Genomic DNA, 56624 nt, shown 5'->3' with positions numbered 1-56624 from the left:
GCCTGGAGGTGCGCCGCGCGGCGGATCGATCTCCTTCACGCCGGCCGCGGCGAGCGCCGTTCGGGTCTGCGCGAAATCGTCGCCCGTGGCGCCGTAGCAGAGGTGATGCAGGCGCTTGCGCGGCCCCGCGTAGAGCAGGACCGCCTCGCGTGCCTGGCGCGCGGGCTTGAGCCGCACCGCTAGGCCGTTGCCGGTCGCGTCTACCAGGCCGAAATCCTGGTAGTACTTCTGGCCGACCGTCTGGTCGGGCACCTCAAGCGCGTAGTGGAGAAACGATCTCACCGCCATGCCGGGCCTCCTGCGGCGACGCCGCTACGCGTCCTTGACGGGGTTCTCGAGGGTGCCGAGCCCCGTGATCTCGAGCTTGCAGACGTCGCCGGGCTGGAGCGTGACCGGCGGCTTGCGCGAGAACCCGACGCCGGCCGGCGTGCCCGTGGAGATGAGGTCGCCCGGCGAGAGCGTCATGATGTTGGTCAGGTACTGGATGATGTAGCCGAGGTCGAAGATGAAGTTCTTGGTATTGCCGTTCTGCATGAGCGTCCCGTTGACCCAGGTCTTCAGATCGAGCACGTGCGGGTCGGGGATCTCCGAGCGGTCGGCGATGTAGGGACCGACCGGCGCCAGCGTGTCGCCCATCTTGCCGGGGCCCCACTGGCTCGTGTGGAACTGAAAGTCGCGCGCGCTCGCGTCGTTGATGATGGTGTAGCCGTAGATGTAGTCGAGCGCCCGATCCCTCGGCACGAAGCGCGCCGTCTTGCCGATGACCACGCCGAGCTCCACCTCCCAGTCGAGGGTTTTCTCCCCGCGGGGCCGGAGAATGGGCTCGCCGGGATCGAGGATGGCATTGTTCCACTTGGGGAAGACCGGCGGCTCCTTGGGCACGGGGCTGCCCGTCTCCGCGGCATGGTCCTTGTAGTTGAGCCCGATACAGATGAACTTGCCCGGGTCGTTGATGGGAGCGTGCAGGCGCACGGCATTGGACGCGTGGCTGACCGGCTGGAACTTACCCGCCTTGGTCGCGTCCATCATGGCCCCGAGCATGTCCTGGGTGGCTGAGCCGCCCTCGAGGAAGCCGCGCGTGCTCTGGGGGAAGAGGGCGGTCGAGATGGCGGCCGAGCGGACGACCCCCTTGGCTGAGAGCCAGGCGGCACAGCTCGCCTCAAGGTCCACCACGCGGTCCTGGCCTATGAAGCAGCCCAGGCGCGGGGAGTGGCCGTTCTGAGAGAACCGGACGATCTTCATGTGGGGCCTCCTTAGAGTTCCCATGGGGGGTTCCGATGGGCGGCAGGGTGCCGCGGGCGGCATTCTAGCACCGTTTTGGGGGGCCGGGAGGCGGCTTGAAGTGGCTGGTTTTTCTTTGATATAGTCGCCACAGTGACTGTAAGGTAGAGCTCAGGATGTAGTGGCAGCAGCCCCCGACAGGGTCGGGGCAAAGAGCCGGTTACATGGAGGTACGACAATGAAGATCACCCCTTGGATCTCCGCGGCACTCGTGGCCGCCCTGTTCGTGACGGGTCCGCTGGCTCCCATGGCGGCCTTCGCCCAGGCCCCGCAGACGGCGCCCCCGGTCGAGCCTTCGCTGACCAGCCAGAAGCTGGGTCAGGAGCGCGTGCCCGTCGATCCTGTGGAAACGATGCTTATGCCCTCGGTCGAGCCTATTACCAGCAAGGATCCGACGGACGGTGACGCCACCGCGGCCGGTTTCATGAACGTGGTCTATGTCCCCGGCAAGGCCATCATCTGCACGGCGGGCGTCCTGACCTCAACCCTGGTCATGCTGCTGACGTTCGGCACCGCTTACCGCGCGGCCCGCGGCGTGTTCCTCGAGGGCTGCAGCGCTCCCTGGGCGCTGACGGCTGATTACGTGTCGGGCAAGATCCCGGGTCCCGGCGACCCCGGGTACGATCCCTCCGGCCGCTACTAGTTGGGCCGTATTCCACCGGAGTACCTCCCGCCCCGCGAGGCGTGGCCGGAGCGCGTCTACACGCTGCCGGAGCTCCGGGCCTACCCTCCGCGGCTGAATTCCACGGAAGAGCTCCTCGACCGCCACGTCGCCGAGGGGCGCGGCGACCGCGCCGCGATCCTCTTCGAAGACCAGCGGATCACCTACGCCGCGCTTGCCGCCCAGGTGAACCGCCTTGCCGGGGCGCTCCGGGGCCTCGGCATCGGGGAGGAGGACCGCGTGCTGCTGCGCGCCCCGTCCATCCCGCCCGCCCTCGTCGCCAACTTCGCGGTCATCAAGCTCGGCGCCGTCATCGTCCCGATCTCGCCGATCTTCTCGCGCGCGGAGATCGCCCACGTAGCGACCAACACCGAGGCAGTTGCCCTCATCGTGGCCCAACCGCTCCTGGAAGAGGTGGAGCGGGCGGGGGCTCTACTCGCGACGGTCCGCCACGTCATCGTCATCGGCGGAGATGCCGCCGAGATCCGCGCCAAGGGCTTCATCCCGTACGCGGACCTGATGGCCCAGGCGCACCCGCCGGTGGAGCCCGTGAGGCGCGACAGGCTGGCGGTCTCCGTCCTCCTCTTCACCTCGGGCACCACGGGCCTGCCCAAGGGCACCGCGCACGTCATGGAAGAGGCGCTGGTGGTGCCCGACACCTTCGGCCGTCACGGCTGGCGCGTCACCCCGGACGATGTCATCGGCGGGCCCGCGCCCTTGTCGGTGGCCGCGGGCTACTCCACCCAGGCCGTCATCCCGTTCCGTTTCGGCGCCGCAGCATCGCTCCTTCCACGATTCACCCCCGAGGCCATGTTCGAGCAGATCGGGAAGCACGGCATCACCGTCCTCTCCATCCTGCCCACGGCCTATCGCAAGATGCTCCAGGTCCCTGACGCGCGCGCGCGGTACGACCTCTCCTCGGTGCGCCTCTGCACGGGAGGGGGCGAGTCCCTCGGCGGCGAGACCTACCAGGCATGGAAGGACGCCTTCGGGCTCGAGATCTTCGAGGGGCTCGGCACGACCGAGATGATGTACGTCTTCGTTTCGTCCGCGGTCACGCGCCGGGTCAAGCCCGGGGCCATAGGCCCGGCGGTGCCGGGTTACGAGCTGCGCGTCATCAGCGAGGGGGGCAAGGACTGCCGGCCCGGCGAGGTCGGGCTCCTCGTCGTCAAGGGCCCGACCGGGACGCTCTACTGGCGTGACCCGGACAAGCAGGGGCGCGCGGTCCGCAAGGGCTGGTGCTTCGCAGGCGACTTCGTCACCATGGACGAGGAGGGCTACGTCACCTTCCTCTCGAGAGAGGACGACCTCATCAAGTCGTCGGGCTATCGCATCGGGCCCGAGGAGATCGAGGGCGTCATCGCCCGGCACCCCGCCGTGGCCGACTGCTGCGTCATCGGCGTGCCGGACGCGGTGCGTGGGCAGAACACGCGCGCCTACGTGGTGCTTACACGGGAAGCCGCGCCAAGAAAAGGGCTCGAGCGGGAGATCGTGGACTCCTGCCGCGACGCGCTGGCCGTATACAAGCTGCCGCGCGAGGTGGTGTTCGTCGACTCGGTGCCGCGCGCGCCGGGTCCGGCCGGGCCCGGCACGGGCAAGCTCCTCCGCCGCGTGCTGCGCGACGCCGCCGTCTAGGCCGTCGACGCGGCGCATGGCCCGCTCCCGCCGATGGGCCGTGCCGCTGGTTTTTGTTTTGCTGCTGGCGGGCTTCGCGGCCGGCATCTGGGGCAGCTATCGTGAGGTCTACCCCGGGCGGGGTCTCTTCCGGGTCACCGGGGTCTTCGAGGGGCGCGGGGGCGACACGCTGATCCTCGTCAGCCACGACGCCGCGCCCGGCGTCATGGACGAGATGAGCAGGATGGCCTTCTACGCCGAGACGAAGGAGATGCTGGACGGCGCCGGCCTGCGTCGCGGAGACCGCGTCCGGCTGACGGTGAGGCAGCTGCCCGACCGCTATCTCGTGGTGGAGATCCGCAAGATCCAGTGAGAGGGGAGGCGCTCCATGGCCGATGAGGACTTCTCGCCCGAGACGCACCGCTTCGCCCCACCGCGCTACTTCGACGACTTCCGCGTGGGCGAACGCTTCTACATCCCCTCGCGCACCATGACGGACGCGCTCTTCGCGGCCTTCCAGCTGGCTTCGGGCGACAACCACCCGATCCACTACGACCGCCCCTACTGCCGCGCGCACGGCCACCGCGACCTGCTGGCCCACGGGCTCATGGTCGCCGCCCAGGGCGCGGCCGGCGCCGGAATCTTCCCGCACGTGGTCGGCGACGCTCTCGTGGCCTTCCTCGACCAGTCCTCGCGCTTTCTCAAGCCCGTCTACGCGGGCGACACGCTGTATCCGATGCTCGCCATCACCCGGCTCGAGCCGGGCCGCACGACAGGCGTCGTGGCGATGCGCGTCACCATCCACAACCAGGACAAGGAGCTGGTCATGGACGGCGAGCACCGGTATCTCCTGCGAAGGAAACCCTGAGGAGGACCCCCAAGGAGGACCCAATGCCCTACCGCATCAACCACATCCATCTCAAGGCGTCGGACCCGCGACGCACCGCCGAGTGGTACGTCGGGGCGTTCGACTTCAAGATCGTCAACGACGAGACGCGCGTCTTCGGCGACCGCTTCGTGCGCTGCCAGAGCGCCGACGGCGGCATGGCGGTGAACATCTCGGGCCCGCGAACGGGAGAGACCCTCCGGGCGGGAGACGCCTCTGCCCACTTCGGTCTCGAGCACTTCGGCTTCGACTCGACCGACATCGAGTCCGATATCCGGCGGCTCGAGGGGCTGGGCGCAAAGCTTCTCGAAGGCCCCATCCAGGTGCCGAACGGCGGGCGCATCGCCTTCATGCGCGCACCCGACGACACGCGGGTCGAGCTCGTCCAGCGCTCGACGATCGCGGGCGGCTGCTGCTGACCCGCCACCGATCCGTGACACGCCGACTGGGGGCGGGGGGCCTTCCCCGTGGACCACGCTGACTCGCGGGCGCGTCGCGCCGTCTCGATGGAGCCATGAGACTCTTGTCTCCGGCTTCGGCAACGCGCAGAAGATACGGGTCCACGGGGAAGGCCCCCCGCCCCCAGTCGGCTCCCCGCGCGGGAAATCCTAGGCCGCGAAACCGAACGAGAGGGTGCCGGCAGGTCGTTGACGTAGCGGTGAGGGCGGGGCTGGGGGGTGCCCTCCTCGGACCCGTATCTTCTGCGCGCCGCCGAAGCGTAAGACCGGAGTCTCGTGGCCCCGTACGAGAGGACGCAGCCCGCCCGCGAGTCAGCGTGGTCCGAGGAGGGCACCCCCCCCAGCCCCGCCCGGTGAATCACGAGGCCTTGGGCACGCTAGAAGGGCGAGGGGGTGCCCTCGGGGAGCGGGACGTCGAAGGCGAAGAGCACTGCCGCGATGGTCTGGTAGTAGCCTGCCAGGACCACCAGCTCGATGAGGCCGGTCACCCCCACCTCCTGCTGGATCTCGTCCTGGAGGGGGGACGGCACCGACTCTCGCTGAAGGACGTGCTGCACCACCCGCGCGGCCCGCACGTAGCGCGCGGGCAGGCCGGCCAAGTCGCCGCGCGCTCGGATCCGCTCGATGACGTCGTCGGGCAGACCCTCCTTCTTCGCCACGGGCGCGTGCATGACCCACTCGAACGGCTGGGCGACGTGGCGCGCGGTGATGAGGATGGCGAGCTCTCGCAGATCTCCCGGCAGGGTGGCGCCGAAGCGCAGGTACTCTCCGAGGTCCGCGACGCGCTCGGCGAGGGCCGGGTGATGCATGAGCGGGACGTAGGGGCCGCGGATCTTTCCGCGCTTCGTGGCGATCCGCTCGTACACCTTCTGCGCGGCGGGGTCGAGCGAGCCGAGAATGTCGGGGAGCCTGGCCATCGCTCAGCGCCCCTTGAAGACGGGCTCGCGCTTCTCGACGAAGGCGCGCGCCGCTTCCTTGTGGTCCTCGGTCATGCCGGTGCGGGTATGGTGCCAGGCCTCGAGGTCGAGCTGGTCCTTGAGCGAGCCCGACTCGGCGGCATTCATATTGCGTTTCATGTAGCGCAGCGCGACGCGTGGGCCGCTCGCGATCTTCCCCGCCAGCGCCATGGTCTCCTGCTCCAGTTTGGCATCGGGCACGACGCGGTTGACGATGCCGAGCGCGAGGGCCTGGCTGGCGTCCACCAGCTCGGCGGTGTAGTAGAGCTCGCGCGCCTTGGCGGTGCCGACCAGCTGGGTCAGGAAATAGCTCCCGCCGAAATCGCCCGAGTAGCCGACGCGAGCGAAGGCGGTGCCGAACCGGGCATTGTCGCTGGCGACGCGCAGGTCGCAGGCCAGCGCCAGCGAGAGCCCCGCGCCCGCCGCCGCGCCGCGCACCATGGCGATGGTGGGCTTGGGCATCTCGTGGAGGAGCCGCGAGGTTTCCATCCGTGAGCGGAGCGCCTGCGCCTTCTCCTCCATCGTGGTGCCGCCGAGCTCGTTGCCCTCGGCCATGGCCTTGACGTCGCCGCCCGCGCAGAAGCCGCGGCCCGCGCCCGTGAGCACGACCGCGCCCACCGCCGGGTCATCCGCCAGCCGATGGAGGGCCTCCAGCATCGCGTCCAGCATCGGGCGCGACATCGCGTTCAGCCGGTCGGGCCGGTTCATGGTCAGCACCGCGACGCCGTCCTTGATCGTCTCGAGCAGGTCCGTGGTCATCGGGGAATCCTCCGGGCTGGATACGGTGACATGCGCTATTTGGGAGCCGAGAGCATCCGCACATGCGCGACCAGCGCGCGGATCTCGGGGTCGGTCAGATGATAGCCGAAGGCGGGCATGCCGGGCTTGCCGATCGTCGCCCCGCCGTCCTTGATCAGGCCGAAGAGGTAATCGTCGGAAAGCCGGGACATGGCTTCGCGGTCCGTCAGGTCACCAGGCCGGATGAAGAAGATAGTCGCGCGCCACGAGCCCCGGCCGTTGGCGCCGTGGCAGGTGGCGCAGCGGGTGAGATACGCGCGCTGCACGGCCGTGGCGGTCTTCGGGACCGGATGCGGCAGGAAGAGGAGGGCGAGGACGCTTCCGGCCAGCAGCAGCAGGGTGGGAGCCAGGATGACGAGCAGCCATTTCGCTTTCACCCGCCGGAGCATACCACGCGCGCGCTCAGGCCCACGCGGGTGCTCAGCTGATGTCGCGCCCCACGTCGAGCAGCGCCCGCGCGAGGCGCGGATCGTCGCGGAGCGCGGGCCCGCTGCCTTCGAGCGCCACGCGCCCCTCGTCGAGCAGGTAGCCGCGGTGGGCGAGGCGGAGCAGCCGGCGCACGTGCTGGCCGGCCAGGAGCACCGCGACTCCGCGCGCCGCGACGGCGCGGATGGCGTCGCCGACCTTGTCCGCGACTTCGCGCCCAAGGCCGAGGAAGGGGTCGTCGAGACAGAGCACCCGCGGGCACGCCATGAGTCCGCGCCCGAGCGCCAGCATCTGGCGCTCTCCGCCCGAGAGGTTCTCGGCGAGTCCACGCTGCCGTGTCTCCAAAATAGGAAAGAGCGCGAAGACCTCCCGGATCGTCTTGTCCGCCCGCGCGTGCGCGCGGGGGAGGAAGGCGCCCAGCTCCAGGTTCTCGCGCACCGAGAGCGGCTCGAACGCGCGCGCGCCCTCGGGGACCATGACGAGCCCGCGCGCGGCGATCTCCCACGGAGGCGAGTGCCCGATGGGTAGGCCGTCGAGGAGGAGGCTGCCGCGCGTCGCGCGTAGAAGCCCGGCGACCACCCGCAGGAGCGTCGACTTGCCGGCGCCGTTGGGCCCGAGAAGCACGACGATCTCGCCCCCGGCGGCGTCGACCGAGGCGCCGCGGAGCACCTGCGCTAGGCCGTAGCCGGCGTGGAGCTCGCGCGCTTCGAGCTGCGGCACGGGCTCACTCATCGGCGCCGCCGAGGTACGCCTGGGCCACGCGCGGCGAGGCGAGCATGTCAGAGGCCGGACCCTCGGCCGCGATCACGCCGCCATTTAACAAAATCAGGCGGTCGGAAACGCTCGCGAGCGTGCCGACGGAGTGCTCGACCGCGACGATGGTGATCCCGCGCTCCCTCAGCCGCGCGTAGAACCGCAGCACCTCACCGCGGCCCTGCGGCGACAGCCCCGACGCGAGCTCGTCAAGCAGGAGGAGGCGCGGGCGGGTGGACAGCGCCACGGCCAGCTCGAGGCGCTTCATCTGCCCGAGCGAGAGCTCGCTCGCGCGCGCGCCCGCCTTGTCGTCGAGCCCGACGATGGCCAGGAGCCGCTCGCCCTCGCGGCGGCGATCTGCGGCGCGAATCAACGTCCACCTTCTGCTGAGAGTTACACCCACGAGAACGCTGTCCAGAACGGTCAGCCCCGCGAAGGGGCGTGGGATCTGGAAGGTGCGCCCGATGCCGAGCCTGCCGAAGGCCCATGGAGGTTTTCCGGTGACGAGGGCGCCGTCGAAGCGGACCGCGCCCGCCGTCGGGCGGAGGAGCCCGCCCAGGACATTGAGGAGCGTGGTCTTGCCCGAGCCGTTCGGGCCGAGCAGGCCGATGACCTGCCCCTCTTGGACTTCTATGTCGATCCCGTCGAGAGCGCGGACGCGGCCGTAGTCCACGCAGAGGCCCCGGCCTTCAAGGAGCGGCACGGCGGCGCCTCCCGACGAGCCCGCCCAGTCCCCCCGGCAGGAAGAGGACGGCGGCGATCAGCGCAAGCGCGTACCCGACCTGGTGGAGCGCGGGGAGCAACGGCTGGAGCACGAGCTCGCTCGCGAGGTAGAGGCCGACCGCCGCCGCGGGAGGGCCCAGCGCGGTGCGCGGCCCGCCGAGCGTCGCCATGATGAGCGGGGCCAGGGAGTACCAGGAGCTGAACACGAGATCGGGCTCCACGACGCGGACCATGTGGGCGTAAAGCCCACCGGCCGCCCCGGTGAGCCCGCCTGAGAGCGCGAAGGCGGCAAGCTTCCAGGCCGCCGGGTTGACGCCGAGCAGGCTCGCCCGCTCCGAATCTTCGCGCACCGCGGCGAGCGCCAGCCCCAGCCGCGAACCGGTCATCCATGTGAAGACGGAGAGCGTGATGGTCAACAGGAGGAGCGCCAGGTAGTAGGCGGCGGCGCGCGGCGACGACGCGGAGCCCGGCAGGGCGGGGATGCCGACGATCCCCGCGCCGCCCCCGGTCAGCCGCTCCCAGTTGAGCGCGATGCCCCGGCCGATCTCAGCGCAGGCGAGCGTGGCCAGCGCCAGCGGCGCGCCGTGGAGCCGGAGGGCCGCCACGCTCACGAGCGCGCCCGCTGCCGCGCCGGCAGCGGCGCCGAGCGCGAGCGCGGCCCACGATGCGACGCCGTGGATCGCGGCGAGGGCCGCGGCATAGGCGCCCACCCCGAAGAAGGCCGTCTGGCCGAAGGAGATCTGCCCTCCCCAGGCAAGAACGCTCCAGGCCGAGGCGAGGGTGGCAAGGATGAAGGCGGTCGCCAGCAGATGCAGGTAGTAGGGAGGAAGGCCGGCGGCCGGCAAGAGCGCGAGCAGCGCCGTCACCGCCACGAGCCTCGAGCGCTTCCCGCTCATCGTGGGCGGCCGCCGGCCGTCATCCCGCAGGCGAGGCTGCCGCCGCGGGCCATCAGCGAGAGGAGCAGCACAGCCGCCACCAGGGTCTCGCGCCAGCCGGGACCCGCCCACGCGACGCCGAGCGTCTCGACGAGCCCGAGCGCGATTCCCGCCGCCAGCAGGTTCGGAATTCGCCCGATGCCGGCCCAGAGCGCCAGCACGATGCTGACCATGACGAGGGGTCCGCCGGCCGCCGGGTGGACGTAGTGGAGCGTGGCGAAGAGCACGCCCGAGGCGCCCGCGAGGGCGGACGACAGCAGCAGGGTCGTGAGCGCGGCGAAGTCGGTGTTGATACCGAGCAGCGCGGCCGATTCCGCGTCGAGGGCGGTCGCCCGCGCGGCGCGGCCCCAGCGCGTGCGCGTGAGGGCCACCCAGAGCAGGGCAATGACCGCCAGCGCCGCCGAGGCGGCCGCGAGACGGCCCCGGTTCAGAGTGACGGGGCCGAGATGGAGGCTCGCGGTCAACGGAGAGTCGGCGATCAGCCGGTAGTCGCTTCCCCAGAGCGCGCGCATCCCGTCCTGGAGCAGGAGCGCCACGCCGAAGCCCGCCGTCAGGCTCGTGAGCTCCCGGGGCTCGGGCAGCCTGCGGAGCAGCGCGTGGATGCCCCAGCCCAGCGGCAGGAGCGCCGCCGCGGCCACGGGCATGAGCCAGAGGGGACCGAGCGCGGAGCCCGCCCAGAGCCAGTTGCCGAGATAGCCGCCCACGACGATCATCTCGCCGTGGGCCAGGTTCAGCGCGCGCGTGACTCCCAGCGTGAGCGCGAAGCCCGACGCCACGAGCGCGTAGAAGCAGCCGAGGAGCGCGCCGGAGACCACGGCCTGGAGGAAGGACGACAACGACAGGACGGGCGCTCTACCCCTTCACGGCGCCGGCCGTGAGCCCGGAGACGTAGTAGTCGAGGAAGAGCACGTAGACGATCACGATGGGGATGCTCGCGAGCAGCGCCCCCGCCATGAGCGAGCCCCAAAAGTAGATGTCGCCGCGGATCAGGTCCGACGTGACGCCGACCACGGCCGTCTTGTTCGCCGACTGTGAGATGAAGGTCAGCGCGTAGGTGAATTCGTTCCAACAAAGCGTGAAGCTGAAGAGCACGGCGCAGATGATCCCCGGCAGGGCCATCGGCAGCACGATCCTCCAGAGCGTCTGCATGCGCGTGGCACCGTCCACGAGCGCGCACTCTTCGACCTCCCGCGGGATGGTGCGGAAGTAGCCCATGAGGAGCCACGTGCAGAAGGGCACGAGGAAGGTCGGGTAGGTGACCATGAGCGCCGTGATCGAGTCGGCGAGGCCGAGCCAGACCACGACCTGTGAGAGCGGCAGGAAGAGGAGCGTGGGCGGGACGAGGTACGAGATGAAGATGGCGGTGCCGAAGGAGGCCGCGCCGCGAAACTGCAAACGGGCCAGGCTGTAGCCTGCCAGGATCGAGATGACCACGGAGACCGTCGTCGCCACGACTGCGACCAGCAGGCTGTTCTTCATCCAGGTCACGAATTCGGTCTTCGCGAAGAGGAAGGTGTAGTGCTCCGTGATCACCCCGGTCTGGATCCAGAAGGGGATGGACTTGAGGTTGTACAGCTCGGCGTTCGACTTGAACGACGTCACCGCCATGAAATAGAACGGAAACAGCACGAAGAAGATGTAGGGCGTCAGGTTCGCGTACGCGAACGCGTTCGAGCGGATGCGGGCGCCACGGCTCCTCGCGAAGGCCATGGCTATTCCTTCCGAACGTACTGGAGCTGGAAGAAGACCACCAGCGCCAGGAGCGGGAAGATGAAGAGGGAGATGGCCGCGCCCTGTCCGAGATTCCCGCCCTGGAGGCCCACCTGGTACGCGAGGGTGGCGAAGAGGTGGGTCGTGTTGATCGGGCCGCCGCGCGTCAGCACCTGGACGATGTTGAAGTCGCCGAAGGTGAAGATCGTCGAGAAGAGGATGACCACGGCGAGCACCGGCTTGATGAGCGGCAACGTCACGTGCCAGAAGCGGTCCCAGGAGGTCGCGCCGTCCACCTCGGCGGCTTCCATGTACTCGCGGGGCACGGCCATCAGGCCCGCCAGCACCGTGATGGCGAAGAAGGGCAGCCCCCGCCAGACGTTGACGGTGATCACGGCCGCCATGGCGTACGTGGACTGCCCGAGCCAGTTGGGCCCCGGCGCGTTGATGAGATGCAGCCGGATCGCGGTCCAGTTGACGACGCTGTAGAGCGAGTCGAACATCCACAGCCACGCCAGCGTCGAGAGCGCTGTCGGGATGACGAAAGGCAGGAGAACGATCCCGCGAATCACGCGCTTGAACTTGAGGTTGCGGGCCAGGAGCATCGCGAGCCAGATGCCGAGGACCATCTTGAGGCTGACCGCGATGCCGGTGAAGACGAAGGAGTTCTGGACGGTCTGACGGAAGGTCTCGTTGCCGAGGATGTCCCGGTAGTTCGTGAGGCCCACGAAGCCGCCGGGCGACCCGACCCAGTAGTCCGAGAGGCTGAACCAGATCGCCATCCCGAACGGGAAGGCGACGAGGGTGACGAGCAGGACGATCGCCGGCACGATGAGGCCGTAGCCGAAGACGTGCTCCTGCTCCCACCACTCGCGGAGACGGGAGAGGCGGCCGGGACGCGGGAACCCGGCCGCCTCGAGGACGCGGGGACCGACAGCCATCCTACCCCTTCAGCTGTCCCTTGACGGCGAGCGCGACCTGCTCCTGGGCCCAATCCATGGCGCGCTTGGTCGGCATGCCGTTGATGGCCTTGGCGACCATGTCGGTCATGATGTAGTTGTCGTCGATGCGCTGCACGGTGTCGCTCGGCTTGGCCGGCCAGCCGCGCGGGTGCGCGTACTCGGCCTCCTTGGGCAGCATGGCGAACTTCGGGTTCCGCGCCCAGATCGGGTGGTCGGCGAGGTTCTTGAGCGGCGGGTGGTTGAAGGCGTTCGACGCCACGATCCAGGCGTCGTAGTTCTGCTTCTGGAAGAGGTACGCGACGAACTCCTTGGCGAGCTCCTGGTTCTTCGAGAACTTCCAGATGCCGAGGCTCAGGATGGGCGGCGCCGAGTGCCTTCCCGCCGACCCGGCCAGGCTGTTGTGGTGGTTGATGTCGTCGGCGATGGGCTGCTTGTTGGCGAGCGCGGCGTTGTACGGGCTGACCGGGTTGTGGATCCAGGAGCCCTTGCCGGAGAGCATGAAGCGGTTGTTGCCGGCGTCGTCCCAGGACAGCACCTCGGGCTCCATCGCGTCCTTGTAGAGCTCCTTGTACCACTCGATGACCTGCGCGGTCTTGTCGGAGCTGATGCCGGGCGTCTTGCCGTCCGCCTCCAGCACCTTGGCGCCGAAGGACCACGCCACCGACCAGTACGTCGAGTGCGCGTCCGAGCAGTGGCTGATGGGGAGGCCGACCGGGTTGCCCTGCTTCTTGAGCACCTTGCCCATCTTCAGCAGCTCATCCCACGTCTTCGGCGGGCCCTCGAAGCCGGCCTTCTTGAAGTGGGCCTGGTTGTACGTGCCGGGGAAGGAGATCCAGAACCAGGGGATGCTCTTCCAGCCGGACTTGGTCTGGCTGCTCTCGGCCGAGAAGCTGTACCAGCCCCCGCCCTGCTTGCCGACCTTCTCGACCACGTCGTCCACGCTGAGGAGGAGATTCTCGTAGAGGAACGGGTCGGCGCCCGCCGTCCTGTACATGTCGTGGCCGGACTGGGACTGGGCCTCGGCCGCCACCTTGGCCGGCATCTGCAGATGCGCCATGGTGTCCACGCGCACCGTGCAGTTGGCGACCTTGCCGAAGGCCTCCGCCTGCTTGCGGAGCTCGTCGTCCGAGGCCGGGACGAAGTGGTTCCAGGAGAGGAAGGTCAGCTCGCGCTTCTGGGCGAAGGCGGGAGCCTTGCCGAGGGCGAGCCAGGAGGCCATCCCGGCGGTCGCGCCGGCGGTCGTAGCGAGGAACTGGCGTCGGGTCGGGACACGTCGATCGGGCTTCTTCATCCAAGGCCTCCCTGTGGCAGTGGGAGATCGGGTCGACAACGCGAGAACCAAGCCGGTAGCGTCTCTCACCCCCTCGAGATAGGTCAAATGGTGAGTTTTTGTACCGTCACCCGGGGACATTGTCAAGGGTCACGTGCCTCACCGCCGCCGCCGCCGTCACCGGCCTCGGCCGAAGAAGCCCCCCGTCGGGCGCGCGTGGGCGTGCCAGTGGTCGGGGATGTTCCGCATGTGGCCGTCCAGGTAGAACGCTCCCAGCTCCGTTGCGGCGACCTCCCGCAGGCGTTGGTGCATGTGCACTACGTGCCCGTCGGGCGGCTCCGTGCCGTGGTGGCGCCAGACCACCATGGGCACCGCGCAGAGCTCGCACTCGGCGATCCAGCAGATCTCGTCCTCGTGGTACCAGGGGGTCAGGCGGGCCGCCCGGCAGAGATCGCACCCGTCCACTCGCACGAAACCGGTCCGCGACTCCCCGCCCATGCTCACCGTGCCGCGGCTTGCGCGCGCTCCTGCGGCCAGACCACGACGTGCCGGCCGTCCTGGATCTGGAGGATGACGCGCTCGTAGGAGACGGGGTCGCCGCGCTCGTCGAAGCGCACGCGTCCCATGGGCGTCATGACGTCGGCCGCGGCCAGGGCGTCGCGAAGCCCGGGGCCCGTGAGCGGGCGCCCGCTCCGGGCGGCGGCCTCCAACGCAGCGAGCAGGGCCCGCGCCGCCGCGTAACCATGCATGGCGAGCGGCACCGCCTGGACTCCAAAGCGCTTCGTGAACGCCTCCACGAAGGCTTGGGAGTCAGCTTCTTGTCCGGGCGCGGCGATGCCGGGCTGCCAGGCGGTGGTGCCGTAGAGCCCTTCGGCTGCGGGCCCCAGGCTCCGGATCACGTCGGGGAACTCCATCCCGAAGGCGCCGAGAAAAGCGCGGAGCTTGACTCCCCCCTGAGCCATCTGGCGCACGAGGACCAGGTGGTCGGCGAAGAAGGTGTTCGAGATGAGCACGTCGGCGCCCTGGTCTCTGACGCGGGCCAGGAGCGGCGTGAAGTCCGAGAGCCCCGCGGCCAGCGGCTCGTAGACCAGGACGCGGACGCCCGCCCGCTCGAAGATTTCGCGCTGGCGCCGCGCGAGCTGGGTTGCACCCGGGGTCGGCGAGTACAACACGGCGACGCGGCGGGCCCCGAGCCCGGATTCCACGAAGCCCGTCATGGGGCGGACATAGCCGGCCAGGCTCGAGATGCGGAAGAAGTAGCGGTTGCCGCGCCCGGTCAGTCGCTCGTCGAGCGAGGCCGTGGCGAGATAGGGCACGCGCGCCCGGTCGGCCACTTCGGCGATGGGCCCGACGAGGCTGTCGACGTAGCCGCCGATCAGGGCCACCGCCTGGCTGCGCCCGGCCAGCTCCTCGGCGGCGCCGATCGCGCGCTCGGGGCGGCCCTCGTCGTCACGGGAAAGGAGGAGCAGGTTTCGCCCCGCGATGCCGCCGCGCGCGTTCTGCTCCTCGATCGCCAGCACGATGCCCTGGTGCACGGTGGTGCCCTGGAGCGCGAGAGCGCCCGTGAGCGGGTTGATCTCTCCGATCACGATGGGCTCCGCCGCGCGCGCGGGAGCAGCCCCGGCGGCGGCGAGGCAAAACAGGAGCGCGCCCTGGAGGGCGCGCTCGGTGAGGCTCGTCACGGGCGGGCGGCTACTTGATGACCGCTTCCGTCTTCGTGTCGAAGAAGTGGATGCGGTCGGGAATGAAGGTCAGCCGGATCTTCTCGTGCGGGCGCGTCCTGACCGAGGGCTCGACGCGGGCCACGATCTGCTGCCCCGCCGCCTTGGTGTCGAGCAGGATCTCGGCGCCCAGCGGCTCCACGACCTCGACCACGGCCTCGAAGGAGAGGTCCGCGGAGTCCGAGCTCGCGCCGACGCGCAGGTCCTCCGGGCGGACGCCGAGCGTCACGGGCTGGCCCTTGTAGGCCATCAGGCTCTGCGCCTTCTGGGGCGGCACCTTGATCTTGATGCCGGCGGCCTCGGCGAAGAGCGCGCCGCTGCCGTCGGTCAGCGTGACGGGGATGAAGTTCATGGACGGCGATCCGATGAAGCCCGCGACGAACTTGTTCAGGGGCTTGGCATAGATCTCCATGGGCTCGCCCACCTGCTGGACCCAGCCGTCCTTCATGACGACCACCCGCGATCCGAGCGTCATCGCCTCGACCTGATCGTGGGTCACGTAGATCGCGGTAGTTTCCAGGCGCTCGTGGAGCCGCTTGAGCTCGACGCGCATCTGCACGCGCAGCTTGGCGTCGAGGTTCGACAGCGGCTCGTCGAACAGGAACACCTGCGGGTGCCTCACGATGGCGCGCCCCACGGCGACGCGCTGGCGCTGGCCGCCCGAGAGCTGGCGCGGCTTGCGCTTGAGCAGCTCCTGGATGCCGAGGATCTCAGCGGCGTCCTGGACGCGCTTCTGGATCTCGGGCTTCGGGAACTTCCGCATCTTGAGGCCGAAGGCCATGTTGTCGTACACGCTCATGTGCGGGTAGAGTGCGTAGTTCTGGAACACCATGGCGATGTCGCGGTCCTTGGGCGGCAGGTCGTTGACGATCCGGTCGCCGATGGCGATCTCGCCGGAGGTGATCTCCTCCAGCCCGGCGACCATGCGGAGCGTCGTGGTCTTGCCGCAGCCCGACGGCCCGACCAGGACCATGAACTCCTTGTCCCGGATCGTCAGGTTGACGTCCTTGACGGCGTGCACCTCGTCGTACTTCTTGTTCAGCTCCTTCAGCACGACCTGCGCCATGGGCGACCTCTTTCATTCTTGGGAGTCGGACACCCGCGCCGGAGGCCAAGGCCCCCGCGCGAGGGATACTAGCACAACCGGACGGCGCTTGGTATCCGCCCCGGCCTACCCCTTGACGGAGCCGGTCAGGCCCGTCACGTAGTACTCGACGAAGAAGGAGTAGACGACCGCGACTGGGATCGAGCCCAGCAGCGCCCCCGCCATGAGCTGGCCCCAGAAGTAGATGTCACCGCGGATCAGCTCCGAGACCACGCCGACCGGAACCGTCTTTTTCTCGGGCGAGGAGAGGAAGACGAGGGCGTAGATGAACTCGTTCCACGACAGCGTGAAGGCGAAGATGCCCGCCGAGAGGATGCCGGGGATGGCGATCGGGAAGATGATCCAGATCATGGCCCCGAAGCGCGTCGCGCCGTCGATGCGCGCGCACTCCTCCAGCTCCTTCGGGATGGTCTTGAAGTAGCCCATCAGGAGCCAGGTGCTGAACGGGATCAGGAAGGTCGGGTAGGTCAGGATGAGCGCCCACGGCGTGTCGCCGAGCTGGAAGGCGCGGATGATGTTCGCCAGCGGGATGAAGAGGAGCGTCGGCGGCACGAGGTAGGTGACGAAGATGGAGGTGCCGATCGTGCCGGCCAGCGGGAACTTGAGGCGCGCGAGCGCGTAGCCGGCCAGGAGCCCGCAGAAGAGCGAGATAGCGGTGGACGCGCAGGCGATGAAGAAGGTGTTCCAGAGCCAGTGCGGGAAGTTGGTCTTGGCGAAGAGGTCCTGGAAGTGTTCGAGCGTCGGGTGCAGCGTCCAGAAGGGCGCGTTGTTGACTGCGCGCCAGGATCGGTAGAGCTCCGAGTCCGGGCGGATGGCGGTGATCAGCATCCAGTAGAAGGGGAAGAGCGTCCCGATCACGAATACCGTGAGCGGAATGTAGAAGTACACCCACCGCTTCCACTTCTTTTCGATGACCATTATGTTCCGGGGGGGAGCGCCCGCCGCTCCCGCTGAGGGTTGGCTCGGCTCGCCTGCGGTTGCGCCTCACAAGGCAATCCCGGGCCCCCCCACCGGGCCGCATGGCGAAGAGCCCGCTTGCCCGTCTGTTCTTCCCGGGTGGCCATTCGAGACACTCTAGGCGCCTTCGAGGCGGCGGAGATAGCGGAGCTGGAGCCAGACGACGATGAAGAGGACGGGGAGCATGAAGAGCGAGATCGCGGCGCCCTCGCCCAGGAGCCCCGTGGCGATACCGATCTGGTAGGCGTACGTCGCCAGGAGGTGCGTGGCGTTGGCCGGGCCGCCGCCCGTCAGGACGTAGATCAACTGGAAGTCGGAGAAGGTCTGGATGATCGAGAACACCACGACGACCACGGTCACGGGCTTGAGGAGCGGCCAGGTCACGTGCCAGAACCGGTGCCAGCCGTTGGCCCCGTCGAGCGAGGCGGCCTCGTGGAGGTCGGGGCTGATGGTCTGCAGCCCCGCCAGCAGCGTGATGGCGAAGAACGGCATGCCGCGCCAGGTGTTGACCACGATCGCGCACCACATGCCGTAGGTGCCGTCGGAGAGGAAGGGCAGCTTCGTCGTGATGAAGCCGCCCTGGTAGAGCATCCAGTTGAGCACGCTGAACGTCGGGTCGAACATCCAGCGCCAGGCGAACGTGCTCAGCACGGTCGGCACGATGAAGGGCAGGAGCATGGCGGCCCGCACGATGCGCTTGCCGCGGAAGTGCCGGTTGAGCAGGAGCGCCACCCACATGCCCAGCGCCAGCTTGAAGATCGTCGCCCAGAAGGTGTAGAAGCCGGTGTTCCAGAACGCGGTCCGGAAGATCGAGTCGTTCCACGCCTTGACGAAGTTCTTGATTCCCACGAACTCGCCCGGATTGCCCACGCTGACGTTTGACATTGACAGCCACACGCCGATCACGAACGGGTAGGCGATGAAGAGCCCGAGTAGGAGGATTGCCGGCGCCAGCAGGAGTGTCGCCAGGAGGCGCTCGCTCTCGAGCCAGCGCGTCATCCGCCCGGGGCGCGATGCGCCGGCGTGGGGCAGCGCGGCCGCGATTCCGGCCGCGCCCCCCGATCCCCCAGCAATAGGCTTCTTCATGTCGGTCGCCGCGCCCTGTCCCTGGCTCGCCAGCCGCCGCAGTGCTGACCGCGGCGGCTGGCGCCGTGCGGAACGCTTATTACCCTTCGTAGATCTTCTTGAGCTCGCCTTCGGCCCACTTGACGGCGTCCTCGGCCTTCATGCCCTGGACGGCCTTGGCGTACATGTCCACGATGATGTACTTGGAATAGGCCTCCGTAGAGTTGGCGCTGGCAGGACCCGCGTAACCGAAGATGCGCGTGTCGCGGGCGGCCGTGCGAAACATCTGGAGCGGCTTGTCGATCTTGCCCCACATGGGATTCTTCTCCCACTCCTTGGTGGCCGCCACGCTGTACCCCTCACAGATCTGGAACCACTTCTCGTAGTTCTCCTTCTTGTGCATCCACCGGAGGAGATCCTTGGCGAGCTTCGGGTTCTTCGAGTACTTCATGATGCCGTGGGCATTGCTGAAGTACAATGGGTACTGCCCCACCGCCCCCTTGAGGGGGAAGAGCGCGTGGTCGATGTCGCGCCACAGCGGCTCACCCTTCTCGTCCTTGAGCTTGTCCTGCTGGCGTTTGGCCACGATGTAGATGGAGGCGCCGTTCAGCGTGGCGCAGATCTCGTTGGCATGGAAGGCCCGGTTGTTGTTGGAGTCGTCCCAGGCGAGCCCGCCCTCGTCGCAGCCTTCCTTCCACAGCGCCGTCATGTACTTGACGGAGTCGAGGGCCCCCTTGGAGTTGATGGCCACCTTTTTGCCGGTCTTGTCGGTCTCGGCTCCGCCGAACGACCACAGGAGCGGGTAGGCCCAGGTGGGGGCGTCCCCGAAGGTGTGGCCGAGGGTTTGCCCGTACGGCTTGCCCTTCTTCTTCAGCTCGGCCGTGGCCTTGCGCAACTCGTCCCAGGTCTTAGGGAATTCGTTGAAGCCGATCTCCTTGAACCACGACTTCCGGTAGGCGATGGCGTTGCCGACGATGGAGTGGGGCATGCCGAGCCACTTGCCCTTCACATTCGCGGCGGCATTGAACACGTCGTAGAAGCCGCCCTGATCCTTGGCCACGGCGTTGGCTACGTCGCTCACGTCGACCAGCGAGTTCGCGTAGAGATGGGCCCAATTGTAGTAGAGCATGAAGATGTCGGCGCCCGCGCCCGACTGGACGGCCGCGGTGATGCGCGGCTGCAGGTCGTTGTACCCGATCGTCTCGAGCGTGACCTCGGCGCCGAGGGCCTTGGAGGCCTCCGGCATGCCCTCCTTCTTCAACCACGCGTCGGCCTCGGGGATGAAGTCGTTCCATCGGACGATGTGGAGCTTCGTCCCCTGGGCGAAGGCCGGCGCGCGGCGCGCGGCCAGGATCCCCTCGATGCCGGCGGCGGCTCCCACCGCCACGCCCGTCGTTTTGATGAAGGTCCGGCGGTCCACCTGCCGGCTGTTCGCCGCCCCGTCCTCGCGCTTCTCAGTCGTCATTGACCATGTCTCCTCGTGTTGGTGAAGTGTCTGTGGTGCGGAGCCGTTCCCTTCCGGGTTCGGGCGGCGGACTCCGAGCGGCGGGGCCAGCCCCGACCGTGAGAATCAACGCTCGTGAAGGCAGTCACAGGGTCGTGAAAGGGTGAGAAATCAGCCAAAATCGTGGCGCATTCTTAGCAAGAAACCGCCTCGCGTGTCAACGGGGAAAAGCGCCGCCTTGCGTCACGCCGGGCGCAGGGCGGTCCTCGGCGGCCGGAGCGTCAAGGCCAGCACGATGGCCATGGTGGCGATGGCGCCGGAGCCCAGGAAGAGCCAGAGATAAGAGCCGAACACATCGTGAATGATGCCCCCGGCGTAGGAGCCTATGCCCATGCCGATGCAGGAGATGAAGAAGACGCCGCCATAGGCCGTGCCCATGGCCCGATCACCGAAGTACTCGCGGGTGACAACGGCGTAGAGCGGCATGACGCTGCCGTAGGCGACCCCGAAGACCATGGCGAGGGCGTAGAGCGTGCCCGCGTCGCCCGCGAAGACGTACAGGAAGATGGTCATGGCCTGGAGGATCAGCCCGGTGACCAGGGTGCGCTTGGCGCCGACGCGGTCGGCGACCATGCCGGTGCCGACGCGCCCGATGATGGATGTCAGGCCCGAGATGCCCAGCGCCCCCGCCGCCGCCAGGGCCGCTACGCCCTGGTCTATGGCGTGGGAGACCATGTGGAAGATCGGTCCCGAATGGGCCGCGCAGCAGGCGAAGTGGGTCAGTGCGATGGCCCAGAACGGCCAGAAGGTCCAGAGCCGTCGGGCGGTCAGCCCCGGCTCCGGCGCCGGCTGCGAGGCCGGCAGGCCGGCAGTGGGCGCCCGCCTGAGCAGGAGCGCCGCGGGGATGACAACGATCAGCGCGAGCTCGCCCAGGATCAGGAAGGCCGTGCGCCAGTCATAGTTGTTGATGAGCCAACGGGTGAGCGGGGCGAGGGCCAGCGTGCCGAGGCCGTTGCCCGACGAAACGATGGACGCGGCCATCCCCCGCCGGTGCTCGAACCAGCGGATGGCCGTCACGGTCAGCGGTACGTAGAAGCAGCTCACGCCGAAGCCGACCAGGACGCCGAAGCTGACGTAGAACTGCCAGAGCGCCTCCGCCCGGCCGGAGAGGATCAGCCCCGCTCCGAGCAGCACCCCGCCGCCCAGCACCACCGGGCGCGCGCCGAAGCGGTCGGAGAGATACCCCGCGAGGAAAGAGCCCAGTCCCATCGCGATCCAGTTGAGCAGCGCGATGGCGCTGACGCTCGAGCGCGCCCAGCCCATGGAGTCCTCGAGCGGCTTGAGGAAGACGGCGAGGGAGAAGAGCGTGCCGACCGCCATGGTGATGATGACGAAGGCGGCGCCGAGCACGACCCAGCCGTAGGACGAGCGATCACTCACGGGGTCTCCATCCTTCCTTCCCGCACCGGGATCAGGAGGCACATCGTAGCGGCCATGACGAGGCCGAGCGCCGCCCAGGGCACGCCGAAGCCGCCCAAGCGCTCCACGGCCAAGCCGAAAATGGGCGGGCAAATGGTGACGCCGAAGGACGAGATGGCGAGCCCGAGCCCGATGGCCGTGCCCGCGCCCCGCGGCCCGACCAGCTCTGCCATGAGCGTGTGCTGGACGCCGTTCCAGCCGATGCCGAAGAAGCCGAAGACGAGCGCGAGCGGCGCCAGGACCCATGCGCTCGTGCCGGGCCCCGTCCCCGCCATCACGAGCGAGCAGGCCGTCGAGCCGACGCCGGCGATGACGAGCACGATGCGCCGGCGCCCGCCGAAGAACCGGTCGGAGAGCATGCCGAAGATCACGCGACCGGCAATGCCGGTCGCCTGGGCCATCACGAGGTAGCGCCCCGCGTGGACCAGCGAGACGCGCAGGACCTCGGTCAGGTAGAGCACGAGGAAGGACATCCACACCGTCTGCATGCCCGCGAAGATCATCGTGGCGCCCGAGACGAGCCAGAGGTCGCGGTTGCCGAGGACGCTCCGAAGGCTCGCGGGGCCGACGGACAGGCCGTCCGTGTCGGCGGCGGCTGGCGGGTCTCGGTAGAGGAGCCACGTCACGGCGGCCAGTACCGCGATCAGCGAGGCCGGCAGCGCCACCGCCGGTCGCCAGCCGAGCCAGAGGGCGAGCGGCGGCATGATCGAGGCGCCGACCGCGCCGCCCAGAGGCAGGCCGACCTGCTTGAGGCCGACGGCGGTGGCGCGCTGGCGGCGTGGGAACCATGCGATGGCCGCCTTGGCCGTCGTCGGGTTGAGCATGCCGTAGCCCACGCCGGCGCAGATCATGACGATCATGAGCAGGGAGAAGGAGCCGGTGCCCGCGACGGCGTAGAGGCCGGCGGCGATGACGGCCTGTCCCAGCACCATGGTCGCCAGGACGCCCCACCGGTCGGCCATCCAGCCGGCGGGCAGGGACATGAGCGTGGTGCCGACGTAGTAGGCGGACAGAAAGGAGCCCGCCTGCGCCATCGAGAGCCCAAGGTCTTGGCGGATCAGCGGCGCGATGGCCGGGATCCCGAGCGGGCCGACATTGGCCATGGTCTGGGCGGCCATGATCAACGCGAGGATGCCCCAGCGCCCCGCGGCGGCTTCCGGGTTGGTCGCAACGGGCGGTTTGTTCAAGAGGGGCGGGATGCGACGAGCGCGGCGACGGCTTTGAGATCCTCCTCGGTGTCCACACCGATCGTAGCCTCGCGTGTCTCGAGAACGCGGATCGGGATGCCGTGCTCGAGCAGCCGAAGCTGCTCGAGCTGTTCCGCCCTCTCCAGGGCCGATGGCGGCAGCGAATGGTACATCTCCAGAACCTGGCGCCGGTAGGCGTACATGCCGATGTGCTTCCAGTACACGATGCCGCCGACATTGTCGCGATCGCAGGGAATGGGCAGCCGCGAGAAGTACAGCGCATTACCGTGGCGGTCCGTCACCACCTTGTTGGCGGTCCGGCTTGCGACCTCGTCGGGGGTCGCGCGGATCTTGAGCGTCGTCACCTGGACCTCGGGCTCGTCGAGAAAGGGTCGTACCAGGGTTTCGATGTGGCCCGTCGTCACGAGCGGCTCGTCGCCCTGGATGTTGACGTAGACGTCGGCCACGCGGGCGCGCGACACTTCCCAGAGCCGATCCGTCCCCGACTGATGGTCGGGCGACGTCAAGACGGCCGGGATGTGATAGGCGTGGCAGGCCTCGACGACCTCCTCGCTGTCGGTGGCGACGAGGAGGTCGGAGAGGAGGCGGCAGCCCTGGGCGCGTCTGAAGACGTAGACCACCATGGGCACGCCCGCGATCTCGCGGAGGACCTTGCGCGGCAGTCGGGTCGAATGCAGCCGCGCCGGGATGACGCCCAGAATGTTCACCCCCGCTAGCCTGCTCTAATCACGAACGCGTGTTCCGCGTCCTATGCGCCCCCTCACCCTGTCCCTCTCCCCCTCCGGGGGCGAGGGGATCGAAACGGCTCCCTCTCCCTCGGAGAGGGAGAGGGTCGGGGTGAGGGTGGCGCATGTCTTCACGCATAATCCGGGCTAGGCTACCAGAAAGACGGCGGAGCCGCGCAGATCCCCGTGTTACGGACAAGAGGCGGCAGCCTGCTAACGGGCGGGGCCGGTGCCTGTACCTCTAAGCCGGGGGTCGAGGACGTCGCGGAGCGCGTCGCCGAGCATGTTGAAGCCGAAGACGGCCAGCGAGATGGCCAGGCCCGGGAAGATGGCCATCCAGGGCGCGCGCTGCATGTAGGAGCGGCCCGAGCCGGCCAGCATGGCGCCCCAGGACGGCTGCGGCGGCGGGACCCCAAGGCCGAGGAAGGAGAGGGAAGACTCGGCCAGGATGACGCCGCCGAGCCCGATGGTCGCGACGATGATGACCGTGGCCATGACGTTGGGCACCACGTGGCGCAGGACGATGCGGAGATGCCCGGTGCCCATGGCTCGCGCGGACTCGATGTAGGGGTTCTCCATGACGCTGAGCGCCGCGCCGCGTATCACGCGGGCGCTGGTTGCCGCGACCAGGACGGACAGCGACAGGATCAGGTTCATGAGTCCGGGCCCGAGCACGGCCATCAGCGAGAGGATGATCACGAGATAGGGGAAGGACATCCAGGCGTCCACCACGCGCTGCACGGCTATATCGTAGATGCCGCCGATGTAGGCGCTCGAGACTCCCACGGCCGTGGCGATGAGGGTGGCAAGCGCGATCGTGATGAAGCCCACGGTGACCGAGACTCGCGCGCCGTATACCACGCGGCTCCACATGTCGCGGGAGAGATTATCCGTGCCCATCCAGAACTGGGCGCCGGGCGCTTTCATCCGCGCCCCGGGTATGCTCTCGTCGTAGACGTAGTGGGCGATCCAGGGCGCGCCCACCGCCATGACGAGCATGACCAGCACGAGGAATCCGCCAAGGGCGCCCAGGGGCTTGCGCCGGCAGAAGAGCAGGAGCGCCCGGACCCCCCGGGGGAGCGCCCAGGTCTCGCTCGCGGGCTCGACCGTTGCGACGGCGTCGGTGTGCCTGGCCATTACGAGTAGCGGATCCTCGGGTCCAGCACGGCGTAGAGAAGATCCACCGTGAGGTTCATCAGCACGATGATGGACACGACGAGCAGGTTGATGCCCTGGATGACCGGGTAGTCCCGCTGGTTGATGGCGTCGAAGAGGAAGCGCCCCATGCCCGGCAGCTGGAAGATTAACTCGATGATGACGGTGCCGCTGAAGATCTGCGCGAGCTGGATCCCGAGGATGGTAACGACCGGGATCAGGGCGTTCTTGAGGCTGTGCTTGAGCACCACCACGCCCTCGCGCAGCCCCTTGGCCCACGCCGTGCGGACGTAGTCCTGGCGCAGCACCTCGAGCAGCATGGCCCGCGTGAGCCGCATGATCCCCGCCGCCGAGGCCAAGCCCAGGATGAGCGCCGGCAGGAGGAACTGGAGCACGTGGGCCGTGGGCGACTTGCTGAACTCGGTGAAGCCGAGATGCGGCGTCCACCCCCACCAGATCGCGGGCAGGACGATGACGAGCGTGGCGATCCAGAAGCTCGGGACCGACAAGCCGATGATGGCCGCGCTCCGCGCGACGTAGTCCCGCATGGTGTCCGCCCGCACAGCGGAGAGCACGCCGATGGGGATCGCGATGACGACGGCGAAGCAGATGGCCAGGCCGCCGAGGAGCAGCGTGACCGGCAGCCGCATGCGGAGCTCCTCCACCACCGTCCGCTTGGTCCAGAGCGACTCGCCGAGGTTGCCGCGGACGACGTTGCCGACCCACGCGAAGTACTGGATGTAGATCGGGCGGTCGAGCCCCAGCTTGTGCCGGAGATCGTCCACGTCCTTGCCGTACGCCTTCTCCTCCATCATGAGCTGGACCGCGTCGCCCGGCAGGAGGCGGGGCAGGGTGAAGACGATGAGCGAGGCGATCACCAGCGACGGGATCGCGACGAGGAGGCGCTTGAGGAGGTACCGCCTCAGCACAGCGTCAGCGGTCGAGCCAGGCCGCGGTCACGCGGCCGCCCCAGTCGTAGCCGATGTTGGGCGCGTAGTTCTTGAGGGCCCCGTCCCACACGCCGATGTTGACACCGGAGGGCGCATACACGTAGTACTGCTGCTTTGCGAGATAGCGCTGGATCTCGTGCAGCACCTCGCGCCGCTTCGCCACGTCGGCAGTGCGGCGCTGGCGGACCAGCATGTCGCCCAGCACGGGATCGTTCACGTGGCTCTGGTTCTTGAGCTCTCCGGGCATGTGCGGGCCGAAGAGAAAGTTGTCCGGGTCGAGGAAGGGCGTCTGCGGACCGTACGCCATGGACTCGTACTTGCCGTAGAAGGCGGTGCTGATGTACGCGCCGTACTCCTGCTGGATCAGCTTGGCGTCGATGCCGATGTCCTTGAGGTTCTTCAGGAGGAGCTGCAGGCTGTCGACAAGGATCGTCGAGCCGTATGTCGCGTAGGAGATCGTGGCCGGGAAGCCATTGGGGTAGCCGGCCTCGGCGAGGAGCTTCTTGGCGCGGGCGGGATCGAACTTGTAGTACTGGGCGCCCTCGCCGAGCTGGTCCACGGGCAGCGCCCAGTCCTTGAGGCCGGCCGGCACGGCGGGGTTGAAGATGCCAACGCCTTCGAAGAGAGCGTCGATGATGCCCTGGCGGTTGAAGGCCAGCGAGATGGCGCGGCGCACGCGGACATCGCTGAACGGCGGCTTGTCGGTGCGCATGTAGATGTGGCTCTCCTGGTTGGAGGCGTACTCCATGGTCTGGAGTTTCGGCCGTCTCTGCTTGAGCGTGTCCTTGATCTGGACCCAGTCGGCCCTGTTGATATTCCCGGGATTCTCCCAGCCGAGGTCGTACTTGCCCGCGATGAAGGCGGCCATGCGCGAGGCATTGTCCTCGTCTATGGTGACCTCGACCTTGTCGATATAGGGCAAGCCGCTCAGGAAGTAGCCCGGGTTCCTCACGTAGGTGACGCCGACATTCGGCCGGTAGGTGTCCAGCATCCACGGGCCCGTGCCGATCACGGCCTCGGACTTCTTGAGGTCGCCGAACTTCTCGACAGCTTCCTTTGCGATGATGGCCAACGCCATCGGATTGGCGACCATGTCGAGGAACCAGACGTAGGGCTCCTTGAGCGTCATCTTCACCGTGTACTTGTCGACGACCTCGACCTTGTCGAGCGCCGCCATCATGCTGCGATAGGCATTGCCCTTCTCGTTCACGAAGCGGTCGAAGGTGTACTTGACGTCGTCGGCGGTCAGCTCGCGCCCGTTCACAGGCGGCTTGTTGTGCCAGCGGACCCCTTTGCGGAGCTTGAAGATGTACGTGGTGTCATTGGGCTGCGTCCAGGACTCGGCGAGGTCGCCCTCGAGCGTGAACGTGCCCGGCTGCACCGCCGGCCCCGCCTTGAACTTCAAGAGCCGGCTGTGGGAGAAGGTGTAGAGGACGTTGGTCTTGTACGAGATCGTCAGGTGCGGGTCGAAGTGCGGCGGATCCCACAGCCGCAGCGAGAGCGTCCCGCCTCGCTTGGGCGCCTGCGCTTGAACGGGGCTCCACACCGCGGGCGCCGCCGCCGCGGCCAGCCCCGCGCTGCCCAACTTGAGCAGATCCCGCCGGCTCAGTCTCGTGCGCATGGTCTACCTTTCCAGCCAGGCCGCCATGAGGCGTCCGCCGTAATCGTAGCCGATGTTCGGGCCGTAGTTCTTGAGCGCGCTGTCCCACACCCCGATGGAGATGCCCGACGGGACCTGCACGTAGTGCTGCTGCTTGGCCAGATGGCGCTGGATGTCGTGGATGACCTCGCGCCGCTTGGCGACATCGTGGGTGCGTCGCTGGCGGATCAGCATGTCGGCCACCACGGGGTCGTTGATGTGACTCTGGTTCTTCGTCTCCCCCGGGTAGTACTGGCCGAAGAGGAAGTTGTCGGGCTCGAGGAAGGGCGTCTGGGGTCCGAAGGTCAGGGAGTCGAACTTTCCGTAGAAGCAGGTCGAGATGTAGGCGCCGTACTCCTTCTGATCGAGCTTGGTGTCGATCCCCACGTCCTTGAGGTACTTGAGGACGAGCTGCGCCCCGTCCACCAGGGTCGTTGAGCCGTACGTGGTGAAGCACATCGAGGCCGGGAAGCCGTTGGGGTAACCGGCTTCGCCCAACAGCCGTTTGGCTTCCTTCGGATCGTACTTGTAGTACTTGGCGCCCTCCCCGAGCTGGGCAACCGGCAGCGACCATTCCTTGAGCGCCGCCGGCACCGGCGGGTTGAACACGCCCACGCCCTCGGCCGTGGCGTCGATGAGCCCCTGGCGGTCGATGGCGAGAGACATCGCCTGGCGGACGCGTGGGTCGCTGAATGGTTTCTGGTCGGTGCGCATGGAGATGTGCGACATCACGTTGGAGGGGTACTCGGCGGTCTGGAGCCGCGGGCGCCTCTGCTTGAGCGTGTCCTTGATCTGCACCCAGTCCACGCGGTTGATGGCGCCTGTGATCTCCCAGCCGAGGTCGTACTTGCCCGCGATGAAGGCGGCCATGCGCGAAGCGTTGTCCTCGTCCACCGTCACCTCGACCTTGTCGATATAGGGCAGGCCCGCCGCGAGGTAGGCGGGGTTCCGCACGTAGGTGTAGCCCACGTTGGGGCGGTAGCTGTCGAGCGTCCACGGCCCGGTGCCCACGGCGCTCTCCCACTTCTTGAGGTCCCCGAACTTCTCCACGCACTCTTTCGCGACGACGGCGACCGCCATGGGGTTGGCGAGCATGTCGAGAAACCAGACGTACGGCTCCTTGAGCGTGAACTTGACCGTGTACTTGTCGGGCGCCTCGACCCTGTCCAGGGACGACAGCATGTAGGCGTTGGCGTTGCCTTTGATCGTCCTGAAGCGCTCGACGGAGTACACGACATCGTCGGCCGTCAGCTCCCGCCCGTTGACGGGCGGCTTGTTCTGCCAGCGGACGCCCTTGCGGAGCTTGAAGATGTACGTCGTGTCGTTGGGCTGGGTCCAGGACTCGGCCAGGTCGCCTTCGATCGGGAAGGTGCCCGGGACGACGCCCGGCCCGGCTTTGTGCTTGAGGAGGCGGCTGTGGGTGAAGGTCAGCGCGATGTGGGTCTTGTACGAGATGGTGAGGTGCGGGTCGAAGTGCGGCGGGTCCCAGAGGCGGAGCGAGAGCGTGCCGCCCCGCTTGGGCGACTGCGCATGCGCCGGCGTCCATATGGCCGGGCCCGCGGCCGCGGCGGCCAGGCCCGCGCCGCCCCACTTGAGCAGGTCGCGTCGGTTCAGAGACGGCTTCGAAGGCGCGTGGGCGTCCATGGCCACCCCTCCTTATTAAGTATGCTGAGTGACGGGCAGTTCCGGTGGGAAGTGGCGCCCACTGTGAGACAGGACGCCGCCTCCTGTCAAGCGGCCTGTGGCGCCCGGAATCGGCTTGACACCCGGCGGCCTTCTGCTTTACTCAAGCGCAACACGAACCCAGAGGAGGCTCTCGATGCGCTCACGCCTACTCCTGTTCCTCATAACGGCCAGCCTGGCGCTTTCGTTTCCGGCCCAGGCGGCAGCCCAGCCCATCAAGGTCGGCGAGATCAACTCCTACAGCGGCATCGGCGCGCCCTTCACGGGGCCGTACAAGGCCGGCGTCGAGATGGCCGTCGAGGAGATCAACGCCAAGGGCGGGGTCCTCGGGCGCAAGCTCGAGGTGCTCTTCCGCGACGACAAAGGCCAGCCGGCGGAAGCGGTGAAGCACGCCCAGGAGCTGGTCGAGTCGGAGAAGGTCGCCCTCATCGCGGGCACCTTTCTCTCGAACGTCGGGCTCGCGGTCTCCGATTGGGCCAAGCAGAACAAGGTGATGTTCGTCGCCGCCGAGCCGCTGACGGAAGCCCTGACCTGGTCCAAGGGGCACGACTATGTTGTTCGCCTCCGGCCCAACACCTATGAGCAGGGGCGCATGCTGGCCGAGAAGGCCGGGAAGATGAAGTACGTCAAGTGGGTGACGATCGGGCCCAACTACGAGTACGGCAAGCGCGCCTGGGAGACCTTCCGGGACCGCCTCAAGGAGCTCAAGCCCGACGTCCAGGTCGTGGGTGAGCACTGGCCGACGCTCGGAAAGATCGAGCCCGGTCCTCTCGTCACGGCCATCATGAGCCAGAACCCCGACGCCCTCTACGTCTCGCTCTTCGGCAGCGACTGGCTCGCGTTCGTCAGAGAGGCGCAGAAGCGCGGCCTCTTCCAGAAGACGTTCGTCGTGGGCATCCTCCTGGGCGAGCCCGAGTACATCGACCCGCTCAAGCTCGAGGCGCCCGAGGGCATGCTCGTGACAGGCTATCCCTGGTACGACATCAAGAGCGGAGGCCACCAGGAGTGGGTCGCCCGCTACACGAAGCGCGGCGACAAGCCGCCGGTGCTCGGCTCGCTGATCGGGTACGTCACCTACCAGTCCATCGCGGAGGGCATCAGGAAGGCCGGCAGCACCGACACCGGCAAGCTCGTGGCCGCCTTCAAGGGGCTCAAGGTCGAGACGCCGATCGGGCCCATCACCTTCCGCGCCGTGGACGGCCAGTCCACCATGGGCGCGTGGGTGGGCACGACCAAGATCGACCCAGCGCGCGGCGTTGGGATCATGGTCAACTACGAGTACATCCCCGGCGAGAAGGTGCTGCCCTCCGACGACGAAGTGAAGAAGCTCCGCCCGGGCAATTGATCTGACCCCCTCACCCTACCCTCTCCCCAGTGGGGAGAGGGACCTCCGAACCCCTCTCCCCCATCGGGGGAGAGGGTCGCAGTTCGAGCCGAGACGCTCGTCTCGAGCGGCGAGGCGAGGGCTGAGTTAGTCAAGGGGGCGCCATGTCCCTCCTCCTCGTCCAGCTGCTGAGCGGCCTCGCCAACGCGATGTTCCTCTTTCTCATCGCGTCGGGGCTGTCGCTCATCTTCGGCGTCACGCGCATCGTCAACTTCGCCCACGGCTCCTTCTACATGCTGGCGGCCTACTTCACGTATTCGCTCTCCGCGGCGCTGCCTCTGGGTCCTGCCGCCTTCTACGCGGCCGCGTTCCTCGCGGCGCTCCTGGTCGCCGCCCTCGGCGGCCTCGTCGAGGTGCTCCTGCTCCGACGTGTGTACCGCGCGCCCGAGCTCTACCAGCTCCTCCTGACCTTCGCGCTGGTCCTGGTCGTCGCCGACGCCGTGCGCTTCTTCTGGGGCGCGGACAACAAGACGGGCCCCGTTGCGCCGGGACTCGCGGGCTCGGTGCCCATCGCCGGCCAGCTCTTTCCCAGCTACGACCTCGCGGTGATCATCTTTGGTCCGCTCGTGGCGCTCGGGCTCTGGCTCGTTTTCCACCGGACGCGCTGGGGCATTCTGATTCGCGCGGCGACGCAGGACCGGGAGATGGTCGCGGCCCTCGGCGTGGACCAGAGGCGCCTCTTCACGGGTGTCTTCGTCCTGGGCTCGTTCCTCGCGGGGCTGGGGGGCGCGCTCCAGGTGCCCCGCCTCGCGCTCACGACGGTGATGGACACCACCGTCATCGTCGAGGCCTTCGTGGTCGTCGTGATCGGAGGCATGGGCTCGGTGTGGGGCGCTCTCCTGGCGTCGCTCCTGATCGGCGTGCTCAACGCCTACGGCGTCCTGATCCTGCCCAAGGCCTCCATCGTCCTCATGTTCGTCGTGATGGCCGTGGTGCTCATCGTCCGGCCGTGGGGACTCCTCGGCCGGCCGGAGATCCAGCTTCGCGCGGCGGGTAGCGCCGTCGCCAGGGAGCGCCGTGTCCCGTGGCATCCGGCCTGGCTCGCCGCGACCGCCCTGGTCTTGCTGGCGCTGCCGCTCCTCCTGCCGACCTTCTGGGTGTGGATGGCGGTCGAGATCTTCGCCTTCGCCCTTTTCGCGGCGAGCCTGCACCTCCTGATGGGTCCGGGCGGCATGGTGTCCTTCGGGCACGCCGCGTACTTCGGCCTCGGAGCCTACGGTGCGGCGCTGCTGCTCAAGTGGGCGGGCTGGCCGATGCCGCTGGCCTTTCTCGCCGCGCCCGTGGTCGCCGCCGCCGCCGCCGCCGTGTTCGGATACTTCAGCGTGAGGCTGACGAGCATCTACTTCGCCATGCTGACGCTCGCCTTCGCCCAGATCGTCTTCGCCGTGGTCCATCAGTGGGACGCGGTGACGGGCGGCGACAACGGCGTCCTGTCCGTCTGGCCTCCGCCGTGGCTCAAGTCACCGATGCGCTACTACTACTGGGCCCTAGGCTTCGCGGGCGCGGGCGTCGTGCTACTGCGGGTCGTGGCGGCCTCGCCCTTCGGCCTGGCCCTCCGGGCGGTGCGGGACCACGCGCGGCGGGCGGAGGCCGTCGGGATCAACATCCGCGCGCTCCAGTGGACGGCCTTCGTCGTCGCGGGCTTCTTCGCCGGTCTCGCCGGCGCCGTGTTCGTCTTCCTCAAGGGCAGCGTCTTCCCCGTCTACACCGAGACGCCGATGTCGGTGCAGCCGCTGGTCATGGTGCTGCTCGGCGGCATCGGAGCGCCCGCCGGCCCGCTGATCGGCGCCGCCGCCTACAAGCTCCTCGACACCGTCATTACCCGCTACACCGACTACTGGCAGGCGGGGTTGGGCGGCATCTTGATCGCGCTCGTGCTGGCCTTTCCGCGCGGCATCGCCGGCGTGCTCGACTGGAGGCGCTCGTGAGTGCGCCCGTTCTCGAGACGCGCGGGCTCGCCAAGTCCTTCGGCGGCGTCCAGGCCGTGGCGGGCGTGGACCTGGCCATGCCTCGCGGAGAGATCCGCGCGCTCATCGGCCCCAACGGGGCGGGGAAGACGACCTTCTTCAACATGCTCACGGGTCAGCTCAAGGCGGACGCGGGCGAGGTGCGCTTCAAGGGCGAGCGCCTCTCGGGGCTGCCGCCGCACGCGGTGTGGCGCCGTGGCGTGAGCCGCACCTTCCAGATCACCGCGACTTTTTCGTCGCTGACGGCGCTCGAGAATGTCCAGGTGGCGCTCTTTTCCCACGGGCGGCGCACGTATTCGCTGCTCGGGCGCGCGGCGCGGCTGGACGTGGACGCCGCGCGCGCGCTCCTGGACCAGGTCGGGCTTGCCGCGCAGGCGGACAGGGTGGCGGGAGTGCTGGCCTACGGCGACCTCAAGAAGCTCGAGCTCGCCGTGGCGCTGGCGAACACGCCTGAGGTCCTGCTGCTGGACGAGCCCACGGCGGGCATGGCGCCGGCCGAGCGCGGCGCTCTCATGGCGCTGACCGAGCGGATCGCGCGTGACCGGGGCCTGACGGTGCTCTTCACCGAGCATGACATGGACGTGGTCTTCTCGGTCGCCGACCGCATCATGGTGCTCCACCAGGGGCGCGTCATCGCCGAAGGCCGCCCCGACGAAGTCCGCGCCGATCCGCAGGTCCAGAAGGTGTACCTCGGGGAAGCCGAGTAATGCCGGGCGTATTGTCCTGGATACCGTTGACAATGCCGCCCGACATGCGGGAGTATGACGCATGCCCCGGCCCGTGGACTCGTCGGACCTCGAACGGCTCGGCGGCGACCTGCGCCAGGAGATGCACGCCATGGGCGAGCAGGTCCGCGCCGAGCTCCGCCAGGAGATCCAAGCGAGCGCAGCGGAGACACGACTCCAGATGGAGCAGTTCGAGTCGAGACTTCTCGCGCGCGTCGACGCAAGCGCCGCCGAGACCCGCCGTTACATGGGCGTCGTTGCCGAGGACCTTAGGTCCGACATCAAGGCCGTCGCCGGGGGGCTGGGCGCCCTCGACGAGAAGGTCGAGCGCTTCCGCGGCGAGGTCCGCGAGGACTTTGGCAGGGTGGACCGGCGCCTGCTCCATCTGGAAGTCCGAGTCATCGGCCGCTCCGGCCCCGCCTAGGCCTCCGAGCTGCGTCTTTCTCGCCTCCAGTCCGCCACGGGGACACCTCCATGCTGCGCCTTGAGGGCGTCGAGGCGGCGTATGGTCTCTCGCGCGTGCTGCACGGTGTCACGATCGAGGCGCGCGAGGGCGAAGTAGTCTCTCTGCTCGGCCGCAACGGCGCCGGCAAGTCCACCACGCTCAAGGCCATCGTGGGGCTCGTCGAAGTGACGGGAGGCTCGATCAGCCTCGACGGGCGGAATATCACGGTGCTGCCCACCCACGAGATCAGCAAGCTCGGTATCGGCTGGGTGCCCGAGGACCGGCGCATCTTCAGTGATCTGACCGTGGAGGAGAACCTGCTCGTGGGCGCCAAGGGCGGCAGCGGCTGGGGGGCCTCGCGCGTCTACGAGTACTTCCCGAAGCTGGGCCAGCTGGCGGGGCGTCGCGGCGGCAGCCTCTCTGGCGGGGAGCAACAGATGCTGACCGTGGCGCGCACGCTCATGGGCAACCCGCGCATTCTGCTCCTCGACGAGCCCTCCGAGGGGCTGGCGCCCGTGATCGTCCAGGCGCTCGGCCAGCAGATCGCGGCGTTGAAGCGGGAGGGCTTGACCATTCTGCTTTCGGAGCAGAATCTCAAGTTCGCGGCGCGGCTGGCCGACCGGGCCTACATCATCGAGAAGGGGCAGATCCGGTGGGAGGGCGCCATGGCGCGGCTGCTCGAAGACGAGGCCGCCCGCCGCTCGTATCTGACGGTCTAGTCCACTCCCTCTCCCCCATTGGGGGAGAGGGTCGCAGTTCGAGCCGAGACGCTCGCTTCGAGCGGTGAGGCGAGGGCTGAGAGGGTGAGGGGGTTTGATGAAGACGCTCATCAGGAATATCGGGCTGATCGTCTCGGGCGACATCGCGAAGCCCCTGCTTGACGGCGACAGCATCCTGATCGCCGACGGCAAGATCGCCGCCGTCGGTCGCGGCCTGGACGGCGACGCCGACACGGTCATAGACGCCAAGGGCAGCGCTGTCATCCCCGGCTTGATGGATTCCCACTGCCATCCCGTCTTCGGCGACTTCACGCCGAGACAGCGGACCATGGACTTCATCGAGTCCGGGCTCAACGGCGGTCTTACCACGATGATCTCGGCGGGTGAAGTCCACCTGCCCGGGCGGCCCAAGGACATCGTGGGACTGAAGGCGCTCGCCGTCGTCGCCGCCAAGGCCTACGCCAACCTGCGCCCCGCCGGCGTCAAGGTCCATGGCGGCGCGCCGATCCTGGAGCTCGGCATGGTCGAGGAGGACTTCGCCGAGATGGCTCGGCACGGCGTCAAACTGGTGGGTGAGATCGGGCTCGGCTCGGTCAAGACCGGCAAGGACGCGGCGCCCATGGTCCGCTGGGCCAAGAAGCACGGCATGACGGTCACCATCCACACGGGCGGGCCGTCCATCGCGGGCTCGAGCCCGATCAGCGCGGAGGTTGTCCTCGAGGCCGACCCGCACGTGGTCGGCCACATCAACGGCGGGACGACCTCGATGAGCGAGCGGGAGATCGACTCGCTCGTGGCCACGCAGATGGCGCTCGAGATCGTCCACTGCGGCAACGGCAAGACGGCGCTCCATACCCTCGAGCGCGCCAAGGAAGCCAAGGCGCTTCACCGCATCATCATCGGCAACGACGCGCCGTCCGGCACGGGCGTGGTGCCGCTCGGCATTCTGAGAGTCATCGCGCACCTGGCCTCTCTCGGGGGCCTCCACCCCGAGGCGGCCATCTGCATGGCGACGGGCAATACCGCGCGCGTGTACAAGCTGCCGGTGGGCGTGATCGAGCCCGGCCGCGAGGCGGACCTGTGCATCGTCGACGCGCCCATCGGCTCGGTGGGGAAGACGGCCCTCGAGGCGCTCAGGGCCGGCGACCTCTTCGGCATCTCCATGGTGCTGATCGACGGGCAGATCAAGATCGGCCGGAGCCGCAACACGCCGCCCGCGACCCGCGCCGCCGAGGTCGTCAAAGGACACGGACCCGCTGGAGGAGGCCACTAGTTCCAAGACCCCCTCTCCCCTTAGGGGAGAGGTCGGGTGAGGGGGAGAAGACGATGCGTATCCGGAAGCTGCTGACTGTTGTCGAGGAGATCTACGAGGACGGGGGCAGGAAGGCCGCCCGGCCCATCAAGAAGGTTGCCGCCATCGCGGTGATCGAGAACCCGTTTGCGGGGCGCTACGTCGAGGACCTCCAGGAGCTGGTCAAGACCGGCGAGGAGCTGGGCGACCTGCTTGGCCGCCGCGCCGTCGCGGCGCTCGGCGCGCCCGTGCACTCCTATGGAAAAGCAGCGATCGTCGGCGAGCACGGCGAGTACGAGCACGCGGCGGCCATCCTCCACCCAACGCTCGGCACGCCGTTCCGCGCCGCGGTCGGCGGCGGCAAGGCGATCATCCCGTCGGCGAAGAAGCTCGGCGGGCCCGGCGCGACCATAGACGTGCCGCTCCACTTCAAGGACGCGGCCTTCGTGCGCACCCACTTCGACGCCATGGAGGTGCGCCTGGGCGACGCCCCGCGCGCCGACGAGATCCTGGTCGCCCTCGTCGTCACCGACGGCGGCAGGCCGCATCCGCGGGTCGGCGGTCTCACGGTCGCCGAAGCCAAGAAGGAGGACGGTCTCCGATGAGAGCCGCGGGGATGAAATTCGGACTCCGCATCCCAAGCTTCGCCCTCGGCCCCAAGACCGCCACGCTTGCCGAGATGGGCGCCTATCTCCGCCGCGCCGAGGACCTGGGCTTTGACTCGGCGGTCAGCATCGACCACCTCCTGATGACGCCGCCCGCCTATGCCTGCACCTGGCTCGAGCCCGTGGCGCTGCTGTCGGCGCTGGCCGGGGTCACGCGGACGATCAAATTGGGCACCATGGTGCTGGTGCTGCCGCTCCGAAACCCCGCCTACTTCGCCAAGGAGTGGGCGACGCTCGATCTCCTCTCCGGCGGCCGCAGCATCCTCGGCGTCGGCGTCGGCTGGCACGAGGAAGAGTTCGCGCTCATGGGCATCCCGCACAAGGAGCGCGGGCGCCGCATGGACGAGATGCTGGAGCTGGTGACGGCGCTCTGGGCCGGCGACAACGTCACGTACACGGGCAAGTACTATCAAGTGAAGAATCTCAGCATCGACCCCAAGCCCGTTCAGAAGCCGCATCCGCCGATCTGGGTCGGCGGCGGCAGCCAGCCCTTCGAGAAAGTCTACGGCCAGACCGTGACCAATATCGATCCGGTGCTCAAGCGGATCGCGAAGTACGCCAAGACCTGGGTGCCGCACTCCTCCGCCACGGCCGAGATGGTCACGGGCGACTGGAACAAGATCCAGCGCTTCATGGATGATCTCGGCAGGAAGCCCGGCGACATGACCAAGGTCTACTCCAACTTCGTCTACGTGCTGAAGAAGGGCGAGAAGCCCGAGGTCGCGGCGCCGCACTTCAAGGTCTACTCGGGCATGGACCTGCCGTACTGGAAGGAGTTCTACCTCCTAGGCGAGGCCGAGGAATTGGCGGAGAAGATTCGCGCGAAGGTCGCCGCCCTCGGCGGCTGCGAGCAGATCGTGCTGAACCCGCTCAACTGGAGCACGGACCAGCTCGAGCTTCTGGCCGGCGAGGTCCTGCCGCGCGTCGCCAAGCCCTGAGGCCTCCCGGAGCCCCCGTCTGAGCGTCGCCCCGCGGCTGACGGGCAGGAGCGTCAAGCGCGTCGAGGACCCGCGCCTGCTGACTGGGCGCGGCGCCTACCTCGACGATCTCCGGATGCCGGGACTGCTCCACGCGGCCTTCGTGCGGAGCGTGCACGCGCACGCGCAGGTGCGCCGCGTGGTCACGGAGCGCGCGCGGCAGGCGCCCGGGGTCGCCGCCGCGCTGGCGGGACAGGACCTGACGGAGTGGGTCAGGCCGCTGGCACCGCAACTGGAAGGTTCGGGCTTCTGGCCCACTGAGTGGCCGGCGCTCGCTCCCGAGCGAGTGCGCTTCGTCGGCGAGCCCTTGGCTGGGCTCTGCGCCGAGAGCCCGGCCCAGGCCGCCGACGCCTGCGATCTGGTCGAGGTCGACTGCGAACCGCTGCCCGCCGTCGTCGACCCAGATGCGGCTCTAGCGCCGGGCGCTCCGCTCCTCCACGACGGCGTTCTCGGCAACGTGCTCTTCCGCCGCAGCTACTCCCACGGTGACGTGGACGCGGCATTCGCTCGCGCGGCCGTGGTCCTGCGCGAAACCTTCCGCCACGGGCGCTGCTCGGCGTCACCGCTCGAGGCGCGAGGCCTCATCGCCTCGTGGGAAGGGGAGCGGCTTACGGTATGGACCGGGACGCAGGCGCCGCACATCTTCGGGGCAGCGATCGCCCGCGCCTTCCATCTTCCCGAGGGGCACGTGCGGGTGATCGTGCCGGATACGGGCGGCGGCTTCGGCCAGAAAATGCACGTCCTGCCGGAGGACCTGGCCGTGGCCGCGCTGGCGTGGGTCGCCGGGCGCCCGGTCAAGTGGATCGAGACGCGGCGCGAGAACCTGGCCGCCGCCTCACAGGCGCGCGAGGGGAGCGTGGACATCGAGGCGGCCGCGGCTCGTGACGGCGTCCTGCTCGCCCTTCGCGCGCGCGTCGTCTCCGACAACGGCGCGTATCACATCTATCCATTGACGGCTGCCCTCGAGCCGCCCGGGACAGCCTCCATTCTCCCAGGCCCCTACCGCACGCCGGCCTATGCCTGGGAGGCGCTCGCCGTCGCCACCAACAAGCCGCCGCTCGGCGCCTATCGCGGTGTCGGCATGACCATGGGCGCCTTCGTCATGGAGCGCACGCTCGATCTCCTCGCCGAGCGCCTCGGCCTTGACCCCGCGGAGATCCGTCGCCGCAACCTGATCGCACGCGACGCCTATCCGTTCACCTCCGCCGCGGGCTTCGTCTACGACAGCGGCGACTATCCCAAGGCGCTCGAGATGGCGCTCGAGCTCGCCGGCTATGACGCGCTCAAGCGCGAGCGTGACGAGGCGCGGGCGCGCGGCCGGCTTTTCGGCGTCGGCATCTCCTGCTATACGGAGTACACCGGTATGGGCTCGGCGACCTACCGGCAGCGCGGCATGGTCGAGGTGCCGGGGCCTGAAGCCGCGCGCGTGTCGGTCGAGGCCGACGGCACCGTGCGCTGCCGCCTGTCCTTTTCCTCGCAGGGGCAGGGGCACGCGACGACGGCGTCCCAGATCGTCGCCGACGAGCTTGGTGTATCGCTCACGCAGGTCGTCGTCTCACAGCCCGACACTGACGAGACTCCTGAGGGCAGCGGGACCTTCGCGAGCCGTGGCGCCATCGCCCAGCAGGGCGCGGCGGGCGTGGCGGCGGTGACGCTGAAGGCAAAGATCCTCGACGCGGCCGGCGGGCTCCTCGAGGCGAGCCCCGCCGACCTCGTGCTGAACGGAGATCGCGTCTCCGTGCGCGGGATGCCCGACCGCGGCGTCACGCTCGCGGAAGTGGCGCGCGCGGCAGGGACTGCGAGCCTCGAAGTGACCGAGCGCTTCGACCCACCGGGGCCCACGTTTTCGGGCGCTGTCCACATCGCCTCGGTCGAGGTGGACGCCGGGACGGGTCGCGTGACGGTGCGTGGCTACGTCGTCGTGGAGGACTGCGGCCCGGTCATCAATCCCATGATCGTGGAGGGCCAGATCCACGGCGCGGTGGCCCAGGGCATCGGGGAGGCGCTCGGCGAGCGTCTCGTCTACGACGAATCAGGCCAGCTCCTGACGGGCAGCCTCATGGACTACGCGCTGCCGGCGGCGGCCGACCTGCCGTCCTTCACTCTCGGCCATTTGGAAACACCGTCGCCTCTCACGCCCGGCGGCCACAAGGGCATGGGCGAAGGCGGGACCATCGGCGCTCCCGCCGCCATCGCCAACGCCGTCGCCGACGCTGTCAGGCCGCTCGGCGTACGGGTGACGTCGCTGCCGATCTTGCCGGAGGCGCTGGTCTCGCGAAAGCCTACGCCGGCTTCTTGACGGAGCCTCGTCCCAAGGGTAGCCTCGCCCCAACCGTAATGACCTGCCCTCGATGCCAGACCGAGAACCCTCCACAGGCGAAGTTCTGCGTGGAATGCGCGGCTCCGCTGCCAGCCCGTTGCGCGAACTGCGACACCCAACTGCCCGCGTCCGCGAAGTTCTGCCCTGAGTGCTCGCATCCCGTCAGCGGGGCTACCGCCGGCCAGTCGCGCTTCGCCGCGCCCAAGTCCTACACTCCCAAGCATCTCGCGGAGAAGATCCTCACCTCGAAGAGCGCGCTCGAAGGGGAGCGCAAGCAGGTCACTGTCCTCTTCGCCGATCTGAAGGGCTCGATGGAACTGCTCGCCGACCGTGATCCCGAGGAAGCGCGAAAGCTCCTGGATCCCGTGCTCGAGCGGATGATGGAGGCGGTCCACCGCTACGAGGGCACCGTGAACCAGGTCATGGGCGACGGGATCATGGCGCTCTTCGGGGCGCCGCTCGCCCACGAGGATCACGCCGTGCGGGCCTGCTATGCCGCGCTGCTGATGCAAGAGGCGGTGACGCGCTACGCGGAGGAGGCGCGCCGCGCGTACGGCGCGAACGTGCAGATCCGGGTGGGGCTCAACTCGGGCGAGGTCGTGGTGCGCGCCATCGGCAGCGATCTCCACATGGACTACACGGCCGTGGGCCAGACGACGCATCTCGCGGCGAGGATGGAACAGCTTGCTAACCCGGGGAGCATTCTCCTGACGCCAGCAACCCTCGCGCTCGTGGAAGGCTTCGTCGCCGTGAAGCCGCTCGGCCCTGTGCCGGTGAAGGGGCTCGCCGACGCGGTGGAGGTCTACGAGGTGACGGGGGCGGGCCCGGCGCGGACCCGCCTGCAGGCGGCCGCCGGGCGTGGGCTGACGCGGTTCGTGGGGCGTGACGCCGAGCTGGAGCAGCTCCGCCGCGCCCAGCAGCTCGCCGGCGAGGGGCACGGGCAGGTGGCGGCGCTCGTCGGCGAGGCGGGGGTGGGCAAGTCGCGCCTCGTCTACGAGTTCACCCATTCGCTTCGCTTGCACGGCTGGCTCGTCCTCGAGAGCGCCTCCGTTTCGTACGGCAAGGCGACGAGCTACTTGCCGGTGATCGACCTCCTCAAGGGCTACTTCAAGATCCAGGACCGGGACGACCTCCGCGAGATGCGCTAGAAGGTGACCGGCAAGCTGCTCACGCTCGACCGCGCGCTGGAGCCGACGCTGCCGGCATTGCTGGCCCTGCTCGACGTCCCCGGGGACGACGCCTCATGGCAGACGCTCGACCCAGGGCAGCGCCGCCAGCTCACGCTCGACGCCGTGAAGCGGTTGCTGCTGCGGGAAGCTCGGGAGCAGCCCCTCCTCGTGATCTTCGAGGATCTTCACTGGATCGACGGTGAGACGCAGGCGCTGCTCGACGGCCTGGTCGACAGCCTGGGCTCGGCGCGCCTGCTGCTGCTCGTGAACTACCGGCCCGAGTACCAGCACGCCTGGGGCAGCAAGACCTCCTACAGTCAGATGCGGCTGGACGCGCTCCCGGCCGAGAGCGCCGGGGAACTGCTGGATGCGCTCCTCGGCGAGGATCCCGGGCTGGCGCCGCTCAAGCAGCTCCTCGTCAGGCGCGGGAACCCCTTCTTCCTGGAGGAGACGGTCCGGACGCTGGTGGAGACGAAGGCGCTGGCGGGGGAGCGCGGACGGTATCGGTTGGCACAACCGCTCCAGGCGATCCAGGTGCCGGCCACGGTCCAGGTGATGCTGGCCGCGCGTATCGACCGTCTTCTCCCGGAGGACAAACGCCTCCTGCAGGTCGCCTCCGTCGTCGGCAAGGACGTGCCGTTTGGGCTGCTCCAGGCGATCGCCGACCTTCCGGACGAGGCGCTCCGTCGCGGACTCGACCACCTGCAGGCCGCCGAGTTCCTCTACGAGACCGGGCTGTTTCCGGATCTTGAGTATTCCTTCAACCACGCGCTCACGCACGAGGTCACGTACAGCGGCCTGTTGCACGATCGCCGCCGGGAGCTTCACGCGCGGATCGTGGAGGCGATCGAGACGCTCTACCGGGATCGCCTCGGAGAGCAGATCGAGCGGCTCGCCCATCACACCCTCCGGGGTGAGTTGCGCGAGAAGGCGGTGGGCTATCTCCGGCAGGCCGGAGTGAAGGCGGCCGCGCGGTCGGCGCTCCCGGACGCCCGGGCCTGGTTCGAGCAGGCGCTCGGAGCCCTCGAGGCCCTGCCCGAGAGCCAGTCCACGCTCGAGCAGGCCTTCGAGATCCGCCTCGAGCTGCGGCCGGTGCTGAACCTGCTCGCTGAAATCCGGCAGGCACTGGAGCGCCTGCGCGAGGCGGAGACTCTCGCCGAGCGGTTGAACGACGACCGCCGGCGAAGCCGGGTCTGCGCGTTCGTGACGAACGTCCACTTGCAGCTCGGCGAGCTGGACGAGGCGCTTGTGACCGGCACCCGCGCACTGGAGATCGCCGGGCGACTCGGGGACTTGAGACTCCGCATCCTCGCCACGAGCTTTCTCGAGCAGGCGCATTACTTCCGGAGCGAGTACGAGCGGGTGGTCGAGCTGGCCACCGACAACCTCGCGGCGTTGCCTGCCGACTGGGTCTACGAGTATTTCGGACTTGCCGCACCGATATCGGTCTACGATCGCTGCTGGCTGGTCATGAGCCTCGCCCAGCTCGGCCGATTCGCCGAGGCGGCCGAGCACGAAACCGAGGCGATCCGGCTCGCCGAGCCGACGCAGCATGCGTTCACCGTCGGTCTGGCCCACCGCGCCGCGGGTACGCTCCAACTCCTCAAGGGCGACTGGGGGAAGGCGCGCTCACTGCTCGAGCGCTGGATCGCGGTGCTCCGGACCGGGAACGTCGTCATCCTGCTTCCTAGTGCGGTCGCCTCCTCCGCCTGGGCACTGGCGCAGCTCGGCGAGGCGAGTGAGGCGCTGAGCCGGCTCCGGGAAGCCGAGCAGCTCCTCGAGCGCCTCGCGGCAATGGGAATCGTCGGCCTGAGCGGCTGGGCCTACCACTCGCTGGGTCGCGCCGGTCTGCTGCTCGGCCGGCTCGACGAAGCGCGGCGCCTGAGCGACCGCGCGGTCGAATCCTCTCCGCGTCTCCCCGGGTTCGCGGCCCATGCGCTGCACTTGCTTGGCGACATCGCGACCCATCCCGACCGGTTCGACGCCGAGACCGGCGAGGCCCACTACCGCCAGGCCCTGGCGCTCGCCGAACCGCGCGGCATGCGCCCGCTCGTCGCGCACTGCCACCTCGGCCTCGGCAAACTCTACCGGCGAACGGGCGAGCGCGAGCAGGCGCAAGAGCACCTGACCACCGCGACGACGATGTACCGCGAGATGGACATGCTGTTCTTGCTGGAGCATGCGGAGGCCGAGCTGAGAGAGTTGGCATGAGAGCCGTTGCGGTCATCTGTTGAAGAGCCCGCGCGAGAAGCATAGAATCCCGGCCAACACAGGGAGGATACACATGGCACAGCAGGGGATCCGCGCGGAGAAGCTCACGCCTCATATCGGCGCCGTCGTCCATGGCGTCGATCTCTCGAAGCCGCTCGACGAGGGCACGTTCAAGGAGATCCACGACTGCCTCATCGAGAACTGCGTGATCTTCTTCCGCGACCAGCACCTGACGCCGGACCAGCAGAAGGACTTCGGCCGGCGATTCGGTGAGCTGCATGTCCATCCGGCCGCCCCTGGCCTCGTCGAGGGGCATCCGGAGATCCTGGTCATCCACGCCGATGAGAACTCGAAGCACGTGGCCGGAGAGGTCTGGCACTCCGACGTCTCCTGCGATCCCGAGCCTCCGATGGGGAGCATCCTGTACATGCACGAGCTCCCGCCGGTCGGCGGCGACACCCTGTTCGCGAGCATGTACGCGGCGTACGACGCGCTGTCGGAGCCGATGAAGCGGCTCCTCGAGGACTTCACCGCCATCCACGACGGCGAGCACGTCTACCGCGGCCGTTATGGAGTGAAGGACGAGGGCAAAACTTTTCCGAAGGCGGAGCACCCGGTCATCCGTACGCACCCCGTGTCCGGGCGGAAGGCGCTCTTCGTGAACAGCGGCTTCACGACGCGCATCGTCCAGCTCAAGCGGGCCGAGAGCGACGCCCTCTTGCAGTTTCTCTTCCGCCACATCGAGACGCCGGAGTTCCAGTGCCGGTTCCGCTGGCAGGAGCGCTCCATCGCGTTCTGGGACAACCGCTGCGTCCAGCACCACGCCATGTGGGACTACTACCCGCAGCGGCGGCACGGACATCGCGTGACGGTCCGGGGCGACAAGCCGGTCTGAGGAGATCGATCCATGGCGACCGCCCGCGTGTGGACGCTGCTCAAGGACTTGGCGACCACGGACTTCAAGGATCTCCCGCCGACGGAGAGGGTGACGATCCGCGACGAACCTGGGTTCTTCGACGGCCCCGTCGGGGCCCGGGTTGCGGTCCTGGACTTCAGTCCGGAGAGCGGCGCCCTCGGCCCCGGTGTGGCCAGCATCCCGCCGGCGAAGGAGCCGCAGTTCTTCCGGTACTCGGCGACCACGGCTCCTTCGCTCGACGCCCTCCAGGCTCCGGCGTTCATCTGCGAGAGCGTGTTCGGCACGGTCCACGAGACGATCCGCATGTTCGAGGAGCCGGACATCCTCGGCCGGCGCGTCGCGTGGGCGTTCCCGGGGCCCCAGCTGCTCGTGGTCCCCCGCGCCGGCGAATGGGAGAACGCGTTCTACGAGCGCGACTCGCGCAGCCTCCAGTTCTTCTACTTCCCGCACCGCGTCACCGGCCAGCGCGTCTACACGGCGCTCTCGCAGGACATCGTCGCGCACGAAACGACCCACGCGATCCTCGACGGCATCGACCCCGACCTCTACAACGCGCTGTCCGCGGAGTCGCTCGCGATTCACGAAGCGGTCGCCGACCTCGGCGCGCTCGCCGTCTCGCTGCGCTCGCGCGCCCTCCAGCGCCGCTTTCTCGACACGACAGGCGGCGACCCCTCGAAGTGGGTCGCGTTCGCGGGGCTCGCGGCGCAGTTCGCTGAAGGCACCGGCAGGACCACGAAGTTCCTGCGGAATCTCTCGAACGACCTGAAGATGTCGGACGTCGACGCGACCGAGCCCCACGAGCTGAGCCAGGTCCTCTCGGGCGCCCTCCACGCTCTGTGGCGAGAGCTCTTCCGCGGGTTGAAGCAGCGCCTCCGGCGGAAGGAGCCCGCGTTGGACGAGCGCTCCGCCGCGGGCAGGGTCGTCTGGCTGGCCCGCGAGATCTACGAGCGAATGGCGTTTCGCGCCCTCGACTGCCTCCCGCCCGGCGAGTCGACCTTCGCGGACTACGCCCGCGCCATTCTCGCGGCGGACCAGTCCGGCGTGCCGGAGGTCGACGGCCCCCGGGCCTTCCTCCGCAAGGAATTCGTCCGGCGGGGAATCGCAGCCTCGGAAGCGGCCTTGCGCGTGGAGACCGACCTCGACGTGCCCGCTGTGCGCCGGACCGATGTCGAAGCCCTCGCGACGAGCGACTACGCGGCGTACGCCTTCGCGAACAAGAATCGTCGCCTGCTCGGGATCCCGAAGGACATCCCGTTCAAGGTCATGCCCCGCCTCCAGACGGAGAAGCTCTACTACCACCTCGCGAAGCCGAAGGCTCCAGTCCGCGAGACGCTCTTCAAGGTCTCGTGGACCGAGGAGGAACGGCAGGACGTCCGGGGTCTCCCGTCCGTGCGCCAGGTCGTCGTCGGGACGACGCTCTCCATAGATCGCGACACCAAGCGGGTGCGCTTCTGCTTGACCACCGGGCGCGACGGCGCGCGCCGCGAGCGTCGCGAGGCCTACCTGCGTAAGCTCGCCCGGCAGCGGGCCCTTGCGCTCGGCGCGGACGCGTTTGACGCCCGCGGGCTGGCCCGGCGCGACGTGATTCGGGCGGAGGTGGTCGAGGGGACGCTTCGGCTTCGGAACACCGCCCATATGCTCCACGTGGTTGGAGAGGTGTGACCGTGCCCAGGAAAGCCCTCGAGGTCTACGCGTTCAACGTCCGCTTCGGCGACGCGATCCTCGTGCGCGTGCCCGACAAGGACCGCCACGGCACCAAGACCACGCTCCGCCACATCTTGATCGACGTCGGCAACGCCCCGTCCGGCGCCCGGGACCCGAATTCGCCTCCGCAGCCGGGGCAGGCCGGCGGCGACGACACGGTCCTGACGCCCGCCGTGGACGCAATTCTGAAGGTCCTGAGCGGCGCGCCCCTCGACCTCTACGTGATGACCCACGAGCACATGGATCACGCGCAGGGCCTGCCGTCCGCGGAGAAAAACGGTCCCGCGGGCCGCAGCCTCCGCGCGATCTTGAAGCCGAAGCACGTGTGGATGACGGCCTCCGCGGAGGGCACGGCCTACTACGCGAGGCACCTGCAGGCCAAGATGGAGTTCGACCGGGCGCGCGCGGCGTACGCGGCCATTGCCGATCACCTCGCCAGCGCGGCCGCCGAGGAGAGGGCGGGACTCGGCCCGATCCTCGCCAACAACAATCCGGCGTCCACCAGCTCGTGCGTCGAGTGGCTGAAGGCCCTGGCGCCCGACGGCGCGACGCCCGCCTACCTGCATCGCGAGGTGTCCAAGACGGACCTGGCGAAGCTGCACCCGTTCGAGGAGGCGACGTTCGAGATCTGGGCGCCCGAGGAAGACACGAGCGCCTACTACGGGAGGCTGACGCCGATGGCGCTCGGCGACGGCGCCTCGGCCGCGCAGCCCGCCGGGGCGCCGGGTCCCCGCGTCGTGCCGCCTCCGGGAGTCGACACCGAGGCATTCTTACGGCTCGTGGACCTGCGCCGGAGGGGGATCCAGGAGAACCTCCTCACGATCGACAAGGCCGCCAACAACTCGAGCCTGGTCTTCTGCCTCGTGTGGCGCGGCTGGCGCCTTCTCTTCGCCGGCGACGCCGAGCAGAAGAGCTGGCAGATGATGAAGGCCAAGGGCGTCTTGAAGCCCGTCCACTTCCTGAAGGTCTCGCACCACGGAAGCGTCAACGGCACGCCCGACCCCGAGATCCTCGACCTCGTGCTGCCCCCCGTCCGCCCCGACAGGAAGAAGCGCACGGCCATCGTGAGCACCTGGGATCACACGTACGGCGGCATCCCGCACGCGCCCACCGACGACCTGATCAAGTCCCGCTGCAAAACCTTCCTGAGCACGCTGGCCCAGCGAGACAAACCGTTCGTGGTCGCGAAGTTTTTGTAATCTACGGCTTCTTGATTGCCGCGAGGGCGGCCTTGGCGCCCGCCGTCAGGTGATAGAGGTCACTCGTGCAGCCGACCATCAGCCATCCTTCCGCGAGCCTGCGGTTGACCGCCTCGGGAGTCGGCGTGTGGACGCCCGGGGCCACGCCGTGCTCCTTGGCTGATCGCAGGATGGCCTGGATCGCCTCCTCGTACTCCTTGTGCGGCGGGTCGAGCGAGGGCGCGAGCCCCATGGAGTTGCAGAGGTCGTTGGGGCCGATGAAGCAGGCGTCGATGCCGGGCACCGAGAGGATCTCGTCGATGCGCTTGACGGCGGCGATGTCCTCGATCTGGACCACGCGGAGGATCTCCTCGTTGGCCCGCTCGAAGTAGGTCTTGGGGTCCGTGTTAAAGGATAGGGCGAAGCGGCCCGAGCCGAGGCTCCGCTTGCCCTTGGGCGGATACTGGCCGTAATCCGCGACGATCTGCGCCTCCTCGCGAGTCTTGACGTTGGGCGCGACGAAGCCCCAGGCGCCCGCGTCCAGGATGCGCTTGATGCCGAGCTCGCTCACCTCGGGGATGCGCGCGAGCGGGGCCACCGGGTAGCGGCCGATGGCCTGGAACATGCCGGTCATGGTCAAGAGATCGATCGGGTTGTGCTCCGTGTCCACGGTCAGCCAGTCCCAGCCCTGCGCCGCCAGCGATTCGGCGACGATCGCGTCTCCGAGCGCCAGCCACACGCCCACCACCGGCTTACCCGCCTTGAGCTTCCGCTTCACGTCATTCGTCAGCATTTGGTCTCCCTAGGCGAACTTGAGGGATTGCTCGCGCCGGTAGGCCCGGATCGTCACCGCCATGAACAGCGCGGTGTAGCCGGCAAGCCAGGCGAGGCTCGTGAGGAGGGGTTCGGACGGGACGCCGACGGCGCTCCACGCGAGCTGACCGTAGTGGTAGGTCGGCAGGTACGGGGCGATCCGCTGGACGAACCCGGGGAGCCGGTCGAGCGGCATGAACAGGCCCGAGGCGAACGCCAGCGGGAGGAAGATCAGGTTCGCCAGCGCGGGCGCCACGTGGGGACTGGAGCTGTAGCCGATCGCGAAGCCCAGCGCGACGAAGGGCAGCGACCCCGCGAGGAGCCGTACGGTGACGTTGATCCAGACCGTGAGGTCCTGCCGGACACCACCGACGATGATGCCGTAGATGATCAGGACCACGACCGACAGCAGGGAGAACGCGAGCGCGTTCAGCACCTTTGCCAGGATGGCGATCGCCGGCGGCAGCGGCGTCGCGCGCATCAGCAGGTCGACCTTCATGCCCCGCTCGGTCGCCACGCCGATCCCGAAGCCGTAGACCATCACGCTGCCGACCGCGTAGGCGGCGAACGAGGCGAGGAGGTAGGCCCCCACGCTCACTCCGTTCGGAAAGGTGTCGCTCGCGAAGGGCAGCCCGAAGAAGGTGAAGAAGAGCACGGGGAGCGCGAGGTTCGTCAGGCTGAAGGCCGGGGTGCGCCAGCGGATGCGCAGCTCGCCGAGCGTCTGGGCGAGGAGCATCCGGAGGAGCGGGGCCATCAGGCGCGCGCCGGCCGGCGGGTAAGGCTCAGGAAGGCCTCCTCGAGGTCGGCGCCGGCGACTTCGAGATCCTGGATCTCGACGCCGCGCTCGAACAGCGCGCGCAAGACCGTCTCGGGCTCGTTGGTCAGGAAGCGCACGCGGCGGTCAGAAAGGTCGAGCGCCGTGAGCGCGAGGCCGCCGAAGGTGTCGGCGGGCAGCGGGCGCGCCACCGCGAAGCTCACGCGCTTCCCGGCGACCTTGGACATCAGCTCCCGCGGGGTGGCGTCGGCGATGACCCGGCCGTGGTCGACGACGACGATGCGGCGGGCGAGCTCCTCGGCTTCCCGGAGATAGTGGGTCGTGAACACGACCGTCTTGCCGGCGGCCGCGAGGGCCTGGATGCTCGCGACGAAGGCGCGCCGGGCCTCGATGTCCATCCCGACGGTGGGCTCGTCGAGGAAGAGGATGTCGGGGTTGCCGCAGATGGCCAGGGCGAAGTAGAGGCGCTGACGCTGGCCCCCCGAGAGCGTGGCGACGCGCGCGTCCGCCTTGTCCGTCAGGCCGGCCATGGCGACGGCCTGGTCGGCGGGCAGGGGAGAGGGGTAATAGGTGCCGAAGAGCGCGACCAGCTCGCGAACCGTGAGCACGCCGGTGGTGCCCGACTCCTGCAGCATGACGCCCGCGCGGCTCCGGGCGCGACGATCCGTCGGCGGCAGGCCGAAGAGCCGGACCTGGCCTCCCGTCGGCTGGCGCAGCCCCAGCATCAGGCTGATGGAGGTGGTCTTACCCGCGCCGTTCGGACCGAGCATGGCCATGATCTCGCCGGGCTCTATGGCCAGGCTGACGCCCCGCAGGGCCTCGACCTGCCCATAGCGCTTGCTCGCCGCGATCAGCTCGACTACAGGGCTCATGGGCGGATTCCTTACGAAAGAGGCCGTGTCTCGTTGGCCAGCGGTTGACGGGGCTTGGCGCCCGGTCCACCATCGTGCCCGATGGAGTTACGAGGCGCAACACCCATGTCCCCTGTGCCCTGACATGCTCTACGGCTTGATGGCGGACCTCGTGCTCGTCGCGCACCTGGCGTTCGTGGCCTTCGTGGCGCTCGGCGGGCTCTTGGCGTGGCGGTGGCCCCGGCTGGCCTGGATCCACATTCCGGTAGCGCTGTGGGGAGCGGCCATCTCGTACGTCGGCTTCACGTGCCCGCTCACGCCGCTCGAGAACTGGCTTCGGAAGCTCGGCGGACGGGCGGGCTATCAAGGCGGATTCATCGAGCACTACGTTACCGCCCTGCTCTATCCGGCAGGGCTCACCCGCGAGGCGCAGCTTGTGCTCGGCACGGCGGTGCTGGCGTTGAACCTCGTCGTGTACTGGCGCGTCCTTGCGGTGTCCCGCCGCGAGCGAGGGCGCGCCGCGCGCGGCTCATGAATCGGGGTCGAATTGGGGTCAGGTCTTGCATTCATACATTGCCCGCCAGACCCAACCGCGGCGGGCGACGATCTGCCGAGCCCAGATGTTGGATTGCAAGACCTGACCCCGGCGCGACGGCCACTTTCCCCTTGAGACCACGTCCCGACGTTGTCAATCGATGACCTGATCCACCCGCAGCAGCAGCGCTCGCGGGATCGTGAGCCCAAGGGCCTTGGCCGTCTTCAGGTTGATGGTCAATGCGAATTTCGAGGCCCGCTCGACCGGGATCGTGGCCGGCTTGCCGCCCTTGAGGATCTTGTCCACGAAGAATGGCGCTCGCCGCCAGAGCTCAGGAAAGTTCGCGCCGTAGACCAGCAGGCCGCCGCCCTCCGCGTATTCGGCGGACCCGGCGCCAGGCAGATGTTTCGCAGCAGAGAGTTCCCCGAGACGTCGCATGTTGGCGACGAACATCGAGTCATCGATTACGACCAGGCCATCCGCCCGCCGACGGAGAATCAGTGCAAAGGCGTCATCGAACTCATGGGGGGACCGCGCCGGCACCTCTCAAAGAGCTCCACATTCAAGGCCGTGGCCGTCTTCTTCATTGCCTCGAGGGCCACGTGATTAGCACGGCTGTCCCGATTTAGCAGGACCGCGACTCTGGCTAGACGAGGCACAGAGCCCTTGAGCATCTCCAGGCGCTTGGCCGAGATCTCCGGATCAAAAAAGGTCGATCCCGTGATGTTTCCACCGGGCTGCGCAAGGCTTGCGATGAGTCCGCCCGCCACAGCATCGCCGCCGGCCGCCATGACGATGGGGATTGTCGTTGTCGCCTCCTTGAGGACGCGGGTCCCCGCTCCGCTCGTGACAATGACGTCCGGCTGGAGGCGGATCAGTTCAGCGGCGAGGGCGGGAAGCCGATCATATCGGCCCTCCGCCCACCGGTATTCGATGACAATATTCTGGCCCTCAACGTAACCCAGGTCGCGGAATCCTTGCCGCATGGCCTCGACTTGAAGCGCGTAGCCGGCAGCGGAGGTGACTCCGAGGAGCCCGACGCGCGGGACCTTTCCCGTCACGGGCTGCGCGCCTGCGGTAAGCGGTGCGCTCACGAGAGCCAGCACAACGGCGAGTAACCTGAAGTACATTAACCAGCCCTGATACGCCGCCCCGCCCCGCTCCTTCCTCTTGTGCGTCGAACGCCGGTATTAGCTGCGGCGCGCCTTACGCGCCGTCGGCTGCATGCGTTTGTTCGGCGACCGCCTGGCCAGCACGCGACGCTTCATCTCGTCCAGTGAGATGGTCCGGCCAAGAGCGAACTCCGCCTGTGAGCGGGCGATGAGCTCGAGAAACTCGGGATGCTGGCTCAGCGCTAGTGATTCGCGATCAACGTTCTTCAACGGAACGATTGCCGCGACCGCACGATTGCCCTCGGTCAAGACGACGGTTTCGTCGCCGAATTCGGCGACGTAGTCCGCGAGTGGTCGAACAGCCGATGACAGCTTGAGCCTCTTCACAATCGCATCTCCTTGTCACCGATCACTAGTACGTTGCGACGCTCCCGCCCTACCGCAAGGATCCGAACCACTCCGCTCTCCGCCCCGGCCATCTCGGAGAAGACTCGAAGCTGGCCCACGCGTAGCTCCCACGGGGCGATCGGGTTGGGGCGTAACGGTTTCCGGTGTCGAGTCTCCTTGAGCGGCTCGTGAAGCAGTTGACGGCCGATCGCATCGAGGACCGTCGTCCGCTCCCGGGCCGTCAACACCCGAAGGCGGCGCTCAACTGACTGGGCGAACTCGACGGCGTAGGGCACGCGCCTCCCGACCTGCCTTCACTCTCTGCATTATGACCCAGAAGCCTTTGTCCCTTCGGTGGTGGCGTGCAGAAACCTGGTGACGTGCGGCAATGCGAGCCCGGCTTCCCGAAACGCGGCCATGTGGTCGAGGTTCGGCATGGCGAAAGAGGTCGCCTGAGGGATGCGCTGCGCGCACTCCCGGACCTTCGGGTAGAGCGGATCAGCATCGCCGGCGTAGAGACAGCACGGCATGGTCATCGTCGGTAGCATGTCTTCCAGCGACGGCCGATCCTGTTGCGCTGCGGCCAACGCTCGAAAGTCATTGGCGAGCAATTCCTCTCGTACCGCGAGGGGAATTGTCGCTGCATTGATCTGCAGTCGCCCGAAGAGTGCGGCCAGAAACGCCTCCGGGTCGGAGCCATCGAGCCGACTAGAGGCCGGCAACCGCTGTTCATACGGATGGGCACCGCCGATAACGAGCGCGTGGACGCGTCGCGCCGCATACTTCGCCATACCAAATCCGATCCACCCACCCATGGAATAGCCCCAATAGTGCACCTTGTCGAGGTTGAGGGTATCCAGGACGGCAAGCACGTCCCCCACACGCAAAGGCAAGGCGTACGCAGCCGGATCATGTGGTTTGTCGCTCGCCCCATGTCCACGCGCATCCACGAGGATGACTTGATAGTTTGGTTTTAGCGCATCGACGTAGCCAAGCAAATACCACCGCTTCAGATTTCCGGTGAACCCATGCTGTAGCACGAGCGGCGGTCCTTCCCCTTCGACTTGGTAATGAATGCGAGTGCCCTGATGGTTAGCGTATGGCATATCTCTTCCTCCCTCGCATCAGCTTACCAACGATACCTGCTCTAAATGAGGACGAAGCCTAACTAGAATTCGACCACTGGATGGACCGATCTGCGTCATACGGCGACCCCTGTGACCTCCTGCAGCGTATCGCGACTTGGAGCCGACCCGACGATGGGGCACATCGACGTTTCGAACCCGCCGTTTGTGGTCGTAGGGACCGACCTGCCCGAGTCGAGATAGACGGCGACGGGACGCAGTGTATCCCGATGCGGATAGCTCCCAAGGCCGCGAGTGGAATCATGGACCGAACATCCGATCCGCTGGGCTTCTCACCGCGGCCGGCCCGCGATTCAGGACGTGGGTGTAGATCATCATGGTGTTCACGTCCTGGTGCCCAAGCAACTCCCGCCATCACCGGCATTCTGCTCCCTGTGGCCGGGGAGTATAGGGACCCGCCGCACGTTCCGCAAGGCGCCGGCTGGATGTGCTTGAGGCATCGACGATCAGAGAAGCCGGGGGCGCGAGGCGGCGGTCAGAAACACTTCGTAGGAAAACTGCGGCGTCCACCGGTCGCTCTCGATTCCGTCAAGCCGGTCCAGGATGATCCGGCCGAGCAGGGAGCCGAACTTGAACCCGTGGCCTGATCCGGCGGTCGCGAGAAAGACGCCGGGCATCCCGGGGTGGAAGTCGAGCAGGAAGTCGTTGCTCGTGGAGAGATTGTACATGCAGCTCTCGTACGTGACGCGGTAGTCGCCGGGGTCGAGACCGAACCAGTTGCGCAGGAACTCTCCGGCCGCCTCGACGAATCCGGCTGGTGTCGTTCGCCGGTCGAAGTCGGGATCGTCGATGGGATCGGTGACGAGATGCCGCGCCAGCTTGAGGCCCACGCGGCCGGGCTCGGCGGGGAAGCCGTAGAAGCCCGTGTCGGCTCCCGAGTACGGGACGAACGCAGGGCGGCAGAACGCCGCCGGGACGCCTTCGAGGTACATGATGCCCTGCTGGCACTGCCAGAGGGCCCGCCCCAGCTCGGGAAAGAGGCGCTTCGACCAGCCGCCGACCGCCACGACAACCTGGGGAGCGCGATACGTCGCCGTGTCCGTCCGGACTTCGACGCAGCCGCCGCTGCGCGCAACAGCGGCGTCGTGCCCGGTGGCGAACTGGACACCGTGCTTCTCGGCCAGCTCCCTGAGCGCGGTGACGCAGTCCGTGGCGCGGAGAAAACCGGCATCCTCTTCCAGGAGGGCGCGGTGACCGCGGCGAAACTGCGGAAACTCCCGGCGCAGGCCGTCCGCGTCGAGCCAGCGGACTTTCGCGCCGCCCCGGCGGGCGTTGGCTTCGAGCGTCTCGAGATGCGCGTCGGCTGGGCCGTCGCTCACGTTCAGGTTTCCGGCGGCGACGTAGAGCTCCTTGCCCGTCTCGGCCTCGATCCGCCGCCACCCCGCCATGGCCTCGAGGGCGAGGCGGGTGTAGTGCGGGTCCAGGTACGTGGACCGGATCTTCCGCGACGGGCCGTAGGAGGCCGAGATGGGATTCGGCACGACGCGGCGATCCACGACCAGCGTCTGTCGCCTGCGGCGCGCGGCCTCGAGCGCCGTGCTGAGGCCGAAGACGCCCCCGCCGACGACGATGAGATCGAAGCTCCCTCCTGCCATCGGGGCGTCCCGGGCCGCCGACTACTTCACTGCAGCCGCGCCCGCGTCGGAGCTTTCCTGGTCCTGCTGCCCCGTTCCGCCGCCGCAACCGATCCCTCCGATTACTTGACCGCCGCGTACGATGGGCGTCCCGCCGGGCGTCGGCAGCGCCTGGCCCTGCAGCACGGTCGGCACCAGGGACCAGAACCCTCCCTGCGCCGCCAGCTCGGCCAGCTCCTTCGTCGGGCGCTTGAACGCGGCCGCGGCCACCGCCTTGGCGCGCGACGTCTCGGGCGAGAAGAATCCTGTGCCGTCGCCCCGGGCGCTGAGCACAAGGCGCCCCGCCTCGTCGACAACCGTCACGGTCATCGGGGTCCCCAGCGCCTTGGCCTTGTCCTGCGCCGCACGGACCGTCGTCTCCGCCACCTGGAGAGTCATCTGGATCATCGCGAATGTCTCCTCTCAGAGTCGAATTGGTGCTCTTCTGCGCCGCTTTCGTGTGGTCGGCCGGCTACGGGTACAGCCCGCGGATCTGGTGGGCGTCGGCGACGCGGCGGACGCCTTCCATGAGCGCAGCGGTGCGCAGGTCCACGTTATCTTTCTTCGAGACGTTCCAGACTCGCGTGAAGGCGCGCGTCATGATCTCCTGCAGACGGGCGATGATCTCGCTCTCCTTCCAGAAGAAGAACTGGAGGCCCTGGACCCACTCGAAGTAGGAGACCACGACGCCGCCCGCGTTGGCGAGGATGTCGGGGATGACGAGGACGCCGCGGCTGCGGAGGATCGCGTCGGCTTCAGGGGTGGTCGGGCCGTTGGCGCCCTCGACGATGATCTTCGCGCGGATCTTGTCGGCGTTGTCCTCGCGGATCTGGGAGCCGATGGCCGCGGGCACCAGGATGTCGCAGGGCTGCTCGAGGAGATCGTGGTTTGAGATCGCGTCGGCGCCCCGGAAGCCCACCACGCTGCCCCCTTCCTTGACGTGCTCGTCCAGCGCGCGGATGTCGAGGCCCTGGCTGTTCCAGACGCCGCCTTTGAAGTCGCTGATGCCCTGGATCACGGCGCCGTCGCGCCAGAGCATGCGCGCCGCGACGCCGCCGACGTTGCCGAAGCCCTGGATGACGACCTTCTTGCCCTTGAGCTCCTCGCCCAGGCTGTGGGTCGCCTGGTAGAGCACGTAGACGATGCCGCGCCCCGTGGCCTCGCGCCGGCCGGCCGAGCCGCCGACCAGGATCGGCTTGCCCGTGACCACGCCCGGCACGCTCCTGCCCTGGGTCATGGAGTAGGTGTCCATCATCCAGGCCATGGTCTGCTCGTCGGTGCCGAGGTCGGGCGCCGGGATGTCGAGGTCGGGACCGATGAACAGCATGATCTCGGCCGTGTACCGGCGCGTGAGCGATTCGAGCTCCCGCTTGGACATGCCGCGCGGGGTGCACCGGACTCCACCTTTCGCGCCACCGTACGGAAGGCCCATGAGCGAGCACTTCCAGGTCATCAGCATGGCGAGCGCCGTCACCTCGCCCATGTTGACGTCGGCGTCGTAGCGCAGGCCGCCCTTGGTCGGGCCGAGGGCCGTGTCGTGATGGACCCGGTAGCCCATGAAGACTTCCGTGCGCCCGTCGTCCATCCGCACCGGGATCGACACCACGAGCGCGCGCCGCGGGTAGCGAAGCCGGATATGGATGTCGTGGTCGAGATGGAGACGCTCCGCGACCTGATCGAGCTGGGCGACAGCGGTGCGGTGCATCTCGGATTCGAACTCGGGCATGTCGGCCATCAGGCGGACTCCTTCGCGCGCTGCCGGAGCACGGCCAGCGTGCGGCCTTCGAGCGGGTAGGGCTCGCCGCCTTTGAAGAGCCGCCCTTCGAGGACGGGCTCCCAGTCGCGCGTGTCGAGGCAGGGCTCCCACTCGATGCGCGGCTGGTGGTTCGGCAGGACGAAGGGCACGGCCGCGTCGTGGGCGTTCAGCAGGATGAGGAAGGTGTCGTCCCGCACCGGCAGCCCGTCGTCGTCGACCTCCTCGATGGCGTCGCCGGCCAGGTGGAGGCCGAGGCAGCGGCTGTGCCCGTTGCTCCACTCCTCGTCGGTCATCTCGGTGCCGTCGGGTCTCAACCAAGAGAGGTCCTTGACGGCCGAGCCGTGGATACGCCGCCCCTGGAAGAAGCGGCGGCGCTGGAACACGGGGTGGTCGAGCCGGAGACGAATCAGCCGCCGCGTGAAGTCGAGCAGGCGGGCGGCCGAGCCCATCGGCGGCCACGCGAACCAGGACGTGTCGTTGTCCTGGCAGTAGGCGTTGTTGTTGCCGCGCTGGGTGCGGGCGATCTCGTCGCCGCCCGACAGCATCGGGACTCCTTGCGAGAGGAGGAGCGTGGCGAGGATGTTGCGCTGGTGACGCTCGCGGAGCGCCCGCACGTCCGCGTCGTCGGTCGGCCCCTCGACACCGCAGTTCCAGGAGAAGTTCTCGTCGCTGCCATCGCGGTTTTCTTCCCCGTTGGCGTCGTTCCGCTTCGTCGTGTAGGCGACCAGGTCGGCCAGGGTGAAGCCGTCGTGCGCCGTGACGAAGTTGATGCTGGCCGAGGGGCGCCGGCCGCCTTGCTCGTAAAGGTCGCTCGAGCCGGTCAGGCGATAGGCGAGCTCGCCGACCTGGCCCCAGTCGCCCTTCCAGTAGCGGCGGATGGTGTCACGGTACTTCCCGTTCCACTCGGCCCAGCCCGGCGGGAAGTTGCCGACCTGGTAGCCGCCCTCGCCGACGTCCCACGGCTCCGCGATCAGCTTCACCTGGGACAGGACCGGGTCCTGGTGGATGATGTCGAAGAAGGCCGAGAGCCGGTCGACCTCGTGGAACTCGCGCGCGAGCGCCGATGCGAGATCGAAGCGAAAGCCGTCGACGTGGCACTCGAGCACGAAGTAGCGCAGCGAGTCCATGATCAGCCGCAGCACCGAAGGGTGCACGGGGTTGAGCGAGTTGCCCGTCCCCGTGTAGTCCATGTAGTGGCGGGGGTCGTCGGGGAGCGTGCGGTAGTAGGAGAGGTTGTCGATCCCCTTGAAGGCGAGCAGCGGCCCGAGGTGGTTCCCCTCCGCGGTGTGGTTGTAGACGACGTCGAGGATCACCTCGATCCCGGCGCGGTGGAGCGCCTTTACGAGCCCCTTGAACTCCTTCACCTGGGCGCCGGCTGCGCCGGTCGCCGCGTACTCGGAGT

57 protein-coding genes and 1 pseudogene (1 of these 58 running past the window's edge) are annotated in these 56624 nt (G+C 68.3%); 20 read left to right on the top strand and 38 right to left on the bottom strand.

What is annotated here, in order from left to right; all coding sequences use genetic code 11:
* Together Q7W02_08895 and Q7W02_08890 are read right to left on the bottom strand one after the other, a co-directional pair.
* A protein-coding gene (locus tag Q7W02_08895) for a VOC family protein (protein ID MDO8476297.1) crosses the window boundary here: on the bottom strand, positions 1-288 show its start. It extends 627 nt beyond the left edge of the window; the window shows 288 of its 915 coding nt (coding positions 1-288); it begins with the start codon at positions 286-288; its stop codon lies off the left edge, out of view.
* Positions 289-312: 24 nt separating this feature from the next.
* Complete coding sequence (locus Q7W02_08890; GenBank protein MDO8476296.1) at positions 313-1242, bottom strand: fumarylacetoacetate hydrolase family protein; 930 nt, start codon at positions 1240-1242, stop codon at positions 313-315.
* A 217-nt stretch (positions 1243-1459) separates the two neighbouring features.
* Between Q7W02_08890 and Q7W02_08885 the strand changes: the two genes are divergently transcribed.
* From Q7W02_08885 to Q7W02_08865, 5 genes are read left to right on the top strand one after another with little or no spacing between them, the layout of a single operon-like run.
* Entirely contained in the window at positions 1460-1924 is a 465-nt protein-coding gene (locus Q7W02_08885) for a hypothetical protein (protein MDO8476295.1), read from the top strand.
* Entirely contained in the window at positions 1925-3577 is a 1653-nt protein-coding gene (locus Q7W02_08880) for an acyl-CoA synthetase (protein MDO8476294.1), read from the top strand.
* A gap of 16 nt (positions 3578-3593) precedes the next feature.
* Positions 3594-3929 carry a copper-binding protein gene (locus Q7W02_08875; GenBank protein ID MDO8476293.1) on the top strand — a complete coding sequence of 112 codons (336 nt, stop codon included), beginning with the start codon at positions 3594-3596 and terminating at the stop codon, positions 3927-3929.
* Positions 3930-3944: 15 nt separating this feature from the next.
* Positions 3945-4424, top strand: a complete 480-nt coding sequence (locus Q7W02_08870; protein ID MDO8476292.1) for a MaoC family dehydratase — start codon at positions 3945-3947, stop codon at positions 4422-4424.
* A 23-nt stretch (positions 4425-4447) separates the two neighbouring features.
* A complete protein-coding gene (locus tag Q7W02_08865; protein MDO8476291.1) occupies positions 4448-4861 on the top strand; it encodes a VOC family protein in 414 nt (137 codons plus the stop codon).
* Positions 4862-5277: 416 nt separating this feature from the next.
* On the opposite strand, the gene Q7W02_08860 is transcribed toward Q7W02_08865, so the two are convergent.
* The 23 genes from Q7W02_08860 to Q7W02_08750 form a co-directional block, all read right to left on the bottom strand.
* On the bottom strand, positions 5278-5817 hold the full coding sequence (locus Q7W02_08860) for a carboxymuconolactone decarboxylase family protein (GenBank protein MDO8476290.1): 540 nt from the start codon (positions 5815-5817) through the stop codon (positions 5278-5280).
* A 3-nt stretch (positions 5818-5820) separates the two neighbouring features.
* On the bottom strand, positions 5821-6615 hold the full coding sequence (locus Q7W02_08855) for an enoyl-CoA hydratase (GenBank protein ID MDO8476289.1): 795 nt from the start codon (positions 6613-6615) through the stop codon (positions 5821-5823).
* Positions 6616-6650: 35 nt separating this feature from the next.
* Positions 6651-7031: a cytochrome c gene (locus tag Q7W02_08850; GenBank protein ID MDO8476288.1), complete on the bottom strand. Its 381-nt coding sequence runs from the start codon at positions 7029-7031 to the stop codon at positions 6651-6653.
* 43 nt (positions 7032-7074) lie between these two features.
* Positions 7075-7812, bottom strand: a complete 738-nt coding sequence (locus tag Q7W02_08845; GenBank protein MDO8476287.1) for an ABC transporter ATP-binding protein — start codon at positions 7810-7812, stop codon at positions 7075-7077.
* On the bottom strand, positions 7805-8536 hold the full coding sequence (locus Q7W02_08840) for an ATP-binding cassette domain-containing protein (GenBank protein MDO8476286.1): 732 nt from the start codon (positions 8534-8536) through the stop codon (positions 7805-7807). Before Q7W02_08840 ends, Q7W02_08845 begins: the two co-directional genes overlap by 8 nt.
* Positions 8523-9452, bottom strand: coding sequence for a branched-chain amino acid ABC transporter permease (locus Q7W02_08835; GenBank protein ID MDO8476285.1), 930 nt, complete (start codon positions 9450-9452; stop codon positions 8523-8525). Before Q7W02_08835 ends, Q7W02_08840 begins: the two co-directional genes overlap by 14 nt.
* Positions 9449-10327 (bottom strand): branched-chain amino acid ABC transporter permease, encoded by an 879-nt coding sequence (locus Q7W02_08830; protein MDO8476284.1) that lies wholly within the window; start codon positions 10325-10327, stop codon positions 9449-9451. Before Q7W02_08830 ends, Q7W02_08835 begins: the two co-directional genes overlap by 4 nt.
* A 16-nt stretch (positions 10328-10343) precedes the next feature.
* Complete coding sequence (locus tag Q7W02_08825; GenBank protein ID MDO8476283.1) at positions 10344-11201, bottom strand: carbohydrate ABC transporter permease; 858 nt, start codon at positions 11199-11201, stop codon at positions 10344-10346.
* A gap of 2 nt (positions 11202-11203) precedes the next feature.
* Positions 11204-12142 (bottom strand): sugar ABC transporter permease, encoded by a 939-nt coding sequence (locus Q7W02_08820; protein MDO8476282.1) that lies wholly within the window; start codon positions 12140-12142, stop codon positions 11204-11206.
* A gap of 1 nt (position 12143) precedes the next feature.
* Positions 12144-13454, bottom strand: a complete 1311-nt coding sequence (locus Q7W02_08815; protein ID MDO8476281.1) for an extracellular solute-binding protein — start codon at positions 13452-13454, stop codon at positions 12144-12146.
* 156 nt (positions 13455-13610) lie between these two features.
* Positions 13611-13931 (bottom strand): hypothetical protein, encoded by a 321-nt coding sequence (locus Q7W02_08810; GenBank protein ID MDO8476280.1) that lies wholly within the window; start codon positions 13929-13931, stop codon positions 13611-13613.
* Between the two features lie 2 nt (positions 13932-13933).
* Positions 13934-15115, bottom strand: coding sequence for an ABC transporter substrate-binding protein (locus Q7W02_08805; protein ID MDO8476279.1), 1182 nt, complete (start codon positions 15113-15115; stop codon positions 13934-13936).
* A gap of 10 nt (positions 15116-15125) precedes the next feature.
* Positions 15126-16220 (bottom strand): sn-glycerol-3-phosphate ABC transporter ATP-binding protein UgpC, encoded by a 1095-nt coding sequence (ugpC, locus tag Q7W02_08800; GenBank protein MDO8476278.1) that lies wholly within the window; start codon positions 16218-16220, stop codon positions 15126-15128.
* A gap of 105 nt (positions 16221-16325) precedes the next feature.
* Entirely contained in the window at positions 16326-17177 is an 852-nt protein-coding gene (locus Q7W02_08795) for a carbohydrate ABC transporter permease (GenBank protein ID MDO8476277.1), read from the bottom strand.
* Positions 17178-17333: 156 nt separating this feature from the next.
* Positions 17334-18302 (bottom strand): sugar ABC transporter permease, encoded by a 969-nt coding sequence (locus tag Q7W02_08790; GenBank protein ID MDO8476276.1) that lies wholly within the window; start codon positions 18300-18302, stop codon positions 17334-17336.
* Between the two features lie 79 nt (positions 18303-18381).
* Positions 18382-19746, bottom strand: coding sequence for an extracellular solute-binding protein (locus Q7W02_08785; protein ID MDO8476275.1), 1365 nt, complete (start codon positions 19744-19746; stop codon positions 18382-18384).
* A 222-nt stretch (positions 19747-19968) separates the two neighbouring features.
* Positions 19969-21165, bottom strand: coding sequence for an MFS transporter (locus Q7W02_08780; GenBank protein ID MDO8476274.1), 1197 nt, complete (start codon positions 21163-21165; stop codon positions 19969-19971).
* The gene (locus Q7W02_08775) at positions 21162-22391 is read right to left on the bottom strand and encodes an MFS transporter (GenBank protein ID MDO8476273.1); all 1230 of its coding nucleotides are present in this window, start codon (positions 22389-22391) and stop codon (positions 21162-21164) included. The genes Q7W02_08780 and Q7W02_08775 overlap by 4 nt, the downstream gene beginning before the upstream one ends.
* Positions 22388-23119 carry a 3-deoxy-manno-octulosonate cytidylyltransferase gene (gene kdsB / locus Q7W02_08770; protein MDO8476272.1) on the bottom strand — a complete coding sequence of 244 codons (732 nt, stop codon included), beginning with the start codon at positions 23117-23119 and terminating at the stop codon, positions 22388-22390. The genes Q7W02_08775 and kdsB overlap by 4 nt, the downstream gene beginning before the upstream one ends.
* A 231-nt stretch (positions 23120-23350) precedes the next feature.
* Complete coding sequence (locus Q7W02_08765; GenBank protein ID MDO8476271.1) at positions 23351-24274, bottom strand: ABC transporter permease; 924 nt, start codon at positions 24272-24274, stop codon at positions 23351-23353.
* Entirely contained in the window at positions 24274-25221 is a 948-nt protein-coding gene (locus Q7W02_08760; GenBank protein MDO8476270.1) for an ABC transporter permease, read from the bottom strand. Before Q7W02_08760 ends, Q7W02_08765 begins: the two co-directional genes overlap by 1 nt.
* 4 nt (positions 25222-25225) lie before the next feature.
* Positions 25226-26863 (bottom strand): ABC transporter substrate-binding protein, encoded by a 1638-nt coding sequence (locus Q7W02_08755; GenBank protein MDO8476269.1) that lies wholly within the window; start codon positions 26861-26863, stop codon positions 25226-25228.
* Between the two features lie 3 nt (positions 26864-26866).
* A complete protein-coding gene (locus tag Q7W02_08750) occupies positions 26867-28525 on the bottom strand; it encodes an ABC transporter substrate-binding protein (GenBank protein MDO8476268.1) in 1659 nt (552 codons plus the stop codon).
* A gap of 175 nt (positions 28526-28700) precedes the next feature.
* Here Q7W02_08750 and Q7W02_08745 point away from each other — a divergent pair, with 175 nt between their 5' ends.
* The 14 genes from Q7W02_08745 (at position 28701) to Q7W02_08680 (ending at position 46256) form a co-directional block, all read left to right on the top strand.
* The gene (locus Q7W02_08745) at positions 28701-29909 is read left to right on the top strand and encodes an ABC transporter substrate-binding protein (protein MDO8476267.1); all 1209 of its coding nucleotides are present in this window, start codon (positions 28701-28703) and stop codon (positions 29907-29909) included.
* 143 nt (positions 29910-30052) lie between these two features.
* Entirely contained in the window at positions 30053-31876 is a 1824-nt protein-coding gene (locus tag Q7W02_08740; protein MDO8476266.1) for an ABC transporter permease, read from the top strand.
* Positions 31873-32622, top strand: a complete 750-nt coding sequence (locus Q7W02_08735) for an ABC transporter ATP-binding protein (protein ID MDO8476265.1) — start codon at positions 31873-31875, stop codon at positions 32620-32622. Before Q7W02_08740 ends, Q7W02_08735 begins: the two co-directional genes overlap by 4 nt.
* Positions 32623-32683: 61 nt before the next feature.
* A complete protein-coding gene (locus Q7W02_08730) occupies positions 32684-33064 on the top strand; it encodes a hypothetical protein (protein MDO8476264.1) in 381 nt (126 codons plus the stop codon).
* A 50-nt stretch (positions 33065-33114) separates the two neighbouring features.
* Positions 33115-33804, top strand: a complete 690-nt coding sequence (locus Q7W02_08725; protein MDO8476263.1) for an ABC transporter ATP-binding protein — start codon at positions 33115-33117, stop codon at positions 33802-33804.
* Between the two features lie 97 nt (positions 33805-33901).
* Positions 33902-35077 (top strand): amidohydrolase family protein, encoded by a 1176-nt coding sequence (locus Q7W02_08720; protein ID MDO8476262.1) that lies wholly within the window; start codon positions 33902-33904, stop codon positions 35075-35077.
* Positions 35078-35130: 53 nt separating this feature from the next.
* Positions 35131-35700, top strand: a complete 570-nt coding sequence (locus tag Q7W02_08715; GenBank protein MDO8476261.1) for an amino acid synthesis family protein — start codon at positions 35131-35133, stop codon at positions 35698-35700.
* Between the two features lie 11 nt (positions 35701-35711).
* A complete protein-coding gene (locus tag Q7W02_08710) occupies positions 35712-36698 on the top strand; it encodes a TIGR03619 family F420-dependent LLM class oxidoreductase (GenBank protein MDO8476260.1) in 987 nt (328 codons plus the stop codon).
* A 79-nt stretch (positions 36699-36777) separates the two neighbouring features.
* Positions 36778-39036 carry a xanthine dehydrogenase family protein molybdopterin-binding subunit gene (locus Q7W02_08705; GenBank protein MDO8476259.1) on the top strand — a complete coding sequence of 753 codons (2259 nt, stop codon included), beginning with the start codon at positions 36778-36780 and terminating at the stop codon, positions 39034-39036.
* Positions 39037-39074: 38 nt separating this feature from the next.
* Positions 39075-40205, top strand: a complete 1131-nt coding sequence (locus tag Q7W02_08700; GenBank protein ID MDO8476258.1) for an adenylate/guanylate cyclase domain-containing protein — start codon at positions 39075-39077, stop codon at positions 40203-40205.
* Between the two features lie 3 nt (positions 40206-40208).
* Positions 40209-42437, top strand: coding sequence for a tetratricopeptide repeat protein (locus Q7W02_08695; protein ID MDO8476257.1), 2229 nt, complete (start codon positions 40209-40211; stop codon positions 42435-42437).
* Positions 42438-42510: 73 nt separating this feature from the next.
* Positions 42511-43332 (top strand): taurine dioxygenase, encoded by an 822-nt coding sequence (gene tauD / locus Q7W02_08690; protein MDO8476256.1) that lies wholly within the window; start codon positions 42511-42513, stop codon positions 43330-43332.
* Between the two features lie 12 nt (positions 43333-43344).
* Entirely contained in the window at positions 43345-45015 is a 1671-nt protein-coding gene (locus Q7W02_08685; protein ID MDO8476255.1) for a hypothetical protein, read from the top strand.
* Between the two features lie 2 nt (positions 45016-45017).
* The gene (locus Q7W02_08680) at positions 45018-46256 is read left to right on the top strand and encodes a hypothetical protein (GenBank protein MDO8476254.1); all 1239 of its coding nucleotides are present in this window, start codon (positions 45018-45020) and stop codon (positions 46254-46256) included.
* Between the two features lies 1 nt (position 46257).
* Here the strand turns inward: Q7W02_08680 and Q7W02_08675 are convergent, their stop codons facing one another.
* The 3 genes from Q7W02_08675 to Q7W02_08665 are packed head-to-tail and all read right to left on the bottom strand — an operon-like array spanning position 46258 to position 48695.
* Positions 46258-47028 carry an aldolase/citrate lyase family protein gene (locus tag Q7W02_08675; GenBank protein ID MDO8476253.1) on the bottom strand — a complete coding sequence of 257 codons (771 nt, stop codon included), beginning with the start codon at positions 47026-47028 and terminating at the stop codon, positions 46258-46260.
* Positions 47029-47037: 9 nt separating this feature from the next.
* Positions 47038-47802 (bottom strand): ABC transporter permease, encoded by a 765-nt coding sequence (locus tag Q7W02_08670; GenBank protein ID MDO8476252.1) that lies wholly within the window; start codon positions 47800-47802, stop codon positions 47038-47040.
* Positions 47802-48695 (bottom strand): ABC transporter ATP-binding protein, encoded by an 894-nt coding sequence (locus Q7W02_08665; GenBank protein ID MDO8476251.1) that lies wholly within the window; start codon positions 48693-48695, stop codon positions 47802-47804. Before Q7W02_08665 ends, Q7W02_08670 begins: the two co-directional genes overlap by 1 nt.
* 124 nt (positions 48696-48819) lie before the next feature.
* Here Q7W02_08665 and Q7W02_08660 point away from each other — a divergent pair, with 124 nt between their 5' ends.
* Entirely contained in the window at positions 48820-49209 is a 390-nt protein-coding gene (locus Q7W02_08660; protein MDO8476250.1) for a DUF2784 domain-containing protein, read from the top strand.
* A gap of 153 nt (positions 49210-49362) precedes the next feature.
* Here Q7W02_08660 and Q7W02_08655 read toward each other — a convergent pair whose 3' ends face one another.
* The 10 genes and pseudogenes from Q7W02_08655 to glgX all read right to left on the bottom strand — a co-directional run.
* Positions 49363-49752 carry an ABC transporter substrate binding protein gene (locus Q7W02_08655; protein ID MDO8476249.1) on the bottom strand — a complete coding sequence of 130 codons (390 nt, stop codon included), beginning with the start codon at positions 49750-49752 and terminating at the stop codon, positions 49363-49365.
* A complete protein-coding gene (locus Q7W02_08650; protein MDO8476248.1) occupies positions 49707-50270 on the bottom strand; it encodes an ABC transporter substrate-binding protein in 564 nt (187 codons plus the stop codon). Before Q7W02_08650 ends, Q7W02_08655 begins: the two co-directional genes overlap by 46 nt.
* Before the next feature lie 129 nt (positions 50271-50399).
* A complete protein-coding gene (locus Q7W02_08645) occupies positions 50400-50708 on the bottom strand; it encodes a hypothetical protein (protein ID MDO8476247.1) in 309 nt (102 codons plus the stop codon).
* A complete protein-coding gene (locus tag Q7W02_08640; GenBank protein MDO8476246.1) occupies positions 50705-51004 on the bottom strand; it encodes a type II toxin-antitoxin system RelE/ParE family toxin in 300 nt (99 codons plus the stop codon). Before Q7W02_08640 ends, Q7W02_08645 begins: the two co-directional genes overlap by 4 nt.
* A 30-nt stretch (positions 51005-51034) precedes the next feature.
* Positions 51035-51814 (bottom strand): alpha/beta fold hydrolase, encoded by a 780-nt coding sequence (locus tag Q7W02_08635; protein ID MDO8476245.1) that lies wholly within the window; start codon positions 51812-51814, stop codon positions 51035-51037.
* A 279-nt stretch (positions 51815-52093) separates the two neighbouring features.
* A pseudogene (locus Q7W02_08630) lies at positions 52094-52204 on the bottom strand (integrase).
* Positions 52205-52299: 95 nt separating this feature from the next.
* On the bottom strand, positions 52300-53448 hold the full coding sequence (locus Q7W02_08625; GenBank protein MDO8476244.1) for an FAD-dependent oxidoreductase: 1149 nt from the start codon (positions 53446-53448) through the stop codon (positions 52300-52302).
* 21 nt (positions 53449-53469) lie between these two features.
* Positions 53470-53874 (bottom strand): heme-binding protein, encoded by a 405-nt coding sequence (locus tag Q7W02_08620; protein ID MDO8476243.1) that lies wholly within the window; start codon positions 53872-53874, stop codon positions 53470-53472.
* 64 nt (positions 53875-53938) lie between these two features.
* The gene (locus tag Q7W02_08615) at positions 53939-55201 is read right to left on the bottom strand and encodes a Glu/Leu/Phe/Val dehydrogenase (protein MDO8476242.1); all 1263 of its coding nucleotides are present in this window, start codon (positions 55199-55201) and stop codon (positions 53939-53941) included.
* A partial coding sequence (glgX, locus tag Q7W02_08610; GenBank protein MDO8476241.1) for a glycogen debranching protein GlgX occupies positions 55201-56624 on the bottom strand: 1424 nt, incomplete at its 5' end. The genes glgX and Q7W02_08615, both read right to left, overlap by 1 nt.

Source organism: Candidatus Rokuibacteriota bacterium (genome assembly GCA_030647435.1).
In the GTDB taxonomy this organism is placed as follows: domain Bacteria; phylum Methylomirabilota; class Methylomirabilia; order Rokubacteriales; family CSP1-6; genus AR37.
Note: the sequence above shows the minus strand (reverse complement) of the source record. Positions and strands in the feature narration are given on the sequence as shown.

Bases quoted from the DNA above. Each gene is read 5' to 3' on its own strand.
- Q7W02_08670 (MDO8476252.1), bottom strand. From the start codon at position 47,802: ATGGCCCCGCTCCTCCGGATGCTCCTCGCCCAGACGCTCGGCGAGCTG.
- Q7W02_08765 (MDO8476271.1), bottom strand. From the start codon at position 24,274: ATGGCCAGGCACACCGACGCCGTCGCAACGGTCGAGCCCGCGAGCGAG.
- Q7W02_08620 (MDO8476243.1), bottom strand. From the start codon at position 53,874: ATGATCCAGATGACTCTCCAGGTGGCGGAGACGACGGTCCGTGCGGCG.
- Q7W02_08750 (MDO8476268.1), bottom strand. From the start codon at position 28,525: ATGGACGCCCACGCGCCTTCGAAGCCGTCTCTGAACCGACGCGACCTG.
- Q7W02_08665 (MDO8476251.1), bottom strand. From the start codon at position 48,695: ATGAGCCCTGTAGTCGAGCTGATCGCGGCGAGCAAGCGCTATGGGCAG.
- Q7W02_08700 (MDO8476258.1), top strand. From the start codon at position 39,075: ATGACCTGCCCTCGATGCCAGACCGAGAACCCTCCACAGGCGAAGTTC.
- Q7W02_08890 (MDO8476296.1), bottom strand. From the start codon at position 1,242: ATGAAGATCGTCCGGTTCTCTCAGAACGGCCACTCCCCGCGCCTGGGC.
- Q7W02_08730 (MDO8476264.1), top strand. From the start codon at position 32,684: ATGCCCCGGCCCGTGGACTCGTCGGACCTCGAACGGCTCGGCGGCGAC.
- Q7W02_08790 (MDO8476276.1), bottom strand. From the start codon at position 18,302: ATGAAGAAGCCTATTGCTGGGGGATCGGGGGGCGCGGCCGGAATCGCG.
- Q7W02_08715 (MDO8476261.1), top strand. From the start codon at position 35,131: ATGCGTATCCGGAAGCTGCTGACTGTTGTCGAGGAGATCTACGAGGAC.
- Q7W02_08755 (MDO8476269.1), bottom strand. From the start codon at position 26,863: ATGCGCACGAGACTGAGCCGGCGGGATCTGCTCAAGTTGGGCAGCGCG.
- Q7W02_08855 (MDO8476289.1), bottom strand. From the start codon at position 6,615: ATGACCACGGACCTGCTCGAGACGATCAAGGACGGCGTCGCGGTGCTG.
- Q7W02_08870 (MDO8476292.1), top strand. From the start codon at position 3,945: ATGGCCGATGAGGACTTCTCGCCCGAGACGCACCGCTTCGCCCCACCG.
- Q7W02_08795 (MDO8476277.1), bottom strand. From the start codon at position 17,177: ATGGTCATCGAAAAGAAGTGGAAGCGGTGGGTGTACTTCTACATTCCG.
- Q7W02_08660 (MDO8476250.1), top strand. From the start codon at position 48,820: ATGCTCTACGGCTTGATGGCGGACCTCGTGCTCGTCGCGCACCTGGCG.
- Q7W02_08675 (MDO8476253.1), bottom strand. From the start codon at position 47,028: ATGCTGACGAATGACGTGAAGCGGAAGCTCAAGGCGGGTAAGCCGGTG.
- Q7W02_08710 (MDO8476260.1), top strand. From the start codon at position 35,712: ATGAAATTCGGACTCCGCATCCCAAGCTTCGCCCTCGGCCCCAAGACC.
- Q7W02_08635 (MDO8476245.1), bottom strand. From the start codon at position 51,814: ATGCCATACGCTAACCATCAGGGCACTCGCATTCATTACCAAGTCGAA.
- Q7W02_08615 (MDO8476242.1), bottom strand. From the start codon at position 55,201: ATGGCCGACATGCCCGAGTTCGAATCCGAGATGCACCGCACCGCTGTC.
- Q7W02_08720 (MDO8476262.1), top strand. From the start codon at position 33,902: ATGAAGACGCTCATCAGGAATATCGGGCTGATCGTCTCGGGCGACATC.
- Q7W02_08845 (MDO8476287.1), bottom strand. From the start codon at position 7,812: ATGAGTGAGCCCGTGCCGCAGCTCGAAGCGCGCGAGCTCCACGCCGGC.
- Q7W02_08865 (MDO8476291.1), top strand. From the start codon at position 4,448: ATGCCCTACCGCATCAACCACATCCATCTCAAGGCGTCGGACCCGCGA.
- Q7W02_08725 (MDO8476263.1), top strand. From the start codon at position 33,115: ATGCTGCGCCTTGAGGGCGTCGAGGCGGCGTATGGTCTCTCGCGCGTG.
- Q7W02_08625 (MDO8476244.1), bottom strand. From the start codon at position 53,448: ATGGCAGGAGGGAGCTTCGATCTCATCGTCGTCGGCGGGGGCGTCTTC.
- Q7W02_08685 (MDO8476255.1), top strand. From the start codon at position 43,345: ATGGCGACCGCCCGCGTGTGGACGCTGCTCAAGGACTTGGCGACCACG.
- Q7W02_08820 (MDO8476282.1), bottom strand. From the start codon at position 12,142: ATGGCTGTCGGTCCCCGCGTCCTCGAGGCGGCCGGGTTCCCGCGTCCC.
- Q7W02_08825 (MDO8476283.1), bottom strand. From the start codon at position 11,201: ATGGCCTTCGCGAGGAGCCGTGGCGCCCGCATCCGCTCGAACGCGTTC.
- Q7W02_08745 (MDO8476267.1), top strand. From the start codon at position 28,701: ATGCGCTCACGCCTACTCCTGTTCCTCATAACGGCCAGCCTGGCGCTT.
- Q7W02_08835 (MDO8476285.1), bottom strand. From the start codon at position 9,452: ATGAGCGGGAAGCGCTCGAGGCTCGTGGCGGTGACGGCGCTGCTCGCG.
- tauD (MDO8476256.1), top strand. From the start codon at position 42,511: ATGGCACAGCAGGGGATCCGCGCGGAGAAGCTCACGCCTCATATCGGC.
- ugpC (MDO8476278.1), bottom strand. From the start codon at position 16,220: ATGGCGCAGGTCGTGCTGAAGGAGCTGAACAAGAAGTACGACGAGGTG.
- Q7W02_08875 (MDO8476293.1), top strand. From the start codon at position 3,594: ATGGCCCGCTCCCGCCGATGGGCCGTGCCGCTGGTTTTTGTTTTGCTG.
- Q7W02_08860 (MDO8476290.1), bottom strand. From the start codon at position 5,817: ATGGCCAGGCTCCCCGACATTCTCGGCTCGCTCGACCCCGCCGCGCAG.
- Q7W02_08740 (MDO8476266.1), top strand. From the start codon at position 30,053: ATGTCCCTCCTCCTCGTCCAGCTGCTGAGCGGCCTCGCCAACGCGATG.
- Q7W02_08815 (MDO8476281.1), bottom strand. From the start codon at position 13,454: ATGAAGAAGCCCGATCGACGTGTCCCGACCCGACGCCAGTTCCTCGCT.
- Q7W02_08810 (MDO8476280.1), bottom strand. From the start codon at position 13,931: ATGGGCGGGGAGTCGCGGACCGGTTTCGTGCGAGTGGACGGGTGCGAT.
- Q7W02_08885 (MDO8476295.1), top strand. From the start codon at position 1,460: ATGAAGATCACCCCTTGGATCTCCGCGGCACTCGTGGCCGCCCTGTTC.
- Q7W02_08785 (MDO8476275.1), bottom strand. From the start codon at position 19,746: ATGACGACTGAGAAGCGCGAGGACGGGGCGGCGAACAGCCGGCAGGTG.